General features: G+C 57.1%; 51 protein-coding genes, 2 tRNA genes, 1 other RNA gene, 1 pseudogene and 1 CRISPR repeat array (2 of these 56 cut by a window edge). Of the genes and pseudogenes, 32 read left to right on the forward strand and 23 right to left on the reverse strand.

Translation table 11 applies throughout. The features are described from left to right. Positions 1–87, reverse strand: partial view of a DUF3375 domain-containing protein gene (locus tag ABRP66_RS01875; protein ID WP_284852225.1) — the beginning only. It extends 1,383 nt beyond the left edge of the window; only the first 87 of its 1,470 coding nucleotides appear in the window; it begins with the start codon at positions 85–87; its stop codon lies off the left edge, out of view. Between the two features lie 125 nt (positions 88–212). Next, positions 213–632: an organic hydroperoxide resistance protein gene (locus ABRP66_RS01880; RefSeq protein WP_296087372.1), complete on the reverse strand. Its 420-nt coding sequence runs from the start codon at positions 630–632 to the stop codon at positions 213–215. Between the two features lie 517 nt (positions 633–1,149). Here ABRP66_RS01880 and cas3 point away from each other — a divergent pair. The 9 genes and pseudogenes from cas3 (at position 1,150) to ABRP66_RS01925 (ending at position 12,012) form a co-directional block, all read left to right on the forward strand. Then, positions 1,150–3,930: a CRISPR-associated helicase Cas3' gene (gene cas3 / locus ABRP66_RS01885; protein WP_349838248.1), complete on the forward strand. Its 2,781-nt coding sequence runs from the start codon at positions 1,150–1,152 to the stop codon at positions 3,928–3,930. Between the two features lie 96 nt (positions 3,931–4,026). Further along, complete coding sequence (gene casA, locus ABRP66_RS01890; RefSeq protein ID WP_349838249.1) at positions 4,027–5,772, forward strand: type I-E CRISPR-associated protein Cse1/CasA; 1,746 nt, start codon at positions 4,027–4,029, stop codon at positions 5,770–5,772. After that, the gene (gene casB / locus ABRP66_RS01895; protein ID WP_349838251.1) at positions 5,765–6,436 is read left to right on the forward strand and encodes a type I-E CRISPR-associated protein Cse2/CasB; all 672 of its coding nucleotides are present in this window, start codon (positions 5,765–5,767) and stop codon (positions 6,434–6,436) included. The genes casA and casB overlap by 8 nt, the downstream gene beginning before the upstream one ends. A gap of 35 nt (positions 6,437–6,471) precedes the next feature. Next, the gene (gene cas7e, locus ABRP66_RS01900; protein ID WP_349838253.1) at positions 6,472–7,614 is read left to right on the forward strand and encodes a type I-E CRISPR-associated protein Cas7/Cse4/CasC; all 1,143 of its coding nucleotides are present in this window, start codon (positions 6,472–6,474) and stop codon (positions 7,612–7,614) included. A gap of 13 nt (positions 7,615–7,627) precedes the next feature. Beyond that, positions 7,628–8,344: a type I-E CRISPR-associated protein Cas5/CasD gene (cas5e, locus tag ABRP66_RS01905; protein WP_284852221.1), complete on the forward strand. Its 717-nt coding sequence runs from the start codon at positions 7,628–7,630 to the stop codon at positions 8,342–8,344. Beyond that, the gene (gene cas6e / locus ABRP66_RS01910) at positions 8,341–9,039 is read left to right on the forward strand and encodes a type I-E CRISPR-associated protein Cas6/Cse3/CasE (protein WP_284852220.1); all 699 of its coding nucleotides are present in this window, start codon (positions 8,341–8,343) and stop codon (positions 9,037–9,039) included. Before cas5e ends, cas6e begins: the two co-directional genes overlap by 4 nt. 47 nt (positions 9,040–9,086) lie before the next feature. Further along, complete coding sequence (gene cas1e / locus ABRP66_RS01915) at positions 9,087–9,977, forward strand: type I-E CRISPR-associated endonuclease Cas1e (RefSeq protein ID WP_284852219.1); 891 nt, start codon at positions 9,087–9,089, stop codon at positions 9,975–9,977. Next, positions 9,974–10,330, forward strand: a pseudogene (cas2e, locus tag ABRP66_RS01920) (type I-E CRISPR-associated endoribonuclease Cas2e). Before cas1e ends, cas2e begins: the two are co-directional and overlap by 4 nt. A gap of 86 nt (positions 10,331–10,416) precedes the next feature. Beyond that, positions 10,417–11,666: direct repeats of the CRISPR family, unit length 28 nt; unit sequence GTGCTCCCCGCGTGAGCGGGGATGAGCC. Between the two features lie 272 nt (positions 11,667–11,938). Beyond that, positions 11,939–12,012, forward strand: a tRNA-Ile gene (locus tag ABRP66_RS01925). 42 nt (positions 12,013–12,054) lie between these two features. Here ABRP66_RS01925 and ABRP66_RS01930 read toward each other — a convergent pair. Further along, entirely contained in the window at positions 12,055–12,585 is a 531-nt protein-coding gene (locus ABRP66_RS01930) for a hypothetical protein (RefSeq protein WP_284854152.1), read from the reverse strand. A 130-nt stretch (positions 12,586–12,715) separates the two neighbouring features. Between ABRP66_RS01930 and ABRP66_RS01935 the strand changes: the two genes are divergently transcribed. Together ABRP66_RS01935 and ABRP66_RS01940 are read left to right on the forward strand one after the other, a co-directional pair. Further along, entirely contained in the window at positions 12,716–13,771 is a 1,056-nt protein-coding gene (locus ABRP66_RS01935; protein WP_237791669.1) for a trimeric intracellular cation channel family protein, read from the forward strand. 106 nt (positions 13,772–13,877) lie between these two features. Next, positions 13,878–15,476: a mechanosensitive ion channel family protein gene (locus ABRP66_RS01940; RefSeq protein WP_284852218.1), complete on the forward strand. Its 1,599-nt coding sequence runs from the start codon at positions 13,878–13,880 to the stop codon at positions 15,474–15,476. A 3-nt stretch (positions 15,477–15,479) separates the two neighbouring features. Here ABRP66_RS01940 and ABRP66_RS01945 read toward each other — a convergent pair whose 3' ends face one another. Then, positions 15,480–16,067 carry a hypothetical protein gene (locus tag ABRP66_RS01945; protein ID WP_284850117.1) on the reverse strand — a complete coding sequence of 196 codons (588 nt, stop codon included), beginning with the start codon at positions 16,065–16,067 and terminating at the stop codon, positions 15,480–15,482. A gap of 155 nt (positions 16,068–16,222) precedes the next feature. Here ABRP66_RS01945 and ABRP66_RS01950 point away from each other — a divergent pair, with 155 nt between their 5' ends. Next, entirely contained in the window at positions 16,223–17,311 is a 1,089-nt protein-coding gene (locus ABRP66_RS01950; protein ID WP_284785301.1) for an alkene reductase, read from the forward strand. A 124-nt stretch (positions 17,312–17,435) separates the two neighbouring features. Here the strand turns inward: ABRP66_RS01950 and ABRP66_RS01955 are convergent, their stop codons facing one another. Beyond that, positions 17,436–19,136 (reverse strand): alkaline phosphatase D family protein, encoded by a 1,701-nt coding sequence (locus ABRP66_RS01955; RefSeq protein ID WP_284850118.1) that lies wholly within the window; start codon positions 19,134–19,136, stop codon positions 17,436–17,438. A 145-nt stretch (positions 19,137–19,281) separates the two neighbouring features. On the opposite strand from ABRP66_RS01955, the gene ABRP66_RS01960 reads away from it, so the two are divergent. Beyond that, positions 19,282–20,076: a serine hydrolase domain-containing protein gene (locus ABRP66_RS01960; RefSeq protein WP_284850119.1), complete on the forward strand. Its 795-nt coding sequence runs from the start codon at positions 19,282–19,284 to the stop codon at positions 20,074–20,076. A gap of 819 nt (positions 20,077–20,895) precedes the next feature. Then, the gene (locus tag ABRP66_RS01965; RefSeq protein ID WP_284819289.1) at positions 20,896–21,312 is read left to right on the forward strand and encodes a hypothetical protein; all 417 of its coding nucleotides are present in this window, start codon (positions 20,896–20,898) and stop codon (positions 21,310–21,312) included. 76 nt (positions 21,313–21,388) lie between these two features. On the opposite strand, the gene ABRP66_RS01970 is transcribed toward ABRP66_RS01965, so the two are convergent. The 3 genes from ABRP66_RS01970 to aceE form a co-directional block, all read right to left on the reverse strand. Beyond that, positions 21,389–22,177 (reverse strand): HAD-IIA family hydrolase, encoded by a 789-nt coding sequence (locus tag ABRP66_RS01970; protein ID WP_284769451.1) that lies wholly within the window; start codon positions 22,175–22,177, stop codon positions 21,389–21,391. Further along, positions 22,174–22,473: an acyl carrier protein gene (locus tag ABRP66_RS01975; protein WP_284769452.1), complete on the reverse strand. Its 300-nt coding sequence runs from the start codon at positions 22,471–22,473 to the stop codon at positions 22,174–22,176. Before ABRP66_RS01975 ends, ABRP66_RS01970 begins: the two co-directional genes overlap by 4 nt. A 154-nt stretch (positions 22,474–22,627) precedes the next feature. Further along, positions 22,628–25,372, reverse strand: coding sequence for a pyruvate dehydrogenase (acetyl-transferring), homodimeric type (aceE, locus tag ABRP66_RS01980; protein WP_284782373.1), 2,745 nt, complete (start codon positions 25,370–25,372; stop codon positions 22,628–22,630). A 358-nt stretch (positions 25,373–25,730) separates the two neighbouring features. Between aceE and ABRP66_RS01985 the strand changes: the two genes are divergently transcribed. Further along, on the forward strand, positions 25,731–26,129 hold the full coding sequence (locus tag ABRP66_RS01985) for a DUF3052 domain-containing protein (protein ID WP_284782375.1): 399 nt from the start codon (positions 25,731–25,733) through the stop codon (positions 26,127–26,129). Positions 26,130–26,196: 67 nt separating this feature from the next. Then, positions 26,197–26,272, forward strand: a tRNA-Val gene (locus ABRP66_RS01990). Positions 26,273–26,431: 159 nt separating this feature from the next. Here ABRP66_RS01990 and ABRP66_RS01995 read toward each other — a convergent pair. The 4 genes from ABRP66_RS01995 to ABRP66_RS02015 all read right to left on the reverse strand — a co-directional run bounded on the left by ABRP66_RS01995 (position 26,432) and on the right by ABRP66_RS02015 (position 30,182). Next, complete coding sequence (locus ABRP66_RS01995; RefSeq protein WP_349838254.1) at positions 26,432–26,932, reverse strand: hypothetical protein; 501 nt, start codon at positions 26,930–26,932, stop codon at positions 26,432–26,434. 339 nt (positions 26,933–27,271) lie between these two features. Further along, entirely contained in the window at positions 27,272–28,399 is a 1,128-nt protein-coding gene (gene rhuM / locus ABRP66_RS02000) for a RhuM family protein (RefSeq protein ID WP_349838255.1), read from the reverse strand. Between the two features lie 318 nt (positions 28,400–28,717). Next, a complete protein-coding gene (locus tag ABRP66_RS02005) occupies positions 28,718–29,293 on the reverse strand; it encodes a hypothetical protein (RefSeq protein ID WP_349838256.1) in 576 nt (191 codons plus the stop codon). Between the two features lie 286 nt (positions 29,294–29,579). Then, positions 29,580–30,182 carry a TetR/AcrR family transcriptional regulator gene (locus tag ABRP66_RS02015; protein WP_349838257.1) on the reverse strand — a complete coding sequence of 201 codons (603 nt, stop codon included), beginning with the start codon at positions 30,180–30,182 and terminating at the stop codon, positions 29,580–29,582. Between the two features lie 77 nt (positions 30,183–30,259). Here ABRP66_RS02015 and ABRP66_RS02020 point away from each other — a divergent pair, with 77 nt between their 5' ends. Next, positions 30,260–31,243 (forward strand): ABC transporter permease, encoded by a 984-nt coding sequence (locus ABRP66_RS02020; protein WP_349838258.1) that lies wholly within the window; start codon positions 30,260–30,262, stop codon positions 31,241–31,243. Between the two features lie 5 nt (positions 31,244–31,248). Here ABRP66_RS02020 and ABRP66_RS02025 read toward each other — a convergent pair whose 3' ends face one another. Together ABRP66_RS02025 and ABRP66_RS02030 are read right to left on the reverse strand one after the other, a co-directional pair. Beyond that, on the reverse strand, positions 31,249–32,208 hold the full coding sequence (locus ABRP66_RS02025) for an SURF1 family cytochrome oxidase biogenesis protein (RefSeq protein ID WP_349838259.1): 960 nt from the start codon (positions 32,206–32,208) through the stop codon (positions 31,249–31,251). Positions 32,209–32,218: 10 nt separating this feature from the next. Further along, a complete protein-coding gene (locus ABRP66_RS02030) occupies positions 32,219–32,710 on the reverse strand; it encodes a low molecular weight protein-tyrosine-phosphatase (RefSeq protein ID WP_005285561.1) in 492 nt (163 codons plus the stop codon). Between the two features lie 93 nt (positions 32,711–32,803). Between ABRP66_RS02030 and ABRP66_RS02035 the strand changes: the two genes are divergently transcribed. From ABRP66_RS02035 to rnpB, 4 genes are all read left to right on the forward strand, one after another. Then, positions 32,804–33,946 carry a Nif3-like dinuclear metal center hexameric protein gene (locus ABRP66_RS02035; protein ID WP_284769457.1) on the forward strand — a complete coding sequence of 381 codons (1,143 nt, stop codon included), beginning with the start codon at positions 32,804–32,806 and terminating at the stop codon, positions 33,944–33,946. Then, positions 33,947–34,666 carry a zinc ribbon domain-containing protein gene (locus ABRP66_RS02040; protein WP_284769458.1) on the forward strand — a complete coding sequence of 240 codons (720 nt, stop codon included), beginning with the start codon at positions 33,947–33,949 and terminating at the stop codon, positions 34,664–34,666. It abuts the gene before it with no gap. Next, complete coding sequence (locus tag ABRP66_RS02045) at positions 34,663–35,838, forward strand: bifunctional RNase H/acid phosphatase (protein ID WP_284785340.1); 1,176 nt, start codon at positions 34,663–34,665, stop codon at positions 35,836–35,838. Before ABRP66_RS02040 ends, ABRP66_RS02045 begins: the two co-directional genes overlap by 4 nt. A 15-nt stretch (positions 35,839–35,853) precedes the next feature. Next, positions 35,854–36,307: RNase P RNA component class A (rnpB, locus tag ABRP66_RS02050), an RNA gene on the forward strand. Between the two features lie 3 nt (positions 36,308–36,310). On the opposite strand, the gene ABRP66_RS02055 is transcribed toward rnpB, so the two are convergent. Next, positions 36,311–37,585, reverse strand: a complete 1,275-nt coding sequence (locus ABRP66_RS02055) for a galactokinase family protein (protein ID WP_349838260.1) — start codon at positions 37,583–37,585, stop codon at positions 36,311–36,313. A 251-nt stretch (positions 37,586–37,836) separates the two neighbouring features. Here ABRP66_RS02055 and ABRP66_RS02060 point away from each other — a divergent pair, with 251 nt between their 5' ends. After that, complete coding sequence (locus tag ABRP66_RS02060; RefSeq protein WP_349838261.1) at positions 37,837–38,031, forward strand: hypothetical protein; 195 nt, start codon at positions 37,837–37,839, stop codon at positions 38,029–38,031. A 70-nt stretch (positions 38,032–38,101) separates the two neighbouring features. Here the strand turns inward: ABRP66_RS02060 and ABRP66_RS02065 are convergent, their stop codons facing one another. The 3 genes from ABRP66_RS02065 to ABRP66_RS02075 form a co-directional block, all read right to left on the reverse strand. Then, a complete protein-coding gene (locus ABRP66_RS02065) occupies positions 38,102–39,859 on the reverse strand; it encodes a CYTH and CHAD domain-containing protein (RefSeq protein ID WP_349838262.1) in 1,758 nt (585 codons plus the stop codon). A gap of 174 nt (positions 39,860–40,033) precedes the next feature. Further along, a complete protein-coding gene (locus ABRP66_RS02070) occupies positions 40,034–40,711 on the reverse strand; it encodes a DUF2786 domain-containing protein (protein ID WP_349838263.1) in 678 nt (225 codons plus the stop codon). 54 nt (positions 40,712–40,765) lie between these two features. After that, on the reverse strand, positions 40,766–41,074 hold the full coding sequence (locus tag ABRP66_RS02075; protein WP_349838264.1) for a hypothetical protein: 309 nt from the start codon (positions 41,072–41,074) through the stop codon (positions 40,766–40,768). A 196-nt stretch (positions 41,075–41,270) separates the two neighbouring features. On the opposite strand from ABRP66_RS02075, the gene ABRP66_RS02080 reads away from it, so the two are divergent. The 6 genes from ABRP66_RS02080 (at position 41,271) to ABRP66_RS02105 (ending at position 47,830) form a co-directional block, all read left to right on the forward strand. Continuing rightward, positions 41,271–42,608 carry a glutamine synthetase family protein gene (locus tag ABRP66_RS02080; protein ID WP_284769463.1) on the forward strand — a complete coding sequence of 446 codons (1,338 nt, stop codon included), beginning with the start codon at positions 41,271–41,273 and terminating at the stop codon, positions 42,606–42,608. A 7-nt stretch (positions 42,609–42,615) separates the two neighbouring features. Beyond that, positions 42,616–45,675, forward strand: a complete 3,060-nt coding sequence (locus tag ABRP66_RS02085; RefSeq protein ID WP_349838265.1) for a bifunctional [glutamine synthetase] adenylyltransferase/[glutamine synthetase]-adenylyl-L-tyrosine phosphorylase — start codon at positions 42,616–42,618, stop codon at positions 45,673–45,675. Positions 45,676–45,772: 97 nt separating this feature from the next. Next, positions 45,773–46,144, forward strand: a complete 372-nt coding sequence (locus tag ABRP66_RS02090) for a Cgl2226 family protein (protein ID WP_284769465.1) — start codon at positions 45,773–45,775, stop codon at positions 46,142–46,144. Then, entirely contained in the window at positions 46,107–46,604 is a 498-nt protein-coding gene (locus ABRP66_RS02095; protein WP_349838266.1) for a hypothetical protein, read from the forward strand. Before ABRP66_RS02090 ends, ABRP66_RS02095 begins: the two co-directional genes overlap by 38 nt. 204 nt (positions 46,605–46,808) lie before the next feature. After that, positions 46,809–47,006: a hypothetical protein gene (locus tag ABRP66_RS02100; RefSeq protein WP_349838267.1), complete on the forward strand. Its 198-nt coding sequence runs from the start codon at positions 46,809–46,811 to the stop codon at positions 47,004–47,006. 47 nt (positions 47,007–47,053) lie between these two features. Continuing rightward, positions 47,054–47,830 carry an AAA family ATPase gene (locus ABRP66_RS02105; RefSeq protein ID WP_349838268.1) on the forward strand — a complete coding sequence of 259 codons (777 nt, stop codon included), beginning with the start codon at positions 47,054–47,056 and terminating at the stop codon, positions 47,828–47,830. Positions 47,831–47,834: 4 nt separating this feature from the next. Here ABRP66_RS02105 and ABRP66_RS02110 read toward each other — a convergent pair whose 3' ends face one another. Next, entirely contained in the window at positions 47,835–49,142 is a 1,308-nt protein-coding gene (locus tag ABRP66_RS02110) for an MFS transporter (RefSeq protein WP_349838269.1), read from the reverse strand. Between the two features lie 38 nt (positions 49,143–49,180). On the opposite strand from ABRP66_RS02110, the gene thrC reads away from it, so the two are divergent. From thrC to ABRP66_RS02130, 4 genes are read left to right on the forward strand one after another with little or no spacing between them, the layout of a single operon-like run. Beyond that, positions 49,181–50,623, forward strand: coding sequence for a threonine synthase (gene thrC, locus ABRP66_RS02115; RefSeq protein ID WP_349838270.1), 1,443 nt, complete (start codon positions 49,181–49,183; stop codon positions 50,621–50,623). 7 nt (positions 50,624–50,630) lie between these two features. After that, positions 50,631–50,777 carry a hypothetical protein gene (locus ABRP66_RS02120; RefSeq protein WP_005278279.1) on the forward strand — a complete coding sequence of 49 codons (147 nt, stop codon included), beginning with the start codon at positions 50,631–50,633 and terminating at the stop codon, positions 50,775–50,777. After that, complete coding sequence (locus ABRP66_RS02125; protein WP_349838271.1) at positions 50,752–51,597, forward strand: trypsin-like serine protease; 846 nt, start codon at positions 50,752–50,754, stop codon at positions 51,595–51,597. The genes ABRP66_RS02120 and ABRP66_RS02125 overlap by 26 nt, the downstream gene beginning before the upstream one ends. Positions 51,598–51,627: 30 nt before the next feature. Then, a complete protein-coding gene (locus ABRP66_RS02130) occupies positions 51,628–52,173 on the forward strand; it encodes an NUDIX hydrolase (RefSeq protein WP_284769471.1) in 546 nt (181 codons plus the stop codon). Here ABRP66_RS02130 and ABRP66_RS02135 read toward each other — a convergent pair. The 4 genes from ABRP66_RS02135 to glnA form a co-directional block, all read right to left on the reverse strand. Continuing rightward, a complete protein-coding gene (locus ABRP66_RS02135; RefSeq protein ID WP_349838272.1) occupies positions 52,170–52,544 on the reverse strand; it encodes a hypothetical protein in 375 nt (124 codons plus the stop codon). The genes ABRP66_RS02130 and ABRP66_RS02135 overlap by 4 nt on opposite strands. 30 nt (positions 52,545–52,574) lie before the next feature. Then, positions 52,575–53,519, reverse strand: a complete 945-nt coding sequence (locus ABRP66_RS02140; RefSeq protein WP_349838273.1) for an SLAC1 family transporter — start codon at positions 53,517–53,519, stop codon at positions 52,575–52,577. Positions 53,520–53,888: 369 nt separating this feature from the next. Next, positions 53,889–55,382: an integrase core domain-containing protein gene (locus tag ABRP66_RS02145; protein ID WP_349838274.1), complete on the reverse strand. Its 1,494-nt coding sequence runs from the start codon at positions 55,380–55,382 to the stop codon at positions 53,889–53,891. A gap of 123 nt (positions 55,383–55,505) precedes the next feature. Next, positions 55,506–56,558, reverse strand: the 3' portion of a protein-coding gene (gene glnA, locus ABRP66_RS02150) for a type I glutamate--ammonia ligase (protein ID WP_349838275.1). Its footprint extends 381 nt past the window's final position; only the last 1,053 of its 1,434 coding nucleotides appear in the window; its start codon lies beyond the right edge, outside the window; the stop codon is at positions 55,506–55,508.

Raw genomic sequence — 56,558 nt, forward strand, 5'->3', positions numbered from 1 at the left:
CGGGGCATTATCGGCCGCCAGCAGCCGCACTGCCGCGGAATCATGTAATAACCGCCGCAGTGAAAGGGCGCGAGCTTCAACAGACATGATTCGATTTTGCCAGCTACGCCGGACACATGCAGCGTAGTTTGACTCACTTATTCGAATCAGTGGATCCACCCGCGCATGGTGGCCCTTGCGGGCCGAGGACTAAGAGACTGTACTAGTCTTGCTTAGTCCTGCGCGACGGTGACGTTGACGTCAATATTGCCGCGGGTGGCGTTGGAGTAGGGGCAGACCTGGTGGGCGGCATCGGCAAGCTCTTGTGCCTTGTCGTGTTCCTGGGCGGGGATGATGACCTCGAGCTCAACGGCGAGCTTGAAGCCTTCGCCCTCCTTGCCAATGGACACGCGGGCGCCCACGGAGGAATCGCCCAACTCAGTCTTCTCGCTGCGAGCTACCGCCTGCAGGGCAGAGTGGAAGCACGCGGCATAACCAGCGGCGAAGAGCTGCTCTGGGTTGGCGCCATTGCCATCGCCGCCCATTTCCTTTGGGGTGGCCATCTTGAAGTCAAGGTCAGAATTGTGCACCACGGCGCGGCCATCGCGGCCTGCACCGGTAGCGAGTGCTTCGGTGGTGTAGAGGGTATCCATGATTACTCCTTTTCTAAAGTGCTTTTCGTACTAGCGGTAAGTACAGCCGCCGATTGTACTCAGAATTGCTTACGGTGTTTTTCGAGGTCAGCGACCTAAGAAGTGAAAGGACGCGCTAAGAAAAGGTGGTACGGCTCAAGTGTGCGCCGCAGGCCTACTCAACCCGCGCCGGGGGAGTGGGCGCTCCTTCGGACGGAAGTACCTTGGGGTAGCGCTTGGATCGGCTGGTGTGCTCAACCCACCGCAAGGATGGAGATAGAAAATAATCCCCGCTGACGCGGGGAACTAGTCAATTGACTATTCAAATGAGCACTGACGTGGGCTCATCCCAGCGTTAGCTGGGAGTTTGGCGTTTCGCCTCCTGTAATCTTACCGCAAAAATTGATGCAGATTTTAGGTTCATTTCAAAAATTGCAACACGTCAGTGCTAGACGATATATATTTGTGAATCATTAGTTAATAACTCAAGTTCACCATAGAAGTTGGATTTGGTGAAGGCTGTACTGGAGATAGAACCATGAAATTGCCAGCGAAGACAGTGGATTTTTGCACTCGTGCAGATGGTTGGGCTGGTCAACGTAGCCAGCAGGCGCGGAGCTTGTGGGCGAAATCAGGTGATGGCGTTGATTACCTCAACCTGCCGCAACATATGGTTGATTCCGCGTGTGCTGCATCCCTGGTGTATAACACTTGGCTTTCTCGTTCGGTAAAAGAGTTCCTGAAAGCCGAGTTGCGTGTCTCAGAGACGGATATAGAAGTTCTCTACGTCTTTCTTGCTGGGTCCCATGATGTTGGAAAGGGGGTTAAAACTTTCCAGCGGCTTCTTCTTGGCCGCAGTGAGGTTGCGCATTTGGCCCACGCCGTTAGCGACGCGGGACTGGATATCGAATTGAGCGCCTCAGAGGCGAATATGTCCAAGCTTCCGCATGGCATTGCCTCTGGTGAAATTTTAGCGATCTGGCTTGAAGAACAGGGACTTACCCTGCCAAAGGCTAACTCTGTGGCCGCGGTTGTCAATGCTCATCATGGTGCTGCAAGCGGGCCGAATAAAGCGGTCCGAGAATTGATTCAAGATTATCCTTCGGGGTGGCGAATGGTTCATGGCGAACTTCTTGATGCCATGGCGAAACTCTGTGGGGAAAATGAGCTTGCGCAGGTCTTTGCCAAGCTGCCGAAAGTCTCGCCCGCAGCCGCGCAAATGCTTACCGGCTTAGTGGTTATGGCGGACTGGATTGCTTCCAATGAAAAGGCTTTCAGCTTGCGCGTGGAGGGAACTCAACTAGACCGAGTGACAAGGGCTGCAGAGCTGATTGACTTGACCTCACCCTGGGAACCGGAAACTCGATTGCATCAGGACATCGACGAGCAATTCCGGCAATCGTTTGGGTGGCCTGCAGAGTTTAAAGCACGGCAAGTACAACAGGAAATGGTGGAGGCTGCCAGAGCGATCAATGAGCCAGCGCTCATAGTCCTGGAAGCCGAAACAGGCGTAGGTAAGACTGAAGCTGCCTTAGCGGCGGCGGAAGTGCTTGCGGCGCGTAGTGGGGCACAAGGAATCTTTTTTGCCGCTCCGACCATGGCCACCGCGAATGGCCTATTGCAAAGGACCATCGAATGGAGTCGAAATGTAACGACAGATTCGGTTCGATCGATGTACCTCGCCCATTCCAAAAATGCATTGGCCAAGCCTTATACGGATTTAAAATTTACGGGAATCAACCGTTATGAAGAAGAAGGCGGCAACGTTGTTGCATCGCAGTGGATGTCCGGTCGGCGGCTCGGCATTCTTTCCAATTTCGTGGTGGGTACCGTTGACCAAGTGCTCATGATGGCACTACAGCAACGATTTTCCATGCTGAGACATGTCGGCCTGGCAGGCAAAGTAGTCATTTTTGATGAGGTGCATTCTTTTGATGTGTATTCCTCGGATTACCTGCGAAGTGCCATCGAATGGCTAGGATTTTATGGTGCCAGCGTCATCGTTATGTCAGCCACGTTGCCGGCGGACAAGCGGCGCGCATTGGTAAGCGCATACTCTGACGGTCAATGGCCGGAGAAGGAGCCGACTGGATACCCGTTAATTACTGTGGCGACAGAAGACAAAATTCGTTCTCTAGACGTCCCTGCTTCTCCAACAAATCTTGAAGCCACCATTGATTTCCTTGCAGAAAGCGAAGATTCACTGCAAGAACTTATCGAGGAATGGCTCGTAGATGGCGGGTGCGTTCTTATTATTTGCAATACTATCGCACGAGCCCAGGCAGCGTATTCGGAACTTGCCGAAAGCTACGGCGATTGCGTAGAGCTTCATCATGCGGGATTTGTGGCTTGGGAGCGCGTGGAAAAAGAGGATTCATTACGGCGCCAACTTGGCCCGGATGCCCACAGGGGAGCAGGCCGGCCGAAGCAAAAGATTGTGGTGGCCACTCAGGCAGCGGAGCAGAGCTTGGATATTGATGCCGATGCTCTGATTACTGATATTGCACCCATGGATTTGCTCATTCAGCGCATCGGGAGGCTGCACCGTCACGCACGTCCTTCCAGCGATCGACCCGAAAAATTGCGGGAGCCAAAGGTTGTTATTCGCGGGATAGACGCTTCCTCACCAGTCCCGGAATTTGAATCAGGTGCCGAGGCCATATACGGCCGAGCAATATTGCTATCAACGTATGCAGCCTTGCCAAGTAGGATTCGCCGGCCGGATGACATCGCTCCGCTTGTAGCAGTTGCATATGATCGCAACTTTAAGCCTCCAGAGGCCTGGGAAGAATCTTGGGAAGACGCCACCGCGAAGCGTGACTTTGACGAATCGACAGCGCATTCAGCGTCCTCAACGTTTCGATTGCCGGATCCGTGGAGCACCAATGGCCTCGACGCACTATTTGCACGACTACAGGATGATTCGGCAGAGGATGCCGAGATCAAAGGTGCGGCCCAAGTTCGTGACGCAGAGCCCAGCGTTGAGGTGATCCCCATCATCGAGACTGATTACGGCTATCGACCGTGGGGCTGGGATGAAGAAGTCATCGAGGCTGCGGATATTCCGTATGGTCTGGCTTTCCATTTAGCGTCTAGTACAGTACGGCTACCTGTGCGAATGACCTGCTATGACTTGGACTTTAATGCGGTAGTCGATGACCTCGAGAGAGCAACCCCGGCCGAGTGGGGCTCACACTACTTACTGCGGGGACAACTGGCGCTGCCGCTAAATGATGGGGCAGAGGCGCAGGTAGGGCGCTTTGTTTTGCGATATACGAGCCAACTGGGCATCGAAATTATGAGTGATGGGCGTGAGTGATATGTCCAAGGTGCTAGATAGGCTGCGAGCACCACCTTTTACTAGGGGTAGCCATATCAACCAACAATTCGTTAGAAAGAAAGGAGGCGAAAGATAATGACTGATACAGAAACCTTTAATCTGCTCGATGAGCCATGGATTTTGTGCATGGACAGTGCGGACAATCGCAAGGCGTTGAGCATCCGGGACATATTTTCCGGACAGGATGATGCCCGCAAAATTGTGGGAGACTCACCAACCCAAGATTATGCGGTCATAAGACTGCTATTAGCCATATTTTGGCGCGCTCATGCGCAAGAGTTGGCGGAACTAGCAGGCGGAAGGCGGAAACGTGCCAGCTTTGATTGGGGCGAATGGTTCGCAGAAAAGCGCGATGAATTATGCCATACCAAGCGGGACCAAGTTGTTCTAGATTATCTTGATGCCTTTACCGATCGATTCGATTTGCTCTCTGAGACCGTTCCCTTCATGCAGGTAGCGGATCTTCACTCGAACAAAGGGGAAACACGACCCATAGTTCACATCGTTCCGGAAGCGGCTGATGATCACTTCACCATGCGTACAGCTAAAGGCCGGCAAGCGATTTCCTTGGCTGAGGCAGCCCGTTGGCTTGTTCACTTGCAAGCTTATGATTACGCCGGTATTAAAACCGGTGTAGTAGGGGACCCCCGAGTAAAAGACGGAAAAGGTTTTCCTATTGGCACAGGTTGGACTGGCCGAACGGGTGGAACTTTGGTGCTTGGAACTGAGGGACTCCTAGAAACGCTTTTGCTGAACACTCCCATGACAGCTGTTATGACGGAGCAGGGAACAAACCCAATTGAACTGGATAAACCGGTATGGGAAAGAGAGCCTGATACCGCTGCGCAACGCCGTGGCTCGGATGACAAGCTTGGTGCTGTGCCTCAAGGTGCGGCCGATTTGGCAACGTGGCAGGCACGGCGAGTGCGCCTCGTGACTGAAGAAGGCCAAGTGACTCGCGTCCTCGTATCAAACGGTGATCGCATTCCGGATAACGGAAAGAATGTCATGGATGATCCCATGACGCCGTATCAGTATAATCCCAAGCAGTCGAAGGTCGGCCAAGATGCTTACTACGCGCGTCCCTACGACCCTACTCAGACCATGTGGCGCGCACTCGATGCGTTGGTGGCCGTCGAAGACGATCCAGGGTTCGACCAGAAAAAGGCAAAAGCTCTGAAACGGCCATCCAATCTCAGCAATCTCGCTGCGCTTGACGTTGATGGGTACCTCAACCAAAGCACCTTTGATATTGCTTTGGTGTCGATGGAATACGGACCGAAGAAATCTTCAGTAGCCACCACTTTTAGCACCACGATTGGGCTTCCCTTAGTGGTTTTGCGCGAAGATGATCTTGGCAGGCAAGCGCGGAACGCTGTCCGCACTGCCGCCCAAAAGACCTATGAAACAGCTGCGAGCTTGGGCTGGTTTGAAGGCCAACTGCGGGTAGCAGCGGGCGATGAGTATGAATTTGGGGTTAAGTCTGAGGACAGGTTTTATGCCCAGTTGGAGCCGGATTTTATTGCGTGGATGCAGACTACCTCTGTTGAAAATGCAGACAGCGCTCAAATCAACTGGCAAGAACGTGTTCGAACCGTAGCTGTCTCCCACGCAATGGAACTTCTGCGCGGCGCCGGGATGAAGGCGATCATCGGCAGGGAAGTAGACGCCGGAGAAGACGGAAAGGGTCGAATCGTCTCAGCTGGGTCCCTTTTCCAGCAGCTACAGTGGCGTTTTGATAAAAATCTGCCGTTAACAGGCAAGTCCACACGAAATCAGAATCCTAGCTCACTTATGAAGGAAGGCGTTGCCCATGCATGACACCAGTCATCCACAGGCAGACACTACTGCGGAGTACGCAGGTCCGCGATTGCGAACCTCCGTGGCGCGTACCGCAGAGGCACTGCAGAATGATTATTTGCATTCGCCACAGCACACTAAACAAGCGCGGGCGCGTGCAGCCCTAGCCCATTTGCGAAAATATTCTGCGGTCCGTCTTGAACAACATCCCGTGGCGTTTGAAGAGGTTCTTCTTTTATTGGAGCCTGCATTGAGCGGACAAGAGCTGGGTAAGGGCGCCACACCATCCGCCTCAGAGCTCGCGGCCTTTCAGGCTATGACGATGCTAGGCATTCATCTACAAAGCGCCAGCACTGAAGCCCATATTAAAGGCCAAAGCTTCGCACGTGCCTGCGGCCGTTTCTATGCGCGCAGTCAGTCACAATCCACTAAACCGCGGTTTGATGCGATGCTCGTATCCCCAGATGAGGCTTCCCGTCTAATACATATTCGTTCTTTGGTAACGCTATTGCGCGGGGAAAATTTGGGGTTTGACTACGGCGTATTTGCACAGGACCTGCGGGTTCTGGGTAGCAAAAGTACTACTCAAAAAGTGCATACACAGCGACAAGGCGTGCTACTGAAATGGGCACGCGACTTTGCTTTCGGTTCTTATGCGTCTGACCAGACCGAACCGGCTTCTTAAAATCAATTTTCATATTTTAGAAAGGAATTTTCGCAATGGCTTTGACCATCGATATTCACGCACTACAGACCCTTCCTCCTTCCCTGATCAACCGTGATGACACCGGTGCTCCTAAGTCTGCCGTTTACGGTGGTGTACCACGTCAGCGAGTCTCTTCGCAGGCATGGAAGCGTGCAATCCGCAAGTACTTTGAATCTGAAATCGATGCTGAATCTTTGGGAGATCGCTCGAAGCGGCTTCCAGAGAAGATCGCGCGTAAGGTTCAAGGACACGAAGGATGGGATGCAGAGCGAGCTCAAAAGGCAGTTGCTAAGCTCTTCGAATCTGCGGGAATTAAGACGGAAGTGGATGCAAAGCGCATCAAGGCGCTGAAAGATTCTGAGGAAACCACCGAAGAAGAACTAGCAGCAGCGCAGTATCCGCAGACCAAATACTTGTTGTTCTTGAGCCCACACCAGATTGAACGTGCCGCAGAGGCGATTATTGCGGCCGATGGTGAAAAGATTAAGAAGAAGGACGCTCTGGAGATCCTTGATACCCAGCACTCGGTAGATATGGCGTTGTTTGGGCGCATGGTTGCCGATGATGCTGCGTATAACGTCGATGCCGCAGTACAGGTTGCGCATGCACTGGGAATCCATGCCAGTGCGCCTGAATTCGACTATTTCACCGCGGTCGATGACTTGGCCGAGGAAGGCGAAGAAACTGGTGCGGGCATGATTGGCACTGTACAAATGATGTCTTCTACCTTGTACCGCTATGCCACGGTGAACCTAGATGGACTGACGCGAAATCTCGACTCGGCAGAAAACGCAAAGCAAGCCGCAGTGAACTTCGTTGATGCATTCATCAAGTCCATGCCCACGGGCAAAATCAATACCTTCGCCAATCAAACAATGCCTGAGCTCATCTATATTGCGGTTCGCGATACCCGCCCGGTTAGCTTGGTTACTGCCTTCGAAGAACCAGTAGAGCCAACCACCGGTCAGAGCTTGCGCGTCGCCGGTGCCGAAGCATTGGCGAAAGAAGAAGCCGAGTTTGAAGAAAACTACGGGCTGCAGCCTAGGGCAGCCTTTGTGGTTGGGTTGAGCGAGGCCCGTCAGGCTTTCGCACAAATCGCTGACGAAGTGACGCTGCCAGAGCTTTCGCAGCGTTTGTCTTCCGCGCTTTCGGAGTAGGAGGCTTAAAACGATGACAGCATCATTGTTGTTGCTGCTTAAAGGGCCGATGCAGTCTTGGGGAACGGAATCTCGCTACGCTACCCGTGCAACTTCGTCCTTGCCCTCAAAGTCAGGAGTTCTTGGCATGCTAGTCGCAGCTGAAGGACGCAGGCGTGATGAAGATATGGCTGACTTGGCTGGACTCAAGTTCGCGGTGCGCGTCGATCAATCCGGTAGCCTTTTGCGGGATTATCAAACCGCGCAAAACTGGCAAAAGGATCCGCAGGCATCCGCAAAGCTCATCACCCGCTATTTCCTATCAGATGCCGCATTCGTTGCGGCAATCGAAAGTGAGGATCGCGAGCAACTCGAGAGTTTTGCGGAGAATCTAAACCGACCGGTATTTCCGCTCTATTTGGGCCGACGTTCGTGCCCGGCTCCGCCCAATGTGGTGCTTGGTGTGGTTGAAAAGCCTGCGGTTACGGCATTACAAGAGCACGACACGTGGCACGCCACCAAGGAGTATATGAAATCAAGTGGTGGGGAAGTATCGCTGCCGATTTACCGGGACTCCCTCCCAGGAGAATCCGGCGTGGCTTGCCAGGATGTACCGAACTCTTTTGATCCGCAGCACCGCAAGTATTCATGGCGCACCGTGGTGCAAAAGGAGTTTGCGAATGTGGACAACCCCTTAGATAGCGCCGAGCGGCGCCCGGATCCGTTTTTGGAGGCGGTGATGAATGTATGAGTACGTTAACCAAAATTCTTATCAATCCTCAGCGGCGTCAAGGGCGAAAGTTGCTTGCTAATCCACAAGCAATGCACGCTGCAGTTGCCGCGTCATTTCCACCAGACATGGATCAAGAATCCGGGCGTATTTTATGGCGCCTTGATGAAGGTGCGCATCACCATTCCCTCTACGTGGTGGGGCCTGAAAAACCGACTGACCATGTGATTGTGGAACAAGCAGGGTGGGATACAAGGCCGGGACAATCGGTTGAGTATGACCGGCTGCTTAATTCCTTTACTAAGGGGCAAAGATGGATCTTTGAGCTGGTAGCCAACCCAACGTATTCGCAGGCTAATGAAGGCAAGCGAGGCAAAGTGAAGGCTCATGTGTCCGTGGAACACCAGCTGGAGTGGTTGTATCGTCGAGCAGAAAATGCCGGATTTGAACTAGCCCCCCGAGCAGGGGATGATGTCAGCGATGATGAGCGTTCTCGGTGGTCCGTTGAAGAAGAAACCGCGATTATTGAGCGAAAAACGTTGGATTTCCGGAAAGGAAATGGCAATAGGCGTGTGCGTATCGCCACAGCCCGATACCGCGGAACCTTGGAGGTCAAAGATTCTGAGGCTCTTCGGCACACCCTTACTCATGGGATAGGAAGAGCTCGTGGTTATGGTTGTGGCTTAATGACTCTAGCTCGGCCGATGGGGTCCTGATGTCAAATCCGAGCGAAGTCCCTGTCACCCGCCAAGCTTTGTCCCGGATGGGAGACCGAATCAGTTTCTTGTACGCCGAGCGCTGCGTGATCAATCGAGATGGTAATTCTCTAACGATCACGGACCAGCGCGGCGTCGCACATGTGCCAGCCACACAGCTGGCGGCACTGCTGCTTGGTCCAGGAACGAGGATTACTTACGCGGGCATGGCTTTGCTTGGCGATGCCGGGGTTACCACCCTCTGGGTAGGTGAGCGCGGCGTTCGGTACTATGCGCACGGTCGGCCACCAGCGAAATCGTCCCGCATGGCTGAAATTCATGCGCAGGTAGTGTCTCACCAGCGGAAGCGTTTGGACGTGGCTCGCAGAATGTATGCCATGCGGTTTCCAGGAGAAGACGTTTCTCAGTTGACGATGTCCCAGCTGCGTGGCCGCGAAGGCGCACGCATGAAGCGGATTTATGCGGCTGAAGCCGAGCGTACTGGAGTCTATTGGAATCGGCGGTCTTATGATCCCAATGATTTCGATTCTTCTGACCCAATTAACCAGGCTCTGACTGCAGGCAGCGCCGCGCTATATGGAGTTGCTCATGCTGTCGTTGCAGCGCTTGGTTTCATCCCTGCCTTAGGGATAGTGCATACAGGCACCGATAGGTCATTCGTCTACGACATTGCTGACCTCTACAAAGCAGAGATTTCTATTCCAGCGGCATTTGATGCTGTCGCAGCACAACAGGGTAATCCCTCTGTGGAAGTGCGTCGTTTCGTGCGGGATAAAGTTGTCTCACGCCGCCTCATGCCGCGGATGGTTCAAGACCTTAAAGCACTTTTTGATGTACCAGATGACGAGCTTGTCAGTGATGCCGAGTTAATGCTGTGGAGTGAACTTGAAGTCATCGCTTCTGGTCTTAACTGGGCAGAAGAGGAAACGTTGTCATGATGGTGCTGGTTATTACTGCTTGTCCCGCTGGACTACGCGGCGATCTGTCCAAGTGGCTCATTGAACTGACTCCCGGTGTATTCGTGGGACGTCCCTCTGCTCGTATTCGTGATCTGCTCTGGGAACGTACAACCGAGCTTTGTAAAGATGGCCGCGCACTTTTGGTGTAGTCAGCCGCGAATGAGCAGGGAATGGAGTTCAAGGCTCACCGACATCATTGGGAACCTACGGATTTTGACGGGATTACCTTGATGACGCGACCGGCTAAGTCTAAGCAACCACAGCGAAGGACTGGATGGTCTCAAGCCCGACGTAACCGTATTTCTTATAAGAAACAGAAGGGAGGATATTAGGCCGCGTGGAGCTTCGAGAGTAGCTTTCCCCAAAATACAAGTCGTATGTAAAATGCGGTTAGGGCTCGAATTTCTGCTGTTCAGCAGTGCTCCCCGCGTGAGCGGGGATGAGCCCCAATGACCCCGATGACCCCCGGAGAAGCGAAGGTGCTCCCCGCGTGAGCGGGGATGAGCCCAACGCCACCAGCCACGAAGAATACAACTACCAGTGCTCCCCGCGTGAGCGGGGATGAGCCCGGACTACGGTTCGACTTCCCGTGGATAAACTAGTGCTCCCCGCGTGAGCGGGGATGAGCCCCTCTACCAGTGCGGCGACGGCAACTGTACGGCGTGCTCCCCGCGTGAGCGGGGATGAGCCCATCGCCCTCCCGAACACCCAACTCGTTGTACTGTGCTCCCCGCGTGAGCGGGGATGAGCCACAGCTAGTCATTGGCGAATTTCAAACCCAGTACGTGCTCCCCGCGTGAGCGGGGATGAGCCCCGTTATGAACTGGGACAAGCTACGCCCTAAGAGTGCTCCCCGCGTGAGCGGGGATGAGCCCAGCGCCGTTTTTGATGTTTTGTTTGACGCTTTGTGCTCCCCGCGTGAGCGGGGATGAGCCCAACCTCTGGCGCACAATGGCATTCCTTGATGGGTGCTCCCCGCGTGAGCGGGGATGAGCCCCAGCCGGGGCGATTAACGCTACGGGGGTAAACGTGCTCCCCGCGTGAGCGGGGATGAGCCCGTCGTACTCACGCTCTCGCGGAAGCGATGTTTGTGCTCCCCGCGTGAGCGGGGATGAGCCCGATCATCGAGTTGGTGCCGTCGGCAACTTTAAGTGCTCCCCGCGTGAGCGGGGATGAGCCCGCGAAACTCGAGGGCACCGCCTACCAAGACCTGTGCTCCCCGCGTGAGCGGGGATGAGCCGAACTCGACCACGCCAAATACGAAAGACCACCCGTGCTCCCCGCGTGAGCGGGGATGAGCCCACAACGCGACAAGCACAAAGACGTCGGCGGCTGTGCTCCCCGCGTGAGCGGGGATGAGCCCGATACATTATCGACATTGAAACCTTTGGGTCTGTGCTCCCCGCGTGAGCGGGGATGAGCCATCATCGTGGTGTCCAGCCGGGCATGTCCAAGGAGTGCTCCCCGCGTGAGCGGGGATGAGCCCTAGGCGGTGTTGGCATGGCTTGGAATAAAGTTGTGCTCCCCGCGTGAGCGGGGATGAGCCGTTGCCGGTTAGGCGTTCCCATACGTCTTTATCGTGCTCCCCGCGTGAGCGGGGATGAGCCCGGGCTAGGAACCTCGCTTTTTCTCAATAACACGTGCTCCTCGCGTGAGCGGGGATAAATTTTTTTGATTTAATGCCTCAAATTTCTTGCTACCCAATAATCAACAAATCGAAAGGACATCTAGTAACGACGATCAGCACTTCGGTTATGAGGGGCAGAATTCATCTTCGCTGAGGCTCTAACGTGGGTTCCAGTCGCAGCACGGACATCCACGGTTGGGCGTCGCGCACTCAACTGGGGTTATTTTATGAGGGGCTGAGAATTGGTCTTTCGCGAGCTATTGACTAATCTTTTGGGAGCGGAGTTTCGTATTTTACGACATGGCATCCGTGTGGGGCTATAGCTCAGTCGGTTAGAGCTCCGGACTCATAATCCGTCGGTCCCGGGTTCGAGCCCCGGTGGCCCCACGGTAGAAGGAGGCGTCGGCAAGCAATGCTGGCGCCTCCTTTTTAGTATTCGGTGCGCACGCGCTCGGAGAAAATCGGCCTGGCGGTCAGCTCGATGCGGGTGCCGATATTTTCGTCTTCTTGGGACCTGCAATGGACGGATTTTTGATTCGTGGCCATGATGCAGTGGAGATCGTAGCTGTCACCAGAGCTCGGGTTCTTCACAGTAATATCGCTCTGCCAGGCTGCAGTAACGGTTGGATCAGGGGTTTCGAGCCTGTATGTGGCATCCACTGCATGCTTATAAATATCCAGGGCAAAGGCGCAATCGGTGGCATCGTCGGCGATGATTTGTGCATAATCGCGAATGCCGCACATACCGCCTACCTGCGCAGCGAGTGCGGAATCATCGTCTTTCTCCGCTTTCTGCGGCTTGGAAAGCTTGGCAGTCGCGGAAGGCGCGGAATCGGTATCGGCGTCGGCATCGGCAAGCGCACCGCTGTCTGAACCGGTGCTGTGCGGGCTGGTATCGGTGAAGTTGGGCTCGTCGTCAGCGGGGGTGGACGAGCCCCCAACCAGCAGGAATGCCGGCAAGAGAGAGAATCTTTTTCATGCGGAATGTAGGAAGAGATAGAAGGGGCATTAGAACAGGAAAAGTGTAGCACCGCAGCGCATGTGGGCAGGCGAATTGCGCGTGGGTGAGCAGTGCAGTCTAATAAACGGCATGACAGAAGTAGATCCGCTCATTGAGTCCCTCTATCGCTGGTCCGATGTCAGCGGTGTATTGCTGATGGGAATTATCGGCGGCACCATTGCGCGCAAGCGCGGGTATGACATCATCGGGTTTTTCTTCATTGCGATGTTTTCTTCCCTGGGCGGGGGCATGGTGCGCGATGTGCTTATTAATCGCGGCACCGTGGCGGCGATGAGCGAGCCGGAGTACCTCTACCTGGCGTTTACGGGCGCGTTGATTGCGCGCTTTGTCTACTTTAAGGGAAAGACCTGGGATTATATCCAGGCGCATGGTGATGCCGTGGTCTCTGGCCTGTGGGCCGGCACCGGTGCCGTGAAGGCCATTACCTATGGTCTGCCGCCGATTCCGTGCATCATGATGGGCGTGTTTACCGCTACAGGCGGTTCCATGATTCGCGATATCGCCATGGGGCGCGAGCCCGCCGTCTTTGGCGATAATCAGCCCACGGTGATCCCGGCCATTGCCTGTGCGGTAATCGTGCTGGTGGGAAACCACTTCGATATGTTGGCCGTTGGCATGATCGTGGGGCCATTGGTCTCTATTTTCTTGGCGTTGCTGGGCATTTGGGCCGGGTGGCGCGTGCCCGCGAACCAGGAGTGGGCGCCGATTAATGATACGGCCGCGCAGGTCAAGGTGCTGGCGAAGAAGGCAGAAAACAAGAGCCGGGCGGTCGGGCGCAAGCTGGAGCCACACCGCGTGCGCTCCTGGCGCCACCGGCAGATGGAAGAGGCGCTGCAGCGGCGCATCGAAAAGGAAGTGCGTTCCGGCAAGCGCCGCCAGGATGCGGCGGAAGAGGCCAGCGAGTTTTTGCAGTCCTTCGAATCAGACGTCGATCAGTTCAGCTCGGCGCCAGCGGAGTCCGAGGACATGGACTTTGGCGTGGACTTTAGCGGCGATTCCTATGAGGAAGAGGAGCAGACCTCCAGCGAGGAATCCCAGCGGCTGCTCGATACGATTTTGGAAGATGACAAGCTTACTGATGAGCTGATTGATCGCCTGATGGACCGCTACCAATCGCGCGACTAGGCCCCGGGGCATCTGCTTGCCGATGCCCCATCTTCCGACTCCTTCCTTCTTACTTCTGGCAGAAAACTGGCATCAATTTCTCAGCTAGGTGCCATATCCTTGAACCATGAACTTGAGGTATTTCTTTTTTGAGCTGTGGGGCCTCATCGTTGACCACGGCTTGCCGCTCATCGCATTCGTGATTATCGGCATTCTTTTGCCCCGCATGGGGCGCCTAGCCATCCGGATTATCGAACATAATTTGGATGAGCAAGAAGAATCCACGAAGGCGCGGTTGGCTCTGACCGGCGCATTGGTCTACATCGTCCAAGCGGTGGCGTACTTCCTATTGGTCGCGGCCGCGCTGACTAATCTCGGAGTTCCGGCGCTGGGTGCTGCGGTACCCGCGACGATAGTGTCTGCTGCGGTTGGTTTTGGTGCCCAGTCCGTGATTTCGGATTTCCTCTCCGGATTTTTCATCCTCACGGAAAAGCAGTTCGGCGTGGGAGACTACGTCTCCTTTGCCGGCATTCCTGGGGTAGAAGGCGATGTGGTGACGCTGACCCTGCGCACCACGAAGGTGCGCACCCCTAGCGGTGAGTTGGTGACCATCCCCAATAGCTCCGCCGGCGTGGTGACCAACTATTCCAAGGAATGGTCCCGCGCGGTGGTCAATATCAATGTCCCAGTGCATGAGGGCGAGTCCCTGCCGGAGATTACGAGCCGCGTCAAAGAGATTTCGCAGCACGCCATTAAAGCCCCAGAGATCTCCGTCGACGTCGCCGGCGAGCTCACGGTCCTTCCCGCCACCCAATTGGTCAGCCCGCAGGTTGCCGGCCAGCCGTGGCAGGTGGGTTACCGCATCATGGTGACGGTGAATCCCGCCCGCCAGTGGTCCGTGGAGCGCGCCATCCGCTCGTCGCTGCTCTCGGAATTCTGGGACCACTACGGCTCCGCCATCGACTTTGATGAGCTGCAGGAACAGAAAAAGAAGAAACCTGCGGACCCAAAGCATGCCGCGGCGCAGTCGGCCAAAGACGCCTTGGACGCTGGGGAAGGCTCCCGCCCCGATACGCCAGTAGATGACCCCACGGTAGAAGAGGAACTGGTTCCAGAGGAAGTCGAGCTTGCTCAGACCAAGGTCGATGAACAAGCAGTCACGGATGAAGCGGATGCAGATGCCGCAGACGACGATGATAAATCTCGCAGAAAGATCTGGCGCACCATCCAGACCAATACCCAATTCCAAAAGGTCTCCACCATCGGCGGACGCGTGCGTGCCTCCACCACTGGCCTCGTGGCGGCCCTGCTTGTCGTTGGCCTGCTCATCCTCGCGGCAAGCAACCCAGAGGAAGGGGAAGCCGGCTGGCTGTCGCCGGACTATTGGAAGGATCGCGATACGCAATCTTCCTCCGAAACACCATCGGAATCTGAAGAGCCTGTGCCTACAGAAGATCCTCTAACTACCGGTACCCCAACGGAACCGACGGACGCAGATTCAACACCAACGACCACCAATACGCCGACCGTTCCTAGCTATCCCAGCCAGGCGCCCAACTCCACGCCTAATTCCGGGGACGGGCACGGCAGCGGTCAGGATGGGCCCGCTGACTCAAACGGCGATGCTGGCGATGGCCAAGGGAATGGCGACGGAGACTCCGGCGCAGACGGGAATAGCGGGGCGGCGGATAGCCAACAGACCACGATTCCTTCAGAACCCCACTAGATGCTAGTGGGAGCCGTCGACTACGTCGAGGCGGTCCGTCCAGAAGCGATCGAGTTCCTCGGCTCGGTATATGACACTTAAGCTATTGTCTCCGTCTTTCCCGCAGATGAGTCCGCGGCGATCTGATCCAATTGAACAGCGAAGGTCATAGGTCTTACCGGTGATAGGGCTGGCGACGGAAATTTCGGTGCTATACGCGCCGTTGGCTCTCGGATCGCGCTGCTGGAATGTATAAGTGTGCTTGAGCGCTTCATCAAAAATGGGGCCGGTAAATTCGCAGGATGTATGTTCACCTGCGTGGATGGTGTCTCCTTGGTTGGTGTATCCGCAGTCGCCGCCAATTTTTCCGGCGTAAAGCGTGTGATTTCCAGCAGGGGGAGCGTCATCATCCGAGCCGGCATCGCCATGCTCGTCGCCTTCCTTATCGCCCTTTTCCTCGGTGGAGTCTGGAGTATTCTCCAGGGTTTCCGTCACGGTCGTAGGAGCCGTGGAAGCGTCGCTGGGCACAAAGGCAGGTTCGGGATCGGCAGAATCAGAATCATCGGAGGTACCGCAGGCGCTGAGCATGGTGAGGGACAAGGCGGCAAGCATTAAGGAAGTGTGGCGTTTCATCATCATAAAAACTGGTAGCAATCGACGGTGTGAATTGTGAAAACTTTAGCACTTAAACCGGTATCTAACTGCGGACTTATAGGAAATGCGGCGAAAGGTGGAACAAATTTAAACCACGGGCTGTTTCAGTAGACATGACATCATTATTTACATCTTTGGAACTTGGCCGTTATACGTTGAACAACCGCGTGACCATGGCGCCGCTGACTCGTCAGCGTGCAGGTCACAGTGGTGTACCCAGCGAGCTACACAAAAAGTACTATTCCCAGCGCGCTAGCGCCGGTCTCGTCGTGACCGAGGGAACCTTCCCCGCATGGACCAACCGCGCGTTCCCTGGTCAGGCGGGCATCGTCGATGACGAGCAAGCCGCTGGTTGGCGCGAGGTAGCTGACGAAGTACATAACAAGGGCGGCGTGCTGTTCATGCAGATCATGCACGGCGGCCGTACCAGCCACCCGGATCTCATTGATGGCGCCCAGGCAGAGGCCCCGAGCACCCTGGATTGGGACGGCCAGGTTCGCGGCTTTGCCAGCAAGATGGATGCACCGGTACCGCGCGCCCTAGAAGCCGATGAGCTCCCGCGCATCGTTGAAGAATTCCGTGCTGCCGCACGCCGGGCCGTCGACGCGGGCGTTGATGGTGTAGAAATCCACAATGCGAATGGCTACCTGCTGCACGAATTCATGGCACCATCTGCCAACCAGCGCGACGATGAATTTGGTGGCAGCCCAGAAAACCGGTGGCGCCTGCCAGAGATGGTTATTCGTGCTGTCGTGGATGAAATCGGTGCTGACCGCGTGGGCGTGCGCTTCTCCCCAGCCCACGTTGTACAGGGCATTGTTGAAGATGACGAGGCGGATATGTTGGCCACCTACGGCGGCCTTTTGGATGCTATCGCCCCGCTAAACTTGGCTTATGTCTCCTTCCTGCACGCCGAGCCGGAAGGCGAACTCATCTCGGCCTTGGCAAAGAAGGCTCGTGCCAATGGCGAAACCAAGGTCTTGATGAATGATGGTTTCGGCACTGTCACCACTAAGGAAGATGCCGAGCGCGAGCTGGAATTGGATCACGTGGATGCCGTTGTCGTGGGTCGACAGCTCATTGCTAATCCGGACTTGGTACGCCGGTGGGAAGAAGGTCTGGCCCTTAATGAGCCAGATCAGGCCACGTTCTACGTCGGCGGCGAGCGCGGCTACATTGATTATGAAACTGCCGCGGACTAACCCGTAGTCCGCGGCAGGTAGGGGGGAGAGCGCGAGTGATAGAGAGTGAAATATCCCAGAGAGGATCTTTCACTCTCTATATCGAACGTGCACCCAGCGAGCGTTAACAACTGCCCGCTAATAATTAAGAATTGAATCCCTGATCCGGGCGCCATGTCAGCGTGACGGCTTCGTTTACTGGTGCGGCGGGATTGAGGAGATCCTCAACGCGCAGCCAGTGCATTTCCGCAGAATCCGGGCGGATGGTGACGTAGCTATATCCGTGGTGATCGAGGTTTACGTGGCGTGTATGAGGGTTTGCCTCCAAAAGGAACCTCTCTGCCAACTTGGAAAGCTCGTTGTCCTCGGGTAAGTGAAGCTGTTCGTTGACATTGGGCGCGGAGACAGATGAGCACACCATTTCGGCCCCGAAGATGTGCCCATCCTTGCTGATATTATGCGCCCATTCGGAGTGGATATCGCCGGTAACAAAGAGGGCGTGGGAGTCGTGCTTCGCAAGGGCATCGATAAGCATCCGGCGTTCTGCCGAGTATCCATCCCATTGGTCGCCATTGACGGGAATGCCGGTGATATTGGATGACAGTGAGGATGATACGGGTGCTAGCTTGTCGTCGCGCTGCAGGGTAGCCAGGTTCATGGGGGAGAACATGACGGAGTTGCCCAGCATATTCCACGCGGCGGCGGAGGTATCGATCTTGTTGACCAGCCAGTCGTACTGCTCCGAACCGAGCATGCTTCGCCCCTCCGAGGCCATCCTGGCAGGTCCAAAGAGTATCTGTTTATCGCGGTACGTGCGCAGATCCATCATGGTCAGTTCCACAAGATCCCCAAAGGTCAAGCACCGGTAGAGATGGCCATCATTGGAAGGATTACTTGCCCGTACCGGCATCCATTCAAAGTAGGCCTGCATCGCGGCGTTGCGGCGATCGATCCACGCGCCTTCTTTCCCCTCCGTGTGGTTATGGGCGCCGTCCCTCCAAGAATTATCTGCGGTTTCGTGGTCATCCCAGACCGCGATCCACGGCAGGGCAGCATGCGCCGCTTGGAGATTTTCATCGGTGCGGTAGCGGCCAAGGCGCGTGCGATAATCTTCCAGCGTCGTAATCTCATGCGCTGGGTGGTGCAGGCGCACTGGACCGAAACCGGCGTACTCGCGCTGTGGGTATTCGTAAATATAGTCTCCTAGAAAGACCATATAATCTAGTTGCCCGGCTCGTCCGCGCTTTGCGATATCACCATAGGCTTGAAAGAAACCGGACTCCCAGTTGGCACAGCTGGCCACACCAAAGGTTAGCTCCTCTGGGGATGCCGTAACCGCCGGTGCGGTTTTGGTGCGACCTACGGGGGAGATTTTATCTTGGGCATGAAAGCGGAAGTAATACACGCTTTCTGGTTCGAGGCCGTGAGGATCCACGTGGACGGTGTGATCCTGTGCAGGATCGGTGGTGACTTCGCCGTGCTTGACGATGTCCCTAAACTCCTCATCCCGCGCAATTTCCCATTCCACGGTGGTAGGCGCGCCCGCACCGGAGCCAGGCATCGCATCTGCATCTGGTGTCACGCGTGTCCACAAAACAACGGAATCTGGAATGGGATCTCCCGAGGCTACGCCGTGCAGGAAGGGGCGTTCACCGAGCGTGGGCTCTACCATGTGTGGTTCTGGGCGCGAGGAAAGGCTGCTTTGTGCATGAGCAGTGCTGGCGTTGGCCGTGCTGGCAGTGGTGGTCAGCGCCAGGGCGGCGCCGACGGTGCCGCTGGTTTGGAGGAATTTGCGGCGGTTGACATGAGACATCTCTGATTGCGTGCTGTGGTTTCTGCTAGTCATATTCATAAGGTTTCTTAGATAGAAAGGGCCTGCAACCGCTCAGGCTGCATTACACCAGAAATTCCTTAATCAGTAACCACGGGTTTACCTCCGCACCGATCGGCACACCTTATTCTGAGGCCTAGAGCACAGTAGGCTGGAAGTCATGAGCGAGTTGCAGCAGATAAGTCAATGGCCCGTAGATACCGTGGCTGGAGCGTTGATCCACAGCGGTGAGTCGATAGATACGGTAGGAGATACTTCGCGCCAGTTTCCGGTTGCCTCAGTTACCAAGCTGGTATCGGCGTACGCGGTGATGATGGCAGTGGAAGAAGGTGCGGTGGATTTGAAGCAGCCCGCCGGTCCGGAAGGTTCTACCCTCGAGCATTTGCTCGCGCACGCCTCGGGCGTGAAGTTCGATTCGCGCGAGCAACAAAAACCAGTGGGCGAGCGGCGTATCTATTCTTCTGCCGGTTATGAATGGGCGGCAGAGATCGTAGAAGAAGCCACCGGCATCGAGTTTGCAGAGTACCTGCGCGAAGGCGTGTGCGAGCCGCTTGGAATGTCCTCCACCCGCTTAGAGGGCTCGGCTGGGCACGGCTTGGTTTCTACTGTGGAGGATCTCGCTGCATTTGCTGCCGAGGTCCACGACCCGCAGCTCTTGCACTCCAGCACCGTGGCCGATATGCGCCGCGTTCACTTTGCTGGTTTGCGCGGCATTGTGCCCGGTTACGGGAGCTTTAAGGATTGTACTTGGGGGCTTGGATTTGAGATCCGCGGTGAGAAAGACCACTGGATGGGAGCACTGCCTGCCGATGCCACCGGGCACTTCGGCATGTCCGGAACCTACCTCTGGCTGGCCGGCGACTACGCCATGGTGGCATTAACGGACCGAGATTTTGGCGATTGGGCAAAGCCGCTGTGGAATGAAACCAATACGAAGATCTGGCAGGCGCTATAAGAGGCTTCTTCGCAGTTTTCCTTAATAGGAAAACGGGAAAAGCTCCCCATTCCAGTGGAGTGGGGAGCTTAAAGCTGCTCTATTTAGAACAGGGATTGGCCGACGATCTTCTCTAGGATCATGGCGATTTGGGTGAAGAAGCCGTCAAAGGCGCTCAGAAGATCGAAGCCGAAATCGGACGAAGAATACGTTTCAGGCATGTCAGGCATGGTTGTACCTTTCTGTAGGGGTGCACTCAAACCGGATTGTTTGAATTTATCTCAGTATAGGCAGCGTGGGTGGACGGTGTCAAACTGTTTCTTAGTTACAAATAAATGTATATCGACTATCCGCTGCGGCTTGCGCGTTTTCTATAAGGCTGGGTGTGGGGGTGGGGTGGGACAGCTAGCTACCCCCGCTGTGGGTTTACGCCCCGGGGCTTTTTGGAGGGCTTCGCTTCTATCGGGATTGGGGCAGTTTTCGGCCGAGGTTTCAGGGGATGAGCGCTATTGGGTAAGCGTTTCTGCTGGTACCTGCCGTGTGAACGGATTCTGTCAGGAAGTCGCTTCGGGGTGAATGGTTTGAGGGGGTAAATCTCTCAAATTTCACTGTTGTAACTTCAATTTCTTTAGTCACTTTAATCACAGTCTGGACTTTGGGTTGAGGTTTAGAACTTGGGGGTTGAAGTGAAAGTTGAGGGTTGTAGAGGGTGGTGTGACGCAGGAAAATTGGGTGCAGACGCAAATGACAGTTCGTTGGGGAAGACGAAGCTCGTCTTGCACTGCGCCGCATGCCATGCGTGTGGTTCGCAGTGGTGATTTGTCGAGGGAGATATCGGCTATGAATACTTGCGTCAATACAGTGCCGGTTGATCAACCGGCCTCCAACTACACGTGGCCCAGCCGCAACGGCGCGGCCGTCGTGGTCACTGGTGTGCTGAAAATTTCTGGGATGCCGCGTGCGCTGCGCCCGGAAGTAGAGCGCGCCATGGATCGGTGCATTCGCACCGAATCGGAGTTCATCGTCCCAGGCGATGACCCGCTGACCGCCCAGTGGTGTACTCGGTGGTACCGCGATGAGATCTCTATGGAGGCACTCGTGCGAGGTGAGGCCACGGGGCCGGGGATTGATTCCGGCATCGGCATTGGCTGCCATCAGGTGCTCACCGGAACCGAGGCGGAGCTTGCCGCGCTCGAGAGCGCGGTGTGCTACCTTGCGCAGCGCTATGGTTTTAGCGCCACCGTACGTTTTAGCTAAGACACTCGAGCGAATCGGCTCGAGCGCGGCCACATGAGCTGAGCCGCACGAGCTAGGTCGCGCGGCGGGGTGCCGTTTAGGATTCTTCGTCGGCGAATGGATCCATGATCTTATCGGGAATTTCCGCAACAGACTTAAACACGGCGGTGGGGCGATACGGGTAGCGGGAGATCTCGCGGTCATCGGAAATGCCGGAGCGCACCAAAATGGAGCGCATACCGGCCTCTAGGCCCGCCTTGACATCGGTATCCATGCGATCACCAATCATGATGGTGTTTTCAGAGTGTGCGCCGATGTGATTGAGGGCCGAGCGCATCATGACAGGGTTGGGCTTTCCCACGTAGTAGGGCTCCCGGTTGGTAGCGGCGGTGATCAATGCTGCTACCGCGCCAGTTGCTGGGAGCACACCTTCGGGAGCAGGGCCCGTAACGTCCGGGTTGGTGGCGATGAAGCGGGCGCCATTGCGGATGAGGTTGATAGCGGTGGTAATTGCCTCAAAGGAGTAGGTGCGGGTTTCACCAAGGACCACGAAATCGGCGTCATCATTGGTGAGGATCCAACCGGCCTCGTGCAGCGCGGTGGTCAGGCCGGACTCTCCCACGACGTAGGCCTTGCTGGAGCTGGCCTGGGTGGCCAAGAAGTTTGCCGTCGCCGTGGCAGAGGTCCAGATGCGCTCGGCCGGAATATCCAGTCCGGTATTACGCAGCCGCGCTGCCAAGTCGCGAGGGGTGGACATGGAGTTATTAGTGAGCACCATGTACTCAATATCGTTATCTTTCAGCGCCTGAATGAATTTATCGGCGCCGGGGATCATTTCCCCTTCCTTGATGAGTACGCCGTCCATATCGGATAGGTAAGAAATCATTGGTGGTCCTCCAAATAGTCAGCGATATCGCCGATGGTCTCGCAGTTAAGCATTGTTTCCTCAGTAAGTCGCACCTTAAAGAGCTCTTCTGCACGCACGGTGAGCTCTATAAGCTCTAGGGATTCAACGCCGACATCAGAAAGCGCGGTGTCTTTGCCAAGTTCGGCCTCGGTATCGGTGACTTTGACGATGAGGGCGATGAGCTCGCCCAGCGTATCCCGATCCGGGTCGTGGTCCTTATCTGGGTCAGAACCCTGAAACTTTGCCTGCAATTGGGCACTGAGGTCATTTGCCATAATGACCAGTGTAGTAGCGATTGGTGCGTGGCATAGGAGAAATAGGCTCACGCGGTACTGGTTAGGGGGGATGGGGCGAAAAACAATTCAGGCGCTTCCAGCATTAAGCCGGAAGCGCCTGAGCTACATCTCCATTGTGGAGGTGCGGGCGATATTACTCGCCGCTATTAGGTGCAGTTGGGTCGTCCAACTTCAGCTCGGAGGCCGCCTTTTCTACGACGGAGCGCTCAATCTTGCCATCGCGGGCAAGGCCATCGAGCACTGCGACGACGATGGATTCCGCGTCGTTGTTGAAGAAGCGGCGGGCACCCTCGCGCGTATCGGAGAAGCCGAAGCCGTCTGCGCCCAAGGTGATGTAGGTACCTGGGACGTAGGGGCGAATCTGCTCCTGCAGCTCGGTGGTGAAGTCCGAGACACCAACGAATGGGCCCTCGAAGTCCTTGAGCTGGGAGGTAGCGAATGCCTCGGAAGGCTCCTCGCCCTTGCGCAGCGCTTCCTTATTGCGGCGAGCACCGTCGCGGGCCAACTCGTTCCAAGAGGTCACGGAGAATAGCGAAGCCTTGACATCGTAATCCTCAGCCAGCATCTCCTGTGCGCGAAGAGCCTCGTGCACGCCAACACCCGAAGCCAGGATATTGGCCGGGGTGGAGCCGTTCTCGGCAGTATTGAAGTGGTAGATGCCCTTGTGCAGGCCCTCCACATCCAAGTTTTCCGGCTCGGCCGGCTGGTGGACTGGCTCGTTGTACACGGTGAGGTAGTACATGACCGGCTCATTGTCCTCGCCGTACATGCGCTCGATACCGCGCGCTACCAGGTGTGCAACCTCAAAACCGAAGGCCGGGTCATAAGAAATGACCGCAGGGTTGGTGGCTGCCAAGACAGGGGAGTGGCCATCCATGTGCTGCAGGCCCTCACCGGTCAGGGTGGTGCGGCCGGCGGTAGCGCCGATGATGAAGCCGCGGCCCATCTGGTCGCCGGCGGCCCAGAAGGCATCGCCAGTGCGCTGGAAGCCGAACATCGAGTAGAAGATGTACAGCGGGATCATGGCTTCGCCCTGGGTGGCATACGAGGTAGCGGCGGCGGTAAAGGATGCTGCCGCACCGGCCTCAGAAATGCCCTCGTGCATAATTTGGCCATCGGTGGCCTCGCGGTAGGACAACATCAGGTCGTGGTCCACCGGCACGTAGTTCTGGCCGCGCGGGTTCCAGATCTTCATGGTGGGGAACCAGGAGTCCATGCCGAAGGTACGAGCCTCATCCGGGATGATGGGCACGATGCGCTTGCCCAGTTCCTTATTGCGCATGACCTCCTTGAAGGTGCGCACCAAGGCCATGGTGGTAGCGACTTCTTGCTTGCCAGAGCCCTTGCGCACGGAGCGCAGCTTGTCCAAGGAAGGTGCTTCCAATGGGGTGAAGTCCGTGCGACGCTCGGGCAGGAAGCCGCCGAGCTCTTTACGGCGCTCCAGCATGTACTTGATCTCCGGGGAATCCTTGCCCGGGTGGTAGTACGGCGGCAGGTAGGGATCCTTTTCCAGCTCTTCATCGGAGAAGGGGATTTCCTGCTTATCGCGGAAGTTCTTGAGATCCTCCAGCGTCAGCTTCTTCATCTGGTGGGTAGCGTTGCGGCCCTCGAAGTTGTGACCCAAGCCGTAGCCCTTAATGGTGTGGGCCAAGATGACGGTCGGCTTGCCGGAACCCTTGTTCTCCAGGGCTCGGGCGTACGCTGCGTAGACCTTGCGATAGTCGTGGCCGCCGCGGCGCAGTGCCCAAATCTCGTCATCGGAGAAGTCTTCTACCAGCTTTGCGGTGCGCTCATCGCGGCCGAAGAAGTGCTCGCGCACATAAGCGCCGTCATTGGCCTTGAAGGTCTGGTAGTCGCCATCAGAGGTGGTATTCATGATGTTGACGAGGGCACCTTCGGTGTCCTTTTCCAGCAGCTTGTCCCAGCCGCGGCCCCAAATGACCTTGATAACGTCCCAGCCGGCGCCGCGGAAGAAGGACTCCAGCTCCTGGATGATCTGGGTATTACCGCGCACTGGACCGTCGAGGCGCTGCAGGTTGCAGTTAATGACGAAGGTGAGGTTATCCAGCTCGTACAGAGCAGCGGTTTGCAGCAGGCCGCGGGATTCTGGCTCGTCCATTTCGCCATCGCCCAAGAAAGCCCAAACGTGCTGCTTGGAGGTGTCCTTGATACCGCGGGTTTCCAGGTACTTATTAAAGCGTGCCTGGTAAATGGCGTTCATCGGGCCAATGCCCATGGACACGGTGGGAAACTCCCAGAACCATGGCATCAGGCGCGGGTGCGGGTAGGAGGGCAGACCCTTGCCTTCACCAAGGGAGACTTCCTGGCGGAAGCCATCGAGGTCTTCCTCAGAAAGGCGACCTTCCATGTAAGCGCGGGCGTACATGCCCGGGGAGGCATGTCCCTGGAAGAAGACCTGGTCGCCGCCTGAAGGATCGTCCTTACCCTTGAAGAAGTGGTTGAGGCCGACTTCGTACAACGGGGCGGCACCCGCGTAGGTGGAGATGTGGCCGCCCACGCCGATGCCGGGGCGCTGCGCGCGGTGCACCATGATGGCAGCGTTCCAGCGGATCCAACGGCGGTAGCGCTTTTCTAGTTCTTCATCGCCAGGAAATTCCGGCTCCATGTTGGTGGGGATGGTGTTGACGAAGTCCGTCGACGTCAACGAGGGAAGCTCCACGCGCTTGGCGGTGGCGCGCTCCAGAAGGCGCAGCATCAGGTAGCGTGCGCGTTCTTGGTCAGAATGGTCCAGCAGACCATCGAGGGAATCCATCCACTCGCGAGTTTCTTCTGGGTCGCTGTCGTGAAGGTACGATGCAACACCATCGCGGATAAGCGGGAAGTTGGAATCGCCCTTGGCGGGGTCCTTCTCGGCCATGTAAACCTCCTAATTAAGGGTCTGCAGAGTTTATCCCCTACGATACGCGTTCCCAGATCGCGAGTGGGAGTCTAGGCCGGATAAAACGCCGCGCTTTCCGATGCACCCCCTATAACCTGCGGTTTGCTTTCCTAGCTCGGCGTGCAAACGTGGGTAGTAGGCCCCTAAACGGCGCTAGTTCTCCCACAAAACAGGCGCCGGTGTGAGCAGAAAAGGGCCTGCAAATTGGGGGAAAGGAGTGCTATAGCAAGTAAAAGACGCCCTGGGACGTTAAACTACATGTAATAACACACGCCCTCTCCGCCAAGCGCGGGCCGGGCGTGAGCAAGAATTCACCGAATAAGGAAGGAAATGCATAGTGGCTGACGCTGCAGTCAAGCTCGGAATCAAGGAAGGGCAAATCGCTCTAGAGCTTGGTTGGGACGAGGATTGTGACACCACAATCTCTGAATCTATCGAAGCCGTACTCGGTGAGGATTTCCTCGAAGAGGAAAATGATGAGCTGTGCGATGTAGTCCTTCTTTGGTGGCGCGAGGAAGACGGCGACCTCGTGGACGGCTTGGTGGATGCCATCCGCCCGCTCGCGGATAACGGTTCCGTATGGTTGCTGACCCCAGGCGCTGGCAAGCCTGGCACTATTGAGCCTGGTCTCATTTCTGAATCGGCACAGCTCGCCGGCTTGGTGCAGACCAAAGCTGAGCGCTTGGGCGAGTGGCAAGGTTCCTGCCTGGTACCGCGCGGTTACACCAAAAAATAGCTTTCACCAGCTGATTTGTGTAGCTTTACAATCCTGCGCTACTGTACATAACAGCGCAAGGGCGCATGCGGCTTTAGCTCAGCTGGAAGAGCAATTGGTTTACACCCAATAGGTCGGGGGTTCGATCCCCTCAGGCCGCACCAAATTAGACCCCGCTTTTCGAGAAATCGGAGAGGGGGTCTTTAACATATCCACGACAACCGTATGGCACCCGGAACACTGCGTTGCGCCCGACATCCCCCGCGACCCTTGGATTCTAGGGGTCGTTGCAACGACCCTCTGAGCTCAGGCTTTTCGAGTGGTTATCCTTCGGACACGACGCTTTCATTTCGTGCGTTTTCGAGCGTGAAGTTGTCGTATCCGTCCCAGAAGCCTTGGCGCTGCTTATAGCGCTCCCAAAGCCAGCCGGTGCACATATCGTTTGCGGTTGGCGTATCAGTATATTCCATTACACTGCCAACGGTTTTAGAGTTTCCTGCCTGGATTAGTTTTCTCGACCAGCGCATCGCTTCAACTCTCTCTTCTGTGGGGATTTTGTCCCACATCAGCTCCATTGAGATTGTCTTTCCTTCTGGCTGTGCTGTGAGGTCGGAGTATCTACTGCATTTGTAGGCCTCCCAAGCGCTCTGCTTCTCCTCCTCACTGTTGAAGTCGTCATCAATGAATGGAGCAGTGATAGATAGAACTGCGAATATGGCAATCAACCAAACCCACCAGCGTTTATAAAACGGTTTCTTTGCAGGCTTTGAGTTTTCCTGTTCCGGGTGTGCCGGTGGTCGAGAATAGGGGGATTGATTTGTCATACTGCTTGCCTTTCGTAGAGAGATTGCCAAGTTTTGAGGACTGTCACTGGCGTCCCAAGTTCGTTGGCGCGGTTGACTGGGGGTGCCCATATTTTGGTTCTGATGCTGTGTATTCCACAGGCGAACTGAGCAGGCGTGCTGCGAACCTATCAGGAGAAGAGCTTGTACGCCCCGTGGTGGACTGACAGGTCACTGCAGTTGTGGGATAGGGTGTGAGGCGTCAAGTCCGTGGTGTACGGGGATTTCGCGGTGCGTAGGTACTCATACTGCTTTGAGTTGCCGCGGTGCTAGCCAATCTAGTAACCGCGGGCCTCGGCTGTCTGTATGAGTGCGCGCAGGTCAATCATTCAAATCCTCACCTCGTTTCAAGGTTTTTACTTCCGCTTCTAGAGTCCTCATGTCTATTTCGTTAACTTTTGAGTCGAGGTTACTCCGGTAAGCGTTCCATTCTTCCTCGGCTTTGCTCACTGCCTGCTTGTGCCCCCGTTTGCCGTGTCCTTTTAGAACTTCCCGTTCATTGAAGACGAGCCAGGCATCTGTCTGTTTGACCCAATCCTTCAAGCACATGGTTTTGCCCATCTCCGCCTGGTCTTCTGCATAGTCTAAGAACATCGTGGTGAGCCTGCGCATGCGCCTAGCTTCGTCTTCAGTGAGGAAGTTTTTAGCTATGCTCATGTCGTTTTTGTGGGGTGATTCTCCTTCCCAGGTCGTGAGTCCGGCATATGGCTTGGTGCGGTCTGAGCGTTCCCAGATTAGCTCCGCTGCGGTTCGGCCGTGTGTGGCGAAGTGGAGTCGGTTTTGGATCCCTGCGAAGAACTGTTGAACTTCCTTGAACGATTTCTTTTCTTGGTAGTCGGCACTGGTTGCGACTATGACATCGCAGATTTTGCGGAAGAATTGACGTTCGGAAGCTCGAATCTCTCGAATAGTCTCGAGTAATTCATCGAAGTGGGTGTCGGCGCCGTCGTTTTTGAGTTTTTGTGTGTCGAGGGCAAATCCCTTGGTGAGGTACCCGCGAAGGACTTCTGTGGCCCATTTTCTAAACTGTGAGCCGCGTGGGCCTCGCACACGGTATCCAACGGCGAGCGTCATATCCAGGTTGTAGTGCTTGGTTTTCCTGTCCTTACCAGGCTGTTGTAAAAGTTTTTTACATTTAGCTTCGTTGAGTTCTCCTTCTCTGAGTACTTCGCGTATGTGGTGGTTTATGGCTGGGGCGCCGACGTCAAAGAGCTCGGCCATCTGGTTGGTATTTAACCAAGCGTCGTTGTCTTTTAGTTGGAGGCGGACGTGTGCTTTGCCATCTTCGGTGGTGTAGATGGCAACTTGGTCTGGACTAGTCAATGAGGTCTTCTCCTCGTCTCTCGCATTCTTCCGGATCGTTTGGTGATGAATCGCCCCAATCGGTTGGGAATAATCAAACTCACAGACGATTCCGTCATCATCAAAAGAACCATGCGGGTCGGACACGGGGGTGGGGCTTTACCCCCGGAAAGTGGACACGTCGGGGGTAGCTACGCTGCTCTAGTTAGTGTAGCTGAAGTATCGGCTTCAAAAACATCAGGAGCCACAAGGTTGCACCAGGGGTGTCGTCGGTGTGTGTCGTAGCGCATGCGTCACCGAAAGGCTTCCTGGCGGCAGGTATTCGGATTGTCAAATACCCTCTTTCGTAGTACTTCCCGCTTGAGAGTGACGTTAAACGATTTAAAGGCGTTATCAGTACTCGTCCCTACCGCTCCACCGGACTTGAGCTGCCCTCTAGGGTGATTCTGTGTGTGATCGGTATGGTTATTCTCGTTGGTTTGGCCATCCTGGCCGGTCGCCGGGTCGGTTGATATCGAGGCGGCGAGTCTTCCAATAACCGGTCGGTACCTTTGTCGGAGTCTCCTCGAGTTTCTGAGACCACCGTTTACTTAGACGCTTGCGGATCGCCAACCGGATGGATGTCCACCAGTAGTACTTCCATTCTTCTACCCGATTCTTCTGATGTAATTGGTAGCGGACTCGGATAGCCTGAGCCTGAAGACCTTTCCCAGAGCGACGGGCAACGAACCACGTTACAAGAACTTCGTCAGGATAGTGGTGAAGGTTAGGTGTCTCGAGCACAACTCCAGGTTCAAATGTTGGGCATTCATGCTGCAGTTGATGTTTCTCGCCGCTCTTCAGCCAGACGGAAAAATGATGAAGCGTAGAAATCCCATTGTGCTCGACGAACAGGGATAGATGTTCTGCTTTTTGCAGACTTATGTGAATTGAGTATGAGGTGGCCTTTATTTTTTCGAGCTGAATCTGCTTCCTCGCTAGCCACACTGTAATTGGTGCGAAGCTAAGGCTGGCTGTGGCGACGAGGAGATTCCAATCCATATATGAAGTTTAACTTGAGGAGCAGGCAGGGGAGAGTAGCCGTTTTCGGGCGGTTGGAGAATAGAATGTGCTACTACGGCACGAAGTGGCAGACGACTTAAGAACTTGAAAATGCTATTAGCGAATACATTGACTTCTACAACACCAGCCGGATTAGAGTTAGTCTGGGCAGGGGAGTCATCATAGAACACTGAATGCTTCAGCTGGAATGATACTGAAACTATCCAACAAAACTTCCGCATCCCCGGGTAGGTCCTTTTGGTGTGCAGCCTCCCCAAAAGGGCTTTTAAGGGTCAATGCCGGCTTCGGCTTGTGCTTCTAGGCCGTCAAGCATGAGGTCTATAAGGCGTGGGGTAAGCGCGTCTGGAGTAAACGAGGCCTTGGGTTCTATCGGGATGGGGCGGGTGACTATCCCGAGGCCTATGTGAAAATCCAGCGCATTGAGGCTCTCTGGGCATAAGTGTGCCTTTTTGGCGGGGTCCAGCAGCTTGTTGTAAGTGCTGATTAATTCCTCGGCGCGCCTTTCAATGATGCGGTTCTTTTGTTTTCTCGTTTCGGGATCGCGCGTGGCATCTTCATAGATTGCTTGGGCAAGGGTTGCTAGCTGCAAAGTTCCTATGGAATGGACGGTGGCGCGCCACGCGGTACGTGCATCGATAGCAAATTCCGAACTGTGGGCATCGATGATTGCGGCGATATCAGCCATTGCCTGCGCGCTTACCGCGTCGAGCAGTTCGATGCGCTCGGGGAAGTGCCGGGTGGCCGTGGCCACGCCTACTGAAGCGGCCTTCGCAATGGTCCGCATGGAAATTCCAGGCCCCTCAGTAGTGAGTAGTTGCCTGGTGGCGGTGACTATTGCCGCACGATTATTGGCTGCATCTTGTCTCATGGTTGACATCTTAACAAATGGAACACTATGTTCTATTTAAGTAACTGAAATACACTGTTCCATATAAGGGGATTGTCATGAGTTCTACTGCGACTCTTTCGCGGACAAACACCACTGCAAAAATCTGTGCCGCCGTGATTGGGGTACCAATCGTTATCGGGCTAATGCTATTTGCTTTCCTTGCCCCCAACTTTTCTTCCGGACCGCAAGGCGTGCCCGTGGCTGTGGCCGGGCCAGAGCAGATGGTCAAGCACATGACCGATAAAGCAGGCGAGGATGGACCCGATTTAAGGGTTTATGAATCCGACGCCGATGTGCGCGATGCGATTGAAAACCGCGACGTGGTAGGTGGTCTGGTTATCACCTCATCGGGAGCACAAACCTATACGGCCTCTGGTAACGGTGCTGCCTACACAGAGATGGTGAACCAACTGGGTAAGTCATTCGAGGCACAAGGCATGGAGGTTTCTACCGAAGACCTTGCACCGACATCGGAGGAGGATCCGCAAGCTACTGGCATCGGGGTGCTAGGGCTGCCTTTGGCCTTTGGCGGCATCGTCTCCGCAGTCATCGCCACCTTTGTTTTCCGCCGCCGAAAGTGGGCCAAGTTTGTAGCGCTCGTCGGTATCGCCGCAGCGGGATCGCTCGTGGCCACGTGGATGCTACACACCGTCTACGGCACGTTAATTGGCAATTTCGGTATGGAATGGTTGGCCATCGCCCTGGGTATTCTTTCCACCTCATTGCTGACGGCAGGCCTAGCTGCGGTGATCGGTACCGCAGGTGTGGGAATTGGTGCGGTGCTGACTATCTTCCTAGGAAACCCACTCTCGGGCCTGGCCACCGGACCATGGTTGCTTCCTGATGGCTGGGCTACTTTGGGGCAGTGGATGCCCATTGGTGCAACGGGGTACCTCGTTCGTTCCTTGTCTTATTTTAATGGCCAGGGCGTCGGGTACGCGTGGTGGGGATTCGCGGTCTGGATCGCAGTAGGCTTCGCATTACTCATGTGGGACCGGTCTGACAGCACTACAAAATCGAAAGCAGGTCAGGAGGGCTAGGAAAGTTAGTAGCGCTCGCGGCGGCGCTTTTTCAGCTTGGCATAGTGATCCGGCTTGGAATCGCCGTAGCGGGAGCGGTTGCGCAGCGCGGCGGCGTGAGATGCGGTATCGGCTTCGGCAGCGGCGGTGGTAGCAGCCTCGGTTCCAGGCTCGCCGTGGGCGGAGGGGCTGGAGGAGGGGACATCGGCAAGCGATTCTGCGTCCGCATTGAGAGCCTGCATGGCGGCTTCTTCCTCGCGCAGGCGGCGGCGCTCGCGGATCTCGGACCAAATAAAGTAGCCCAAACCCAGTGGGGCCATGATGCCAAAGGCAATCCACTGGTAGCCGTAGGAGAGGTGGTTGCCGCGGTCGAGCTGCGGGACGGGCATGGCGTTGAGCACGCCCGGCTGATCCTCGGAGAGCTGGATATAGTCTTGGCCTAAGTCAGCACCGATAAGCGAGCCCACCTGCTCGGTGTGGATGGAATAGACTTGCTGGTAGCCCTCCTGCGTGATGGGGGCGGTTTTGTGCTCGGCCTCATTCGAGCGCACCATGCCGGTAATCGTTATCTCTTCGGAGGGGGCAGGCGGAATATCCGGCACCGCATTGCCCTCCTCAGCGCTGACCCAACCGCGGTTAACCAGCATGGTCAGGCCCGCATCGGTGCGGAAAGGAACCAAGGACTGATAGGACGGGCCGGAACCGGCGGGGCGCAGGCGAAGCAGCACCTCATCCTCGGGCAGGTAGTGGCCCTTCAGAGTGGTGCGGGACCATTCATCGCCAGAGATGGCTCCATCAGCGTCCACGACCTGGTCAATCGGCTGCGGATCGGCTTCGTAGGCGTGGGTGATGTTTTCATTGCGTTCCACAATGTCATCGTCCTTTCCCAATTGCCATGGGGCAAGGACACTAAAGGCCAGGTAGGAAAATGCCACCACGAAAAGCAGCATGAGCACCCAGCCAGGCTTGAGGAACGTCTTTAGCATGCCCCCAAGTCTAGTCGTGGTTTTCGCGAATCCAATCCAGCAGGCCGGGGACGGCGGCTTCGATATTCTTGCGCGCTGTTTCGAAGTCTTCTTCGGTGCCGTAGTAGGGGTCTGCGACCTCTGCGCCTTCCGGAGAATTGGGATCGAAGCTGCGCATCAGCCGGACCTTGGCAGGCTCGATGCCCAGATCGATGAGCGAATCATAGTGCCCGGAGTCCATCGCGATGAAGAGATCGGCGTCCATGTGCTCTTCGCCCAATTTGGATGCACGGTGGGAGGCCCCATCGTGTCCGGCGCGGCGCAGCTCCGCCACGGCCCGCTCATCCGCGCCTTGCCCCACGTGCCAGCCGCCGAGCCCGCAGGAATCCACGGTGGCGAGGAGATCGAGCATGTCATCTTCCATTTCATCGCGAACGATGATTTCGGCCATGGGCGAGCGGCAAATATTGCCGGTGCACACAAAGACGAGGTAGAGACCCGAGTGAGAAGAAGATTCAGTCATGCGAAAACCCTTTGCGTAGATAGTACTGTAGTGCGGGAGACAGGATATAGCACTAGCGTAATTTACAAGAATCGAGCATAAAGGAGTATCCCCATGTCTGCTGTGCGAGTGGGCGATGTGCGCCGCGTTTTGGACAAGGCCTATCCGCCCCATTTGGCCGAAAAGTGGGATGCCGTAGGCCTTATTTGCGGCGATCCCGCAGACGAGGTGCGCACCGTTGCCTTTGCTTTAGATTGCACGCAAGAGGTTGCGGACCGCGCGGTTGAGCTCGGCGCGGATATGTTGGTAGTCCACCACCCGCTGCTACTGCGCGGCGTGGAATCAGTGGCGGCCGATACGCCCAAGGGCAAGGTTGTCCATGCCCTGATTAAAAATGGCGTGGCGCTTTTTGCCGCCCACACCAACGCCGATAAGGCCCGGCCAGGGGTTAACGATAAGCTCGCGGAACTCGTGGGCATTACTCCGGGGCGGCCCATCGTGCCGGAGGCCCCAGAGACCATCGATAAGTGGGGAGTGCATATTCCTGCAGGCAGTGCGGAGCAGGTAAAGCAGGCGCTTTTCGATGCCGGGGCGGGCCACATCGGCGCCTATTCTCACTGCTCCTTCGATATCGCGGGCGCAGGCCAATTCAAACCGGAAGAGGGCGCGGATCCTGCAGAAGGGCGCATCGGCAAGCTGCATCGCGGCGACGAGGTACGGGTGGAATTTGTGGCTCCCGCCTCGTTGCGGGCCACGCTGATTGCGGCGCTGCACGAGGCGCACCCGTATGAGGTGCCCGCCTATGACATCGTGGAAACGGCCGGAAGCGGCAACCTTGATACCGCGCTGGGCCTGGGGCGCTTGGGCGAGCTGCCCCGCGAGATGACCCTGCGGGAGTTTACGCAGCAGGTGGCCAATGCCCTGCCCGAGACCGCGTGGGGCATCCGGGCCGCCGGCGACCCAGAACAGACTGTGCGCACCGTGGCGGTTTCGTCCGGCGCCGGGGATTCCTTCCTGGCAGCTGCGTCAAAGCTGGGCGTCGATGTCTATGTCACCTCCGATCTGCGCCACCACCCGGTGGATGAGCATTTGCGCGCCGGGGGACCAGCCGTCATCGATACAGCCCACTGGGCCAGCGAATTTCCCTGGACGGCGCAAGCAAGCGATATCGTAGAAGCAGCATTAGAACTAGATACGGAAATTATTAGCCTGCGAACTGATCCGTGGACTATCTCCGCGCACCCAAAGGAGTCATAAGTGAAATTATCGCAAGAACTACAACCGGTACTGCTGGAATTGGCCAACCTGGAACGCTCGCAAGGCATTGGCGGGGATAAGGAACTGCCAGAAAAGGTCGAGTACGACAAGGCGCAGCAGGAACACAAGCGCTTGCTCGATGCCTCCGGTTCCGCGCAGATGGCAGTCGATGACATGGAAAATGAAATCCTGCGCATCCAGGCCGATGAGCGCAAGCTGCGCAGGCGCGAACGCGATGACAAAGGCCAGCTTGGCGCCGAATTGGATACCGAAAAGCGCAAGGACATCGAGCACGATCTCTACGCCACCAAGTCCCGCATCGCGGATCTGATGAGTGAGCTACAAGAAGCCCACAACGAGATCCACGCGCTGCGCTCCAACCTGGACGTGCACGGTGCGCGCGTCTCGGATTCTGAGCGCAAGCTGGAAATGCTGCGCCGAGCCGCAGACGCCGCCCAAGAGGCCGCGGATAACCAGCCCGATCCCGCCGTGCGCATCGCGGATTTGCGCGAACAGCTGCCCTCCGATGTCCTGGAGGAATACGACGCGCAGCGGCAAGAAAACGGCGTTGGCGCCGCGCAGTTTAAGGCCAACCGGGCCTGCGGCGGCTGCTTCATCGTCTTGCCACCCGCCGATAAAAACGCCGTGCGCAATGCGCCTGCCGATGAGCTGCCACAGTGCAGCGACTGCGGTTCCTACCTGGTGCGCCTGGCATCATGAAGGTCATCATCTACGCCGATGGCGGCTCGCGCGGCAATCCCGGAGTAGCCGGTTCAGGCACCGTCGTTTATGCCGCGGATGGCGCAACCATCCTGCGCGAAATCGTCTATGTGGTAGGTACCAAGGCCACCAATAACGTGGCCGAATACCACGGCTTATTGCGCGGGCTCGAGGCAGCCTCCGAGCTAGGTGCCAGCGAGGTGGAGTTCTATATGGATTCCAAGCTCGTCGTGGAACAGATCAACGGGCGCTGGAAAATCAAGCACCCCGATATGCAAAAGCTGGCCCTTAAGGCCCGCACTCATATCGACGGGTTTTCTTCCTTCAGCCTAGACTGGGTCCCGCGCGCGAAAAATAAGGTGGCGGATGCCCTATCCAATGATGCGATGGACGCGGCCGCGGCGGGGCATAAGGTGGGCATCGTCAAGAGCGATGCCGATGAGCCTGCCGCCGAGCCTTCGTCCGCAGCCGCGCCGGGTGAGTCTACGCCTGTCGAGGGCGAGAAAGAGTGGGATACCTCCGCGCCGCACCCTTCCGACTGGCTGGGCGAGCGCGACGATAAAACCCGGTTTATCCTGCTGCGCCATGGGCAAACCGAAATGTCTGCCGCCAAGCAATACTCAGGGCGCGCCAATCCGGAGCTTACTGAACTGGGTAAAAAGCAGGCGCTCGCCGCCGCACAGGCCCTTGCCGGTACCACCATCGACGCCATCGTGTGCTCGCCGCTGAAGCGCTGCCAGGAAACGGCGGCCGCCGTCGCGCATGGCCGCGATATCGACGTGGTGACCGAAGAGGGCCTGAGCGAGGTGGACTTTGGCGAGTGGGAAGGAAAGACCGCAGCCGAAGCGCACCAGCGCGACCCGGAGATACACGAGCAATGGCTGCACGATGCCGCCACACCGTGCCCCGGCGGGGAATCGCTGCAGGCTGTTAACCGTCGCGTGCGCGCAGCCCGCAAGGAATTGCAGCGGCGCTATAGCGGCAAGACGGTGCTGATTGTCAGCCACGTCAACCCCATAAAATCCTTCCTCTGCCAAGCCTTGAACGCGGGCCCGGCCACCTTCCAACACCTGTTTTTGGATCTGGCTGCGCTATCAGATGTCGAGTTCTGGGACGGTGGCTCTATGGTGCATGGATTCAACGATGTGGGACACCTGGAGGGGCTGCGCTAGACTAAGGAGCGCGAATGAGCCGGCCGGGCGATCGCGTCGCCGCAAACGGGCAGCGTTGGTGCTGCTACGTGGGCGCCGAGGAAAGTCCGGACTCCACAGAGCACGGTGGTTGCTAACGGCAACCCGGGGTGACCCGCGGGCAAGTGCAACAGAAAGTAGACCGCCTTGTGGCTCCACTTGCGCTTCCACCCAAGTTGGGACCACAAGGTAAGGGTGAAACGGTGCGTTAAGAGCGCACCAGCACCGTCAGCGATGGCGGTGGCTGGGTAAACCCCGCCGGGAGCAAGGCATCACGGCCCTGCCACGTCGCAGGGCCCGATCAGGCGTTTTAAGGCTGCTCGCCCGAGCCTGAAGGTAGCTGCTGGAACCAACTGGCAACGGTTGGTCTAGATGGATGTTCGCCGCGCGGCGTTCCGCTTGTTGGGGCGCCGTGGTTAGACAGAATCCGGCTTATAGGCCGGCTCATTCGCCCTTAACCTTCTACCTTGGCTGGCTCGCCAGCGGCCAGTTTGACCACCAGGAACCCATCGTCTGCTAGGTCTGCCGCGAAGTTTTCTGCGCGGTTGCTGGGGACATAAGCAATGACGGCGCTAGATAGTCCCGCGTGCGCCGAGCGCGCGGCCACCGCGCCGCGGACCGTGACGAGCTCCGCGAGCTTTTCTGCGGAATCGAAGCCATAAATATTGGTCAGCGAGGCCTGTGATTGCAAGACAATGGGGAAAAGCTCGTTGCGGCGGTGTGAGCGCAGGTAGCGCACAAAGTGCTCCACACGGGTGGTTTCTTCCTCATAAAATGCCATCCACGCGGTAGCCGCATTGATGCTGGGGCGACCGTCCTCGCCGTAGACCTTGTGTACGGCTTTGAGCCACTCCACCACTCGCTGCTGTGCATCAGGCAATAAACGCAGCGACTCCGTGCCGAAGGAATGGCAAGCATCATCAATAAACTGCTGGCGTTGGCGGATGTCACTAATTGCCTGTTCCTGTTCGTGCGCAACGTCCCCGGGCACCGCCACGGCAAAGGCCACCACGTCCTGGCCCACCACCTGTGGCGCATGGGTGACCGAACCATCGGCATAGTCGATGATGCACACGCCGTCACCACTGCTGCGCAGCGCGGCCGTGTGGCGCGCGCGAAGGGCAGGCTTATGAGCAAAGGTGGTCACCGCTTGGGTGCAGACATCCGCAACGCGCACGCGCAACGGCGCGTCGAGGTTATCGGTTGGGCCCATTAAGGCAAGCGCAACGGCAACATCCGCCGCCGATGCGGCGCCTAAGCCGATATCGGCAGGGATATCGCTGACGATGGTGATATCCGCCCCAGCCGTTTCCCGGGATAGTAACTGGCGGTTGACCATGGTGTGCACGATGCCGCCGATGCGCGCGGCAAGCCCTCCTTCTGGTGCGGGCGGGATGACCGGTTGGCCCTCAGAGTCCGTCGTGGGTTGTTGGGCCGCAGCGAGCGCAGCCACCTCCTGCAGGCTAATGGAATCGTGCGTAGGCTCCCCGCTAGCCGGTATGTAGTGGACCGAAACGATGCCATCCGTGCGCGAACTGACGGCCGCTGCTGCGCGGAGATCCGACAAGCTTGCGGCGACGATGCCCCCATAGTGATCGATATGCTCGCCAATAAGTGGCCAGGTCGCGGGCGCGCTGGCGACATGGGTGGGCTCCGTTCCCACGATAGAGGCGTGTTGTTGTGCAACGCGCTCAGCAATAGGGGACTTAGGCGTCGACCACAGTGGCATGAAGGCAAAAGCTCCTTTTCCAATTCGGCGGATAAAAATCACGCGGCTACGTGGCGCGGGCTAGCGCCATGGACAAAGTAGCCGATAAAGCGGCTCCCTCGCTCCGCGTGAGAGAGCAGGGGAGGCATCAAAAGAAATACTGCCCTCATATTCTAGCGGGCGTGTGTTTTCGTGCATGGGTAGTGTGGGCACCAACCACAAACAGGCGGCGCACACGTGCTGCCCAGAGTATATAGACGAAAGGGACTACCGTGGCGACCACAGCAGATGAGAAATGGTATTACGACCCCTCCACCAAAGAAGTCAGCAAAGGAAAAGTATCCGGCTGGGAAAACCGCATGGGCCCCTACGACACCCGCGAAGAGGCCGAGCACGCCATAGAAATCGCGCGCGCTCGCACCAAGGCAGCCGATACCGCAGAAAAGGAAGATGATGGCTGGGACTAGTTAATTTCCCAACCACCATCTGACTGCCCTTTATGCGGCCTAACGCGGCACAGCTGGTGCCGCGGCAGCGCTACTTCTTCAGCTTCTTGCGCAGCGGCTTAAACGCGGCCTTGATGTCCTTGAAAGACTCGTTGTAATCATCCAAAGCAGAAAGGCCGATGGCGCGTTCGCGCTGGTACAGCAGGCCGTAGCCAAAGGTATCTTCCCCGCGGCGGTGCGCGTTCTGGGATAGCTCGAGCAACTTATCCCGCGAGGTAACCGAGTCTTGGAAATCCCCCAAGACCGATTGCATCTTTTTGCAGGCCTTGTAGAGGCGCTTGGTCTTTAGCTTCGTTGCTGAACCAGCCGCCTCTGCTGCGTAGCGCAGCTTCTTGGCAGCCTTGCGCATATCGTGGAAATAATCCTCGCGCTCGTGCAGCGAAAGCTCCGCGTTATCCCAATTGTCCACGGCCTTCTTATGCCGCTTGACCAATTTCTTATAGGCCTTTTCTAGGTGGCGCGCCATCACGGCATCGACGTCCTCGGCCTCCGCGTCGCCAGCGCTAGACGGTTCTTCCGTCTTCTTTTCAACGGCCGATTTTTCCTCTGCAGCATGCGCTTGTGCGGATTCTTCGACTGAATTATCGGTTGTATCCCCAGCCGCTTCCTCAGTCGCGTCCACAACAGCGGAATCGTCATCACTATCGGTATCTTCTGTGGACTGGGAACCGGACGTAGGGGGATCCGCCAATAGGCGGTCGAGGGACTCGAGTAATTCGAGGTATTCCTCAGAATTTAGCGCGGCGATAACCCTGCGGTGCGCCCGCCGGTAGGCGGTACCCATGTCGCGGGAGATGTGTTCGCGGGTGGCGGCATCTAAGGTATCGGAGTCCTCGGACTCCAGGAGTTCTTGCCAGCGCTCTTCTACGACCTCTGCATCGCGGGCTACGCCCAAAATGCCGGCGAGTTCTTTGAGGTCAGCTTCGATTTTTTCAATCTGTGGGCCGACGACGATGCCGTGAAAAGTCTGTAGGTGGCTGCGCAGCTCGCGGGTGGCCACACGCATTTGGTGCACCGAGTCCCACTCATCGCGGCGAACGCGCGGATCGTAATCAATGAGCTTGTCGCGGTTAGCCTGCAGCGCTGCAATCACCGCTGCTGCCGGGGAATCCTCATCAACATCCGGGGTTACGAGTGCTGGTGGTAGGGGAGCATTGTTGTAGGAATCTCCCAAGGCCGACTTCAACTTAGACGGGGACGAAGAAACGCGAGCCCCAGCGCCGATGAGAAGTGAAGTCGCGCGGCGGATGAACTGGCTTCCTTCTTCGGTGCCTGGAAGCTCACCGGCAAGCTCCACTTCCCATTCGCGCCAGGATTGCTGCTGGCCGCCGGGCAGGAAAGAAAAGGCGGTGACGTGGTCATCGCAGAATTCCGCGACAGGATTATTGTGCTCGTTCGCAAGCAGCATCTCGGTGCGGTTATTATCCACCTGCGCAATGGGGCTTAACTCTTTGTGGCGAACGATAGAGCGCACTTGCTTTACAAGCTCTTGGGGCACCTCGTATTTGCCGTCTACCGGTTCTCCCAGTTCGGCATGGATCTCGGTTCGGCCACCCCCGCTGGGGATCTTGATGTGCCAGCCATCGTCATTGCCGCCGGTGCGGCGGCGCAAGGTGATTTTGGCGTGCGTTAGACGTAAATCTTCCGTGTCGTAATAAATGGCGGATAGAGCGTGGTGGCGCGTTTCTGCAATATGGTCAACGGATTCGAGTCGAGTGAGTTCAGGTAGTTGAGTCGATTCTGCTACGGCGAATTTCGCTTCTACTTCCAGAAAAGTCTGTGTTGACATTCACATACCCTTAAGCTTTTACAACAATTAATTTCACCTGTGATCCTACCCGTGACGCGCAGCACGCGCCTGAAAAATTTCGCAGCGTTTGCTGTGCGCACAGGTAGAAATGAGCCGCCGACACCACGGGACTGAAAGGGGACAGAGCAGGCCGCGGCGTACCCGCCATCGGTATTAAGAATCGATGCCCGCGGCAGGCCCGCCCAAGTGAGACTTTTCCGCGGCCGTGATGCCATCAGTGATGCCGTGCAAACTATTCATGGATAGCGAGGAGGTAGTCAGGTTGGGAAATAAGCGGTTTCGGGTTTCCTCGGCATGATCGGTGCGCGCTTGGAGCGCAGGCAGCGTCTGAGTGGCGATGAGCTCTGCGTGGTGACTGCAATAGGGAGATTCATCGAGTTTTTCTTCGATGCCGTCTTCATTGGCCAGCTGCAGCAGTTCCCCAATACGGGCGGCATAGGAAAGGCGGAAGCTACGGCGATAGGACGCGGTGGTCTGTGTCGCGCGTGCAAACTCGGCCCCTTCACTATTGCGCATGTACCAATCGCATTGGCGGTTCAGGGAGGAGAAAAGGTCGGCGCAGTGCGCGGCGTCTTCGGGCGCGCCGATGATGCAGGCAAGGCCCTTTTCGTGGATGAGGAGGGTGGTGCACCCATTGGCATTGGCGATGGTGCCTAACAAGGTGACCTGATGCTTGATATACGGCGGGTGAACGTTCACGCGGTGGGAAATGAGACGCGGTTGGTCAACGGTTAAGAGATCTTCGATGCGGTATTTTTGCTGCAGCGACTGTGCCTTGGAAATGAGTACCTCTGCCTCTTCTGCAAAGGAAGTGGATTCTGCCTTGCGCAATAGCCCCAAGACTTTGTGGCGGATTTTGTCCTGCTTATCGCTAGAGTCACCAGCCTAGCTCAACTCGCCGCCTGCTAAAAGTTCGGTATCGCGCAAACGTGGCAGGTGCACCAGCTCTTTCATGATGGCGCGCATTTTATCGCGGGGAATGAAGTTTTCTTGCGGGGCTTCTAATTGCAACCACGCTTTGCGCAGCGCGGGTGAGGTGATGCGGGCAGGTACGTGCGGGCTAGCGCGGTAGATGAGGGGATAAGAACAAGAACCAAGGATGTGGCGTAAATCGTCCGGGGACCACCCGTATTGGGCGGCGGTCACTATGGCATCGATAACGCTGGCAGAAAGTTCATCAACGTGGGAGGTCATACTTGTTTCTTCCTTTAGAAAAGCTTGTACAGGTGTTCGCTTGCCCCATTAGCAAATCACGTGCGCGAAGCCGTACCTGCTGCATTAACCCCCGCTAGCTACCCCCTGAATACTCTGGCGACCTGCGAATCTGACCATGTGGAAATTGACTAATGAACTGCACACTGCCTAGCGGTGAGCCGGTAAGGTTTAGGGCATGAATAGCCAACACGAATTCGTCTTACGCACCGTTGAGGAACGCGATATCCGCTTTATCCGCTTGTGGTTTACGGATATCATGGGCGCCCTCAAATCCGTAGTGATGAGCCCCTCCGAACTCGAATCCGCCTTTGAGGAGGGGATTGGCTTTGATGGCTCTTCGGTAGAAGGGTTTTCCCGCATCTCTGAATCGGACACCATTGCGCTGCCGGATCCCTCCACCTTCCAAATTTTGCCCTTTGATGACAACGAGCCGGACCTGCAAACGGCGCGCATGTTCTGCGATATTGCGCAGCCGGATGGTCAGCCTTCCGTGGTGGATCCGCGCCATATCCTGCGCCGCCAGGTTACCGAGGCGGCCAATGATGGATTTACCTGTATGGCTTCGCCAGAAATTGAGTTCTATTTGCTGGAACACAGCAAGGAACTGACAGACCTGGTCCCCACCGATAATGGCGGGTATTTCGACCAAGCGACGCACGATACCGCGCCGCTCTTCCGCCGCCGCGCCATGCTGGCGCTGGAATCGCTCGGCATCGCCACCGAATTTAGCCACCACGAAACCGCGCCGGGCCAGCAGGAAATCGATCTCCGCCACGCCGATGTGCTGACCATGGCGGATAATATTATGACCTTCCGGCGCGTTATTAAGCAGGTAGCCACGGATTCAAATGTGCGGGCTACGTTCATGCCCAAGCCTTTTGAGGATCTCCCGGGGTCCGGAATGCACACGCACTTTAGCCTTTTTGAAGGCCAGTCCAATGCCTTCCACGATCCGGATGATGAATTTTCGCTCTCACACACCGCCAAGCAGTTCATCGCCGGAATTTTGGAGCACTCTACGGAAATGAGCCCCATCATCAACCAGTGGCCCAACTCCTATAAGCGGCTGATGTTTGGCAATGAGGCGCCGGGTTCGGCCACGTGGGGCGTGCAAAACCGTTCCGCCCTGGTGCGCGTGCCGACGTACCGCCTGACCAAGGAGGAATCGCGCCGGGTGGAAATCCGGTCCATCGATGCTTCCATGAACCCATACTTGGGTTATGCGGTCATCCTCGCAGCCGGGCTGCGCGGCATCCGGGAAGGCTACGAATTAGACGAGCCGGCAGAAGACGATGTCCACCAGCTCACCCACCGCGAACGCCGTGCCATGGGGTATAAGGATCTTCCCTCCAGCATGGATCAGGCCCTGCGCGAGTTTGAAAAGTCCGAATTTATGGCAGAGGTCTTGGGCGAGCACGTCTTCGAGTTCTTTTTGCGCGCCAAATGGGAAGAATGGCGCGATTACCAGCGCCAAATTACTACAGTCGAGCTGCGCAACAACCTGAATTTTTAGGAGAATAATGCGTCCTGCCACGGTGCCGTCGCCGGCGTCGCTGGGCCTTAGCCGGTCCCATGCCGCACAAGACTTAGAACAACTGGGATGGAATAACCCGGAGTCCGTTGACCTCTTATGGACGCTGGCTGCGGTCGGTGATCCAGATTTGGCACTTAATAACCTCGTGCGCATTTACGAGCAGGCGCCGGAGCTCGATGCGGAAATCCGCAGCAACGAGCAAGTGCGGGTGCGCCTTCTCGCGCTCTTGGGTGCGTCAACGGCGTTCGGGGATCACCTCGCTGCCCACCCCGAGTTGTGGGAGGAGCTGAAAAAGCCCCTGCCGGAGCCAGAAGAGATGCTCACCAGCCTGCTTGAAACTGTCGGCGCGCAGCCGGCAACGTTTGCGGCAGAGCTCGATGCTCCCGATCCAGCGAGGGAGGATCTCAGCGCGCCGGGTACGTACCGCGCGAGCGAAGGCGAGCATAAAAAGGAGATGCGGACCCAGTACCGCACGCTGATGATGCGGCTTGCCGCGCACGATGTGGCGGGTACCTTCCACTCCCGAAAGGGGCAATCCCGCCCGCAGCCGGAGGTAAGCTTCCGGCAGGTTACCACGCTGACGACTGCGCTTGCCGATGCCGCCCTTACCGCCTCCCTTGCCGTTGCGGTGCGCAAGATCTACGGCGACGATCCGCTCGATGCGCAGCTTGCCGTCATGGCGATGGGCAAGTGCGGTGCCGGCGAGCTCAATTACATTTCCGATGTGGACGTTATCTTCGTCGGCAGCGAGGCAACGCCCAAAGCCACCCGGCTCGCCGCGGAGTTTAACCGGATTGGGTCGACGACATTTTTTGATGTCGATGCGAACCTGCGGCCGGAGGGTAAGTCTGGGGCGTTGGTGCGCACGCTGGATTCGCACGTGACCTACTACCGCCGGTGGGCAGAGACCTGGGAATTCCAGGCGCTGCTCAAGGCGCGGGCGATGACCGGCTACCTGCCGTTGGGGGAGGATTACCTGGAGCAAATCCGGCCGATGGTCTGGACGGCTTCGCAGCGCGATTCCTTCGTGGAAGACGTCCAAGCCATGCGCCGGCGCGTATTGGATAATGTGCCGGATGAGCTCAAACATCGCGAGCTCAAGTTGGGCGTCGGCGGGCTGCGCGATATCGAATTCGCGGTGCAATTGCTGCAATTGGTGCACGGTCGCTCCGATGAGTCCCTGCGTGCGCTTTCGACAGTGGATGCTCTCGACGCGCTTATCTCCGCAGGCTACGTGGGCCGCGAAGATGGCACGCAGCTCATTGAGGCCTATGAATTCTTGCGCCTTTTAGAACACCGCCTGCAATTGGAGCGCTTCCGCCGCACGCACACGCTGCCGACAGACGATGATGAAGCGGGCCTGAACTGGCTCGCGGTGATTTCGGGGTTCTCACCGCAGGGCACAAAGTCTGCGGTGCAGGGCATGTTGGCGCATTTGCGCCGCATCAGGATGCGCATTTCTGAGTTGCACTCGCGCCTGTTTTATCGCCCGCTGCTTAATTCCGTGGTGACCATGTCCGCCGATGAGCTAAAGCTTTCGCCCGAGGCGGCAAAGCTGCAGCTTGCAGCATTGGGCTATAGCTCACCGGTGCGCGCCTTCGAGCACCTGACCTCACTGGCATCCGGTACGTCCCGCAAGGCACGCATTCAAGCAATTTTGCTGCCGACCTTGATGGAATGGCTAGCAGACACCGCGGATCCGGATATGGGGTTGCTCAATTACCGCAAGCTATCTGAGGCCGCCCGCGATAAGTCGTGGTTCCTGCGCATCCTGCGGGATGAGGGGATCGTCGGCCAGCGCTTGATGCATATTCTAGGAACCTCGCCGTTTACCGCGGACCTTATTATCAGCGCCCCGGATTCGGTAAAACAGCTTTCCGATGGCGCGACCGGCCCCAAGTTGCTCGAAACTAAGCCGGAGCAGGTGTCCAAGGCGCTGGTTAATTCCAGCAAGCGCCATGCGCACCCGGATAAGGCAGTGGCGGTCGCGCGCTCGCTACGCAGGGTGGAGCTGGCGCGCATTGCCAGTGGCGATCTCCTAGGAATCATCCCCGTTGAGCAGGTGTGCCAAGAACTGTCGACCATCTGGAACGCGGTCTTGGAAGCCGCCCTGCGCGCTGAGGTGCGGGCTTGGCGGATGGACCACGAGGATGCGGAACCGCCGGCGCGCATTGCGGTTATTGGTATGGGGCGGCTCGGCGGCCGTGAGCTTGGGTTCGGCTCCGATGCAGATGTTCTTTTTGTGGCAGAGCCTGAGAATGCAGACGATGAAGGCGAGGCTATGCGGTGGGCCATCGGGATCGTTGATAAGCTGCGCCGTCGACTTGCCAAGCCCTCTGGAGATCCGCCTTTGGACGTTGACTTGGGCCTGCGCCCAGAGGGGCGTTCGGGTGCTGTGGTGCGCAGCATTGCCTCCTACAAGCGCTATTACCGCGAGTGGGGCGAGGCCTGGGAAATGCAGGCGCTGCTGCGCGCGGCCTTCATCGCCGGAGACGAGGAAGTGGGCCAGCGCTTTATAGAGATGATCGATGAATACCGCTACCCGGATAGCGGTGCAAGCCAGTCCACCATTCGCGCCATCCGGCGCATGAAGGCTCGGGTGGATAATGAGCGCCTGCCGCGTGGGGCCGACCGCACCACCCACACGAAGCTGGGGCGCGGGGCCCTGACCGATATTGAGTGGACGGTGCAGCTGCTGATTATGATGCACGGGCACGAATATCCCGAGCTGCGGCAACCAGGAACCTTGCCGGTGCTGGAGGCGCTGGAAGAAAGCGGTATCTTAAGCGCCGATCAAACTAGTGACCTGCGGGATGCGTGGTTGATGGCAACGGATGCCCGCAACGCGTTGGTGCTGGTGCGTGGCAAGCGCGTGGATCAATTGCCTGGGCCGGGCCAGCAATTGGCTCAAGTAGTCGGCGCGGCCGGCTGGACGCCGGAGGATAACCAGGATTTCCTAGATACCTACCTGAAACTGACCCGGCACGCACGCAAGGTGGTCGATGAAGTCTTTTGGGGAGAGGAGGAATCCTTCGAGCATTCTTAAAGTTGCCGCATAACTTGGTCTATACAGCGCTAATTCCCTTAACTTTTGAAGTTTCGCGCCCTAGAGTAGGAATAAGTTAGAGAAAGGATCTTTGGTTATGTCATTTCAGCTGCAGCTCGATGTGGACTCCGCCACGGTTGGAGAATTGGCCGCATTGCTTTCTGCCGCTCGCGCGGCAGGAGTCCGTGATGATGACGCCCTAGAATTAGATGGCACCACCTTGACCATTGAGGTCTCGGCCCCACAAACAGGCGCATCCCGCGGCGGGCAGAATCTCGACGCGCCGCATCACCAAGACGACCTTGGCCGCGAGGGCGGTGCGGACTCCCGCTCGCGCGGGCGCGGCGACCGCATTGGGGAGGCCACGATCCGCTCGCTCATTGATATTTTGAATGAACGCGGCAATGGTAATTCCTCGCGCGGCAATGGTTATGGCTTCTTCGGAGGAAACTCGGATTACCACGGCTAAATCTTCGGGAGCCCACCGCAGGAAGCTTATCTACCTCTGGGGCTGTATTGCCGTGGCGGCCATTATCGCCGTCGTCGTTGGCACGTGGGCAACGAGTCGCCATCACCCGCCTAAAGGGACGATGACCGTGGGGGATGCCGTAGCCGGGGGAGTGGTGCAAGAAGAAGCGCCCGCCCAGGTGAATGGTGCGGTAGGAAGCGATGCGTCTTCAGAGGCCAATCGCGTGATGTCGCTGGCAAAGGCGTTGGGGATTCCCCTGGAATCGGTGCCTCGCGATATTACCCAGAATAAATCTGGAAAGTCAGATGTCCGGCAGTATCTAGAGCGCGAGTTAAAGAGCGCCGTGGCCTCTGGCGAGCTGGATGAAGAAGATGAAAAGGCCATCATCGGCGCCTTTGAAAAAGGAATTGTCATCCCAGCCAGCGATGGCATCGTGGCTGAAAGCGCCCCGGCGAATTAGGTCGGTACCAGACTCTGACTAGACCACAGCCTGTGCATCGGCTGAGGCAGCCGCTTGGGCGTATTCCAGCCGAGGAACGCCCCATGAAGTTTCAGGAAACCGGCAGACTGAGGGCATGGCCTTAACAGCTCGTCTCCCTAAAGTTATCTCATAACGAAACGGTAACGATTCAAGGTGTGCGTTACCGAGGGACTGGAGGAGACGATGACAATCAACAATAAGTTATCTACAACCGCGGCGGTGGCCGCAGCCATAGTCTTTCCTATTAGCGGGGGATTAGGTATTGCCTTTGCGGTAAATGCGGTTCCAGCAGAGACCATTGCCCAAGCAGCAACCGGGGATCCGTTAATCCTGCACCTCAAGTCCTCATTCGAACTAGCAACCGCAATAGCGCGGCGATAACGTGAAGATCCCGTCCAAGCACCGCCGCTGCTGCTAAAGTACCAGGCATGTTGGTTGATGCCGTCCGCCTGAAATCTATGCCGCGGGATTATCGCCGTAGCCTGCCTGTCTTCGATTACCTGGCAGATTTAAGGCGTTTTTCCTTTACCCGCCCGGTGACGATTTTCGTCGGTGATAACGGTATAGGAAAATCCAGCCTATTGGCCTCCATGGCAACAGATCTTGGGTGCTCTCCCAAGGGTGGCCGAATGGGGGATCCGGAAGCAATCGTGCCGTTAAGCCCGGTGGCCTGCGAGCGCACGGGGCTTATTCAGCGGGCATACTTCCTGCGCGCAGAAACCCACGAATATCTCCTGACGCGCGAGCAATCCCCCGAGGAATCCGGCGGGCGTTCCACCCTGCCCACCCAGGTGGATGTGCAGGCCCGCTCGCACGGCGAATCCGTCTTCGACGTGCTCTATGAACGAGTTGACGGCGCTGGGGTCTATATTCTGGATGAACCAGAATCGGGATTGTCCGTCGTCCGGCAATTGGCATTGATAGCGGAAATCGCCCAAGCCGTTGACCGCGGCGCGCAGGTATTTATCGCCACGCATTCACCCATCCTATTAGGCTGCCCCGATGCCGATATCGTGGAATTAAATGACACAGGCTTTCAGCGCATTTCCTTTGACGAGGCCGAATCCGTGGCCGCCACCAGGGAGTTTCTCGAGGACCCTGAGGGGACCATCAACTTTATCTTGGACCCAGACGCAGAACATGCGGAGGCGGAGGATGCAGGGGCAGCCGACACCACGGTGGACGAGGCCGAAAGACCCGAATAGACCGCTAGGTTACTTCCACGATCCTTACGGATGGCCCCGCGTAGCCGCCGCGTCGGCGCAGGATGTGGGTGATGACGACACCAGCCATGCCGCACAGCCATACGGCGAGGACGGCGAGTGAGGCGGAGGTGAAATCGGGCATGGAGTAATTGGGGGCATCGGCAGAGTGATCCAAGACCATGCCGAATAATTGCGCGCCCAACATGCCGGAGGTAAACCCGCCCATATTGCCCAAGCCGGTGGCGGTGGCGACGACAGAGCGGTCCATGTTCTCGCGGATGATGTCGAAGCCATAATTCGCCGTCGGCGTGCACAGCGCCAAGATAAAGGAGACCGCAGTGATGGCTGCCAAACCCCCGCCGGTGCCAAAGGCGAAAAATAGCACCCAGGTCAGCACGTGCAGGCTCACGAACCCGAGGGCGACCCATGGGCGGATATTCTGCGCACGGGAGGAAATCCGGCCGTGCAAGGGCCCGACCAGAACCAAAAATACGGCCAAGAGGGTGAGCACGAGGCTGGCCTTGCCCTTGGATAGCTCCATGCCTTGGGTCATCATGGGCATGCCCCACAGCATGACAAAGACAATCAGCGGCAACATCCCGCTGTAGTGAATAAAGTATGCCTGCCAGGCGATGGGCGAGGTAAAGACCGCCTTCAAGCGCGCGCCGATGCTGCTGCCCTGGGAATTGGGCGGTTCTTTTTCTAAAGGGATAACCCCGAGCTTCTCCGGGGAGTCAGCGACCGCGACTGCGGCGGCAATGGCGACGAGGATGCCTACTGCACCGAGGGTCACGAACGCCGCGGTCCATCCCGCCGTTCCGAGCAACCAGAGGAAGGGGACTGCGGAAATGAATTGGCCCATCTGGCCAATGGAGGAGGTCACCTGGGTAAACATCGGCGTGCGGTGTAGTGGGAACCAGTAGGGCAGGATGCGCATTACCGACAGGAAGCCCGTGGCATCGCCGGCGCCGATGAGCACGCGCGCGAAGATGGCTACCCCGTAATTGCTGGTAAAGCCGAGCATGACCTGGCCGACGCCCATGATGACCGCGCCCACCACGAGCAGGATGCGGGGGCCAAATTTATCGATCAGCATGCCGGTGGGGATTTGCGCGATGGCATAGACACCCAATTGCACGGAGGTAAATACCGCGATGTGCCCAGCATCGACGTCGAAGCGCTCGATAGCATCGAGGCCGGCTACGCCGAAGGAAGACCGCCCAGTAATGGCTACGAGGTAGACCGCCATGGCCGCCACCCAAATCATTAACGCCTGGGTTGTGATAACTTCTCTTGGATTTGGCTGCGACATGGCTGATACCTTACGCGTTAACTACTAGGATTCATCTTGTGAAGTATATTTCGACCCGTGATACCACCGGCCAGCCCGCATCCTTTACGGATATCCTCTTAGGAGGGCTCGCGCCCGATGGTGGCCTATACCTGCCTGAAACCTACCCGCAACTGGACTCCGCCACGCTGGATGCGTGGCGTGAAGTGGCTAAAACCGACGGCTATGCCGCCCTTGCGGCCGAGGTAATCAAGCTGTTCATCGATGATATTCCAGAGGAAGATCTGGATAAAATCACCGCCCGGGCATATACCAGCCCGAAGTTTGCCTCCCCAGAGATCGTCCCGGTCACGGAGCTTGGCGATGACCTCTTTATCGGCCACCTATCCGAGGGCCCCACCGCTGCATTTAAAGACATGGCCATGCAGCTTTTGGGCGAGCTTTTTGAATATGAGCTTGCCCGCCGCGGGGAGACGCTGAATATTTTGGGCGCTACCTCTGGCGATACCGGCTCTTCCGCCGAATACGCCATGCGTGGTCGCGACGGCATCCGCGTTTTCATGTTGACCCCAGCCGGGCGCATGACCGCCTTCCAACAGGCGCAAATGTTTGGCTTGGATGATCCGAATATCTTCAATATTGCCCTCGACGGTGTCTTTGATGATTGCCAGGACGTGGTAAAAGCCGTCTCCAGTGATGCGGAGTTTAAGGCCAACTACCGCATCGGTGCGGTCAACTCCATTAACTGGGCGCGCCTGCTAGCCCAGGTGGTTTACTATATTTCCTGCTGGATCAAGGTCACCGATAATAACGAGCAAAAGGTTTCCTTTAGCGTTCCTACCGGTAACTTCGGCGATATTTGCGCCGGGCATATCGCTCGCAGCATGGGCCTTCCCATCGATCGCCTCATCGTGGCGACGAATGAGAATGACGTTTTGGATGAGTTCTTCCGCACCGGAAACTACCGCCCGCGCCCAGCCGCGGAAACCATGGCCACCTCATCGCCGTCGATGGATATTTCCCGCGCCTCCAACTTCGAGCGCTTCGCCTTCGATCTTTTAGGCCGCGATGCCGCCCGCGTTGCAGACCTCTTTGGCACCAAGGTCAAAGAAGGCGGGTTTAACCTTGAAGAAGACCTCATTACGGCCGCGCGTGAAGACTACGGTTTCTTGTCCGGTTCCTCCACCCATGATGACCGCCTTGCCACCATCAAGGACGTGAACGAACGCTATGGTTACCTGGCGGATCCGCACACGGCCGATGGCATCAAGGTCGCGCGTGCGGCCCAAAAAGAGGGCGTGACGACGCCCATCGTCTGCTTAGAGACGGCACTGCCGGTAAAATTCAGCGAAACCATCACCGAGGCCATCGGGAGCGCACCGCAGCCACCCGAGCGTTTTGCTGACATCCTGAACGCAGAGCGCCACGTGGCGGATCTGCCCAACGATGCTGCAGCGGTCAAGGACTTTATTACCTCGAGCATCAAGAACACGGAGGTGTAGCCACCACATGGCATTAGAAAACTTCGCTGGACCGGAGCACTATACCGAATTCGATCCGGAAAAATTCATCCGCGATTTAAAAGCACAAGCAGAGGCGGATAAGGAAGAACAGGACAAGGACTCTGCAGGTGACGCGGGTACGGATAGCCAGTAGCCTGCTGGCAGCAGCAGGGCTGTTCGCGGTGGCATCGTGTAGCACCGATGCTGCCCAGCAGCCGGATGAAGTGGTTGCGCAATCCACAGACACACCACCGCCGGCACCGCCGAATGAATTTTATGAGCCCGCGGTGGTGCCGGTACCTCCAGGCGCCGCGCTGAATTTAACCACGAGTGACCCGCAGCCGGGCGAGTACTTTAACTTCCAGTCCTGCACCGCGGCGTGGTCTTTCGCGCTTGCCGATGGCCGCACCATCGCCGTGACAGCCTCCCATTGCGGCAAACCTGGCGATAAGGTCTGGGCCGGAACCCAAGAGGGTGACTTTGCCTACCCAGCCGATCCAGTAGGCGAGGTGATCTATTCGGACTTCTTTGCCGAGGAGACCAATCACTTGGACGTTGCCTTCATCGAGCTGTACCGCGACGCGGACTACTTCACCCCAGGCGAGGTAGCCACCACCGTGGCGACGCAGCTAGACAAATTGCCGGATGCGGTGTGCAAGCTAGGCAGTTCCACCATTGTGACCTGTGGGAACCTGAAAAACTCGGTGGATTCCACACAGCTGAACTATCAGGGCCTAGAACACGATTCCAACGCCGCCTTGGCGGAGATGTGCAGCGCCGTCGGGGATTCCGGCGGGCCTGTCTACGGCGATGTCGATGGCCGGCAGACCATCGTGGGGCTGGTCTCTGGAATTACCGAGCCCTTGGACGAGGGGCATAGCTGTGAAGACACGCAACAAACCATTGACGTGGCCTTTACCACCGCACCGGATATCCAAGCACTGGCGCTGAAGGTCCTCGGCCCCGTGGCATAGCATCGGGCAAGATTGGCTACGCTAGGTGGTATGCCAACGCCTGATTATATTGTGAAGCTGCGCGAATCCATCGGCCACGATCAGATCTTCGTCCCCGCGTGCAGTGCCATCATTCTCCGCGATGTACCAACCGGTGCGGCGCTGTGGGAGGTGCCATCCGTACTGCTGGTAAAGCGCGCTGATAATGCCGTGTGGACTCCTGTGGAAGGGATTTGTGAGCCTGGCGAGGAGATTACGACCACCGCCTTGCGCGAGGTCAAGGAAGAGGTAGGCCTCGATGCCAAGGTGGAAGCGCTCCTCGGCGTTGGCCAATCCGGCCCAGTGACCTATCCCAATGGCGATGAATGCATGTTCATGGGAACTGCGCTGCGCCTGTCTGTTGCCGACGGCGCTGAGCCCGTCATCAGCGATGAAGAAAATACTGAAGCGCAGTGGTTCTCGGTGGCCCACCTTCCGGATAGCTTGTCGCGCCGCCATCGCCTGATGATCGCGGATGCCGTGGCGCATCTCAAGCACCCGCAAGGCTTTTCTCCCCGCATGGGCTGGATGAAGCGCAGCGAGCAGCCCGGGCTCTAGCGCGTCTCCTGTGTGTCAATAAGCAGGTGTCGTAGCTCCTCCGTGCTGTTCGCTACGACCAACTCTTGGGCGATACACTCTTGAGCCTCCGCCGCGTCTTTATCGGATCCGCAGCATATGACCGTGGCATCGATCGTCATCAGCAGCTTGCCGCGGCGCGCCAGCTCAAAAAATAGCTCGCTATCTTTTGGACCCCATTCCCAGGCGGTGCCATAGAAATCCTGGGCGGCATCGCCAAGCCAGGAGGTTTCAAGCGTTAGGCCTGCTCGGTACAAGAAGACCCCGTCGCGCCGCAAGCCGGCGAGCACCTCCCGCACTCCAGCAAGGTCCGCAGCATCCCAGGCGATGAAGGTAATAGGCGAAGAGCTCATGGCCCGATGATAGATGAGGGAAGACGTCCCCTAGTGAGTCAGTTCTTTGCGTGTGCGGCCCTCCCAGAGCCAGCCTAAGAACCGCGCTGAGCACAGGCACCAGTGCGCAATAAGGAGCAAGGGAATGCTCAGCGCGACAACGTCAAGCCACTCCGAGCCATTGACCAATGCCGTTTGATGCCCGCCCATGCTCACGGTGCCAGGCGGGAAGGTGCACGCCCACCACGCAGGGGAATAGGGGACCCAGCGGGCTGCTTGCGGATAAAAAGTCACCATCGCATAAAGCGATAGCGGGATGGCAATAGCTAGGGCAATAAGCCCGTAGTACACGGAGATACTGCCAGGGTAGAGGATCTGCATTGCGGTGGTAGATTGCCCAACCACGCCCAGTGGCACCCAGGCGGTGGCGGATTTTCCACCACTAAAATCCACCTTGCCGTGCCAGGCTGCCCAGTAGACGTAGACAAATACCGGGACTGCCGTCAGCAAAGACATAGCGAAGAGCACGGTGCCCATGATGTGGTAGATCTGCCCGTAATCAAGGGCAAGCCACCCAGCCACCGATGCCGAAATCATCGGCCCCACCAAAGGGAGACCCCAGGTAAAGCGCGGCTCTCCATCGAAGCGAGTGAGCTGAATTCCCCACGTGATGACGGTGACGGGGCCACCCACCCAAAAGCCGACGAGGCGGAATATTCCAATGCCCGTCAAACCGGATAATGCCGCCCCAAGCGCGAGGACGCCGATGAAAAACATAGACCACTCCGCCATGGTGGTCCGCTCAAACCGCGGACTGCGGTAGCGGGCGTAACCCGCGGTCATAACAACGAAAATGGTGCACGCAAGTGCAGCAAATACACCAGCGGCAACAAACATGTCTTCTTCAACCAACATGCGCGAGACGATGGAAGTACCCATAAGGCTGCCGGCCCAGGCTGGCCCAGGTGGGGGAAGGTGGCGGAATTTATCAGTCACTACCCAGACTCTAGTTTCATCCAGAGCTTCTTACTTAGACTGCGCCACTTTTTGCCTGGTGAAAACCCTCATGTGTGCGCTGGGGAGCGGCCACTGTCAAAGTGGGCGGCGGGTATGACGAAACTCTCGGGGACGCTTACTTGTGCCGATGCAAGCAAAAAGAAAGCAGCCACCTAAGCATTGTTTAGGTGGCTGCCTTGTAGGAGAAGCTAGCTGAGAACTAGTGACGCCTTAGCAGTCGAATGTTATGTCCATGAGGTTTTTGGACTTGGAGTCCAGCTACTTTTTGGACTCGGAGTCTAGGGACTTTGTGGACGCGGAGTCTCCCCGCTTTTTGGACGGGGAGTCCACGGAGTTTTTGTACTGGTGCTAGCTTGGCTTCTTCCGGCGGCTTGGCCGTGGCCCAGAGAGGTTGGGTTTTAGCTCTGGGGATTGTCGGTGCCACATGCCGACAACGTGGTTTATGTTGATTTGACCGCCGGGTGGACGCTGATTCAGTTGGATCGGTAGCGGAAATGAAAACAGTTTCTCACCGTCGTGATCAGTAAAAAATTCCACATAGTCATCGGCTACGCTGCTGTAGATGGCTCGATTTTTGAAGCGCAGCCCGACGTAGAGGCCGTGTCCCATGACGCGTACCACCCCGCTTTTGTTGATCCACAGCTTGTCCGGGATAGGCCAGAGTGCATTTACACCGGTAGAGCTTGGCATTACGGTTGAGGAATCGGCATGGGGTGTATCTTGCTGGATCGCCTGAGTGTCGTTACTTGGTGCCCTGTCTGAAGCTGCAACTTCAGGCAGGGCATTATCTGTCGCGACCACTGTGTCGGCTGCTAAGGCATCTGCCTGGTTGTCGGGGTGAATCCGGTGATATTGTTTCGCGATTTTTGTCCATAAAAAATCTGGGTCAATCGGCTGCGTCGGTGGCTGGGCATGCGAGATAATCTCCCAGGCTTGGGCTGGGGTGATGTGCATCTTGCCCCTGAGAAGTCCTTGGTGGCGACGGCGTGTGTTGTAGAAGTTGCGGTAGTCGACAATCAGCTGTTGGACCTGCGCCAGCGTCGTCGGGGTACGAGCATCCAAAAACCTGGTCATGGTTTGGTGCGATCGCTCGTCTTTGCCTTGCGTCGTGGGAGCAAAGCCCGCACTTGATTGAACTCCCAAGCTGGCGAGCCAGCGTTCGGTTTGCGACAGTCGGCCGCGATGGTAGGTGGCAAAGGCATCACCGTTGTCAGAGAGGACTTCTTGGAAAAGTCCGTAAGCATCAATGGCTCCACTTAGCGTGATGCGGGCATCGGTGCCGTTTTCTGGAGTTCCAAAAGCTTGGGAGCCGACGTCGAAGCGGCTGGCATCGTCGACGACTTGGTAGATAGTCACTTGCGTGTGAGGCACATCGAAGAGTCTGTAGGCAAACGCATCGATCTGCCACAGTTCATTGACTTCGCCCCTAGCAAAGTGCCTGTAGGACTTACGCGGTCGTTTACGTGCATTGATGTCAGCGACGCCAGCCTCGTGCAACCATTGTGCGATTAAAGCTCGTGACGGTGGTTGGTCGTAGCCGAGTTCGTCGAGGAAGAAGTAGAAGATTGACCATGGGCCGCAGTCTTGGCCGCGGGCTTTTAACGTACCGCGAGCTTGCAGGACCTGTTGTCGAATCTTGTCATCGTAGACCCGTCGCGGGTTCAGCGGTGCCGTGCTGTCCGGCACGATGCCAGCCCGCCCGCGTTCGGCGATACGTGCTTTGATGTTGTAGTACGTCTGCTTCGATACGCCGATGTTCTTGCAGAACTGCTGGACCGTGATGCCCTCACGGATGGGGTCGAAATCCGCTATCTTCTTGCGGAGAGTAATGGGAATTGCCATCCCCACATTGTCAAGAAGCCAGAGTCCAAAAAGTAGTTAGACATCCTGTCCATAAACCTCCTGGACTCCGCGTCAAAAAACTAACTGGACTCCGAGTCCAAAAAGTCACTAGACATCACAGCCTTAGCAGTCGAAGTAGAGCTCGAACTCCTGCGGGGTGGGACGCAGGCGCGCGGGGTTGATCTCGTTTTCGTACTTGTAGTTGATGTAGGTCTCGAGGAGATCCTCGGTAAAGACATCGCCCTCGGTCAGGAAGTCCATGTCTTCCTTCAGCGCCTCCAAGGAAGCCTCCAGGGAGGTCGGTGCCTGCGGGATGGACTCAGCCTCTGCCGGCGGCAGCTCATAGAGGTCCTTATCCACCGGGGCGTGCGGCTCGATGCGGTTCTTCACACCATCCACACCGGCCATCATCATGGCAGCAAAGGCCAGGTATGGGTTGCTGGATGGGTCCGGTGCGCGGAACTCGATGCGCTTAGCCTTTGGGTTGGAACCGGTAATTGGAATGCGGATCGCAGCCGAACGGTTGCGCTGGGAGTACACCAGGTTGATCGGCGCCTCAAAGCCCGGAACCAGGCGGTGGTAGGAGTTCAGCGTTGGGTTGGTAAAGGCGAGCACGGCGCCTGCGTGGTGCAGGATGCCGCCGATGAAGTAGCGGGCGATATCGGAAAGCCCTGCGTAACCAGCCTCATCGTGGAAAAGAGGCTCGCCGTCCTTCCACAGGGACATGTGGGCGTGCATGCCGGAACCATTATCGCCAGCCAGTGGCTTTGGCATGAAGGTCGCGGCTTTGCCCCACTCCTGGGCGGTGCGCTTGACCACGTACTTGAAGGTCTGGATGTCATCGCCGGCGTGCAGCAGGGAGTTGAAGCGGTAGTTGATCTCGTTTTGGGCCGCGCCCACCTCGTGGTGGAAGCGCTCGATCTGGAAGCCGACCTCTTGCAGGTTGGCCACGATGTCATCGCGAACCTCGCTGTGCTTATCGTACGGCGGGGTAGGGAAGTAGCCGCCCTTCACGCGGGTCTTGTAACCGGTATTGGGAGTGCTGTCCAAGTTGGTCTCGTTATCGCGGTTCCACCAGCCTTCATCGGAGTCCACCTCAAAGAAGCCGTGCTGCATATCGGTGCCATAGCGCACGGAATCGAAGAGGTAGAACTCGGCCTCGGCGCCAAAGTTACA

This window comes from Corynebacterium sp. KPL2680, assembly GCF_040225675.1.
In the GTDB taxonomy this organism is placed as follows: domain Bacteria; phylum Actinomycetota; class Actinomycetes; order Mycobacteriales; family Mycobacteriaceae; genus Corynebacterium; species Corynebacterium rhinophilum.

Excerpts from the sequence above, each read along its gene's own strand:
- ABRP66_RS02020 (WP_349838258.1), top strand. The coding sequence starts at position 30,260 with ATGAGTTCTACTGCGACTCTTTCGCGGACAAACACCACTGCAAAAATC.
- casA (WP_349838249.1), top strand. The coding sequence starts at position 4,027 with ATGACTGATACAGAAACCTTTAATCTGCTCGATGAGCCATGGATTTTG.
- ABRP66_RS01965 (WP_284819289.1), top strand. The coding sequence starts at position 20,896 with ATGAATACTTGCGTCAATACAGTGCCGGTTGATCAACCGGCCTCCAAC.
- ABRP66_RS02090 (WP_284769465.1), top strand. The coding sequence starts at position 45,773 with ATGTCATTTCAGCTGCAGCTCGATGTGGACTCCGCCACGGTTGGAGAA.
- ABRP66_RS01975 (WP_284769452.1), bottom strand. The coding sequence starts at position 22,473 with ATGGCAAATGACCTCAGTGCCCAATTGCAGGCAAAGTTTCAGGGTTCT.
- ABRP66_RS02135 (WP_349838272.1), bottom strand. The coding sequence starts at position 52,544 with ATGAGCTCTTCGCCTATTACCTTCATCGCCTGGGATGCTGCGGACCTT.
- cas6e (WP_284852220.1), top strand. The coding sequence starts at position 8,341 with ATGAGTACGTTAACCAAAATTCTTATCAATCCTCAGCGGCGTCAAGGG.
- ABRP66_RS02005 (WP_349838256.1), bottom strand. The coding sequence starts at position 29,293 with ATGGATTGGAATCTCCTCGTCGCCACAGCCAGCCTTAGCTTCGCACCA.
- ABRP66_RS01950 (WP_284785301.1), top strand. The coding sequence starts at position 16,223 with ATGACATCATTATTTACATCTTTGGAACTTGGCCGTTATACGTTGAAC.
- ABRP66_RS02105 (WP_349838268.1), top strand. The coding sequence starts at position 47,054 with ATGTTGGTTGATGCCGTCCGCCTGAAATCTATGCCGCGGGATTATCGC.
- ABRP66_RS02065 (WP_349838262.1), bottom strand. The coding sequence starts at position 39,859 with ATGTCAACACAGACTTTTCTGGAAGTAGAAGCGAAATTCGCCGTAGCA.
- ABRP66_RS02030 (WP_005285561.1), bottom strand. The coding sequence starts at position 32,710 with ATGACTGAATCTTCTTCTCACTCGGGTCTCTACCTCGTCTTTGTGTGC.
- ABRP66_RS01955 (WP_284850118.1), bottom strand. The coding sequence starts at position 19,136 with ATGACTAGCAGAAACCACAGCACGCAATCAGAGATGTCTCATGTCAAC.
- ABRP66_RS01940 (WP_284852218.1), top strand. The coding sequence starts at position 13,878 with ATGAACTTGAGGTATTTCTTTTTTGAGCTGTGGGGCCTCATCGTTGAC.
- casB (WP_349838251.1), top strand. The coding sequence starts at position 5,765 with ATGCATGACACCAGTCATCCACAGGCAGACACTACTGCGGAGTACGCA.
- ABRP66_RS02110 (WP_349838269.1), bottom strand. The coding sequence starts at position 49,142 with ATGTCGCAGCCAAATCCAAGAGAAGTTATCACAACCCAGGCGTTAATG.
- cas1e (WP_284852219.1), top strand. The coding sequence starts at position 9,087 with ATGGGAGACCGAATCAGTTTCTTGTACGCCGAGCGCTGCGTGATCAAT.
- ABRP66_RS02015 (WP_349838257.1), bottom strand. The coding sequence starts at position 30,182 with ATGAGACAAGATGCAGCCAATAATCGTGCGGCAATAGTCACCGCCACC.
- ABRP66_RS01880 (WP_296087372.1), bottom strand. The coding sequence starts at position 632 with ATGGATACCCTCTACACCACCGAAGCACTCGCTACCGGTGCAGGCCGC.
- ABRP66_RS02100 (WP_349838267.1), top strand. The coding sequence starts at position 46,809 with ATGACAATCAACAATAAGTTATCTACAACCGCGGCGGTGGCCGCAGCC.
- cas7e (WP_349838253.1), top strand. The coding sequence starts at position 6,472 with ATGGCTTTGACCATCGATATTCACGCACTACAGACCCTTCCTCCTTCC.
- ABRP66_RS02120 (WP_005278279.1), top strand. The coding sequence starts at position 50,631 with ATGGCATTAGAAAACTTCGCTGGACCGGAGCACTATACCGAATTCGAT.
- ABRP66_RS02085 (WP_349838265.1), top strand. The coding sequence starts at position 42,616 with ATGCGTCCTGCCACGGTGCCGTCGCCGGCGTCGCTGGGCCTTAGCCGG.
- ABRP66_RS01995 (WP_349838254.1), bottom strand. The coding sequence starts at position 26,932 with ATGACAAATCAATCCCCCTATTCTCGACCACCGGCACACCCGGAACAG.
- ABRP66_RS01945 (WP_284850117.1), bottom strand. The coding sequence starts at position 16,067 with ATGCTTGCCGCCTTGTCCCTCACCATGCTCAGCGCCTGCGGTACCTCC.
- ABRP66_RS02025 (WP_349838259.1), bottom strand. The coding sequence starts at position 32,208 with ATGCTAAAGACGTTCCTCAAGCCTGGCTGGGTGCTCATGCTGCTTTTC.
- ABRP66_RS02080 (WP_284769463.1), top strand. The coding sequence starts at position 41,271 with ATGAATAGCCAACACGAATTCGTCTTACGCACCGTTGAGGAACGCGAT.
- ABRP66_RS02130 (WP_284769471.1), top strand. The coding sequence starts at position 51,628 with ATGCCAACGCCTGATTATATTGTGAAGCTGCGCGAATCCATCGGCCAC.
- ABRP66_RS02045 (WP_284785340.1), top strand. The coding sequence starts at position 34,663 with ATGAAGGTCATCATCTACGCCGATGGCGGCTCGCGCGGCAATCCCGGA.
- ABRP66_RS02095 (WP_349838266.1), top strand. The coding sequence starts at position 46,107 with ATGGCTTCTTCGGAGGAAACTCGGATTACCACGGCTAAATCTTCGGGA.
- ABRP66_RS02035 (WP_284769457.1), top strand. The coding sequence starts at position 32,804 with ATGTCTGCTGTGCGAGTGGGCGATGTGCGCCGCGTTTTGGACAAGGCC.
- aceE (WP_284782373.1), bottom strand. The coding sequence starts at position 25,372 with ATGGCCGAGAAGGACCCCGCCAAGGGCGATTCCAACTTCCCGCTTATC.
- cas5e (WP_284852221.1), top strand. The coding sequence starts at position 7,628 with ATGACAGCATCATTGTTGTTGCTGCTTAAAGGGCCGATGCAGTCTTGG.
- ABRP66_RS01960 (WP_284850119.1), top strand. The coding sequence starts at position 19,282 with ATGAGCGAGTTGCAGCAGATAAGTCAATGGCCCGTAGATACCGTGGCT.
- ABRP66_RS02055 (WP_349838260.1), bottom strand. The coding sequence starts at position 37,585 with ATGCCACTGTGGTCGACGCCTAAGTCCCCTATTGCTGAGCGCGTTGCA.
- ABRP66_RS02075 (WP_349838264.1), bottom strand. The coding sequence starts at position 41,074 with ATGACCTCCCACGTTGATGAACTTTCTGCCAGCGTTATCGATGCCATA.
- ABRP66_RS01935 (WP_237791669.1), top strand. The coding sequence starts at position 12,716 with ATGACAGAAGTAGATCCGCTCATTGAGTCCCTCTATCGCTGGTCCGAT.
- ABRP66_RS02145 (WP_349838274.1), bottom strand. The coding sequence starts at position 55,382 with ATGGCAATTCCCATTACTCTCCGCAAGAAGATAGCGGATTTCGACCCC.
- cas3 (WP_349838248.1), top strand. The coding sequence starts at position 1,150 with ATGAAATTGCCAGCGAAGACAGTGGATTTTTGCACTCGTGCAGATGGT.
- ABRP66_RS01970 (WP_284769451.1), bottom strand. The coding sequence starts at position 22,177 with ATGATTTCTTACCTATCCGATATGGACGGCGTACTCATCAAGGAAGGG.